The 57,671-nt window shown below is 36.6% G+C and carries 57 protein-coding genes and 1 tRNA gene (2 of these 58 cut by a window edge); 31 read left to right on the top strand and 27 right to left on the bottom strand.

Annotated features, from left to right (window positions below):
- From I215_RS09130 to I215_RS09040, 20 genes are all read left to right on the top strand, one after another.
- On the top strand, nt 1–1,068 hold the 3' portion of the coding sequence (locus I215_RS09130; RefSeq protein ID WP_008991675.1) for an alpha-amylase. Its footprint begins 366 nt before the window's first position; 1,068 of the gene's 1,434 nt are visible here — the last part of the coding sequence; its start codon lies beyond the left edge, outside the window; its stop codon occupies nt 1,066–1,068.
- Between the two features lie 449 nt (nt 1,069–1,517).
- A complete protein-coding gene (locus tag I215_RS09125) occupies nt 1,518–1,934 on the top strand; it encodes a hypothetical protein (protein ID WP_008991674.1) in 417 nt (138 codons plus the stop codon).
- Nucleotide 1,935: 1 nt separating this feature from the next.
- Nucleotides 1,936–3,342, top strand: coding sequence for an AMP-binding protein (locus tag I215_RS09120; protein WP_008991673.1), 1,407 nt, complete (start codon nt 1,936–1,938; stop codon nt 3,340–3,342).
- Complete coding sequence (locus I215_RS15720) at nt 3,317–3,883, top strand: 4'-phosphopantetheinyl transferase family protein (RefSeq protein ID WP_008991672.1); 567 nt, start codon at nt 3,317–3,319, stop codon at nt 3,881–3,883. Before I215_RS09120 ends, I215_RS15720 begins: the two co-directional genes overlap by 26 nt.
- Nucleotides 3,858–4,295, top strand: coding sequence for a 3-hydroxyacyl-ACP dehydratase FabZ family protein (locus I215_RS09110; protein ID WP_008991671.1), 438 nt, complete (start codon nt 3,858–3,860; stop codon nt 4,293–4,295). The genes I215_RS15720 and I215_RS09110 overlap by 26 nt, the downstream gene beginning before the upstream one ends.
- A gap of 1 nt (nt 4,296) precedes the next feature.
- Complete coding sequence (locus I215_RS09105) at nt 4,297–5,520, top strand: beta-ketoacyl synthase N-terminal-like domain-containing protein (protein ID WP_008991670.1); 1,224 nt, start codon at nt 4,297–4,299, stop codon at nt 5,518–5,520.
- Entirely contained in the window at nt 5,504–6,256 is a 753-nt protein-coding gene (locus tag I215_RS09100) for an SDR family oxidoreductase (protein ID WP_008991669.1), read from the top strand. Before I215_RS09105 ends, I215_RS09100 begins: the two co-directional genes overlap by 17 nt.
- Nucleotides 6,257–6,267: 11 nt before the next feature.
- Nucleotides 6,268–7,494 carry a beta-ketoacyl-[acyl-carrier-protein] synthase family protein gene (locus tag I215_RS09095; protein WP_008991668.1) on the top strand — a complete coding sequence of 409 codons (1,227 nt, stop codon included), beginning with the start codon at nt 6,268–6,270 and terminating at the stop codon, nt 7,492–7,494.
- Between the two features lie 5 nt (nt 7,495–7,499).
- Complete coding sequence (locus I215_RS09090; protein WP_008991667.1) at nt 7,500–7,784, top strand: acyl carrier protein; 285 nt, start codon at nt 7,500–7,502, stop codon at nt 7,782–7,784.
- A gap of 168 nt (nt 7,785–7,952) precedes the next feature.
- Complete coding sequence (locus I215_RS09085; RefSeq protein ID WP_051009177.1) at nt 7,953–8,582, top strand: CPBP family intramembrane glutamic endopeptidase; 630 nt, start codon at nt 7,953–7,955, stop codon at nt 8,580–8,582.
- 342 nt (nt 8,583–8,924) lie between these two features.
- Entirely contained in the window at nt 8,925–9,062 is a 138-nt protein-coding gene (locus tag I215_RS16175) for a hypothetical protein (protein WP_156800246.1), read from the top strand.
- 75 nt (nt 9,063–9,137) lie between these two features.
- Complete coding sequence (locus tag I215_RS09080; protein ID WP_008991665.1) at nt 9,138–9,782, top strand: DUF2306 domain-containing protein; 645 nt, start codon at nt 9,138–9,140, stop codon at nt 9,780–9,782.
- Nucleotides 9,751–10,962: a M50 family metallopeptidase gene (locus tag I215_RS09075; protein ID WP_008991664.1), complete on the top strand. Its 1,212-nt coding sequence runs from the start codon at nt 9,751–9,753 to the stop codon at nt 10,960–10,962. Before I215_RS09080 ends, I215_RS09075 begins: the two co-directional genes overlap by 32 nt.
- Nucleotides 10,959–12,182, top strand: a complete 1,224-nt coding sequence (locus I215_RS09070) for an arginase family protein (protein ID WP_008991663.1) — start codon at nt 10,959–10,961, stop codon at nt 12,180–12,182. Before I215_RS09075 ends, I215_RS09070 begins: the two co-directional genes overlap by 4 nt.
- Nucleotides 12,179–12,931, top strand: coding sequence for an alpha/beta fold hydrolase (locus I215_RS09065; RefSeq protein ID WP_008991662.1), 753 nt, complete (start codon nt 12,179–12,181; stop codon nt 12,929–12,931). The genes I215_RS09070 and I215_RS09065 overlap by 4 nt, the downstream gene beginning before the upstream one ends.
- 3 nt (nt 12,932–12,934) lie before the next feature.
- Nucleotides 12,935–14,020, top strand: a complete 1,086-nt coding sequence (locus I215_RS09060) for an LpxL/LpxP family acyltransferase (protein WP_008991661.1) — start codon at nt 12,935–12,937, stop codon at nt 14,018–14,020.
- Nucleotides 14,013–16,220 carry a TonB-dependent receptor gene (locus I215_RS09055; protein ID WP_008991660.1) on the top strand — a complete coding sequence of 736 codons (2,208 nt, stop codon included), beginning with the start codon at nt 14,013–14,015 and terminating at the stop codon, nt 16,218–16,220. The genes I215_RS09060 and I215_RS09055 overlap by 8 nt, the downstream gene beginning before the upstream one ends.
- Nucleotides 16,221–16,336: 116 nt before the next feature.
- Complete coding sequence (locus I215_RS15715) at nt 16,337–16,801, top strand: DUF2141 domain-containing protein (RefSeq protein WP_008991659.1); 465 nt, start codon at nt 16,337–16,339, stop codon at nt 16,799–16,801.
- The gene (locus I215_RS09045) at nt 16,801–17,508 is read left to right on the top strand and encodes a hypothetical protein (RefSeq protein WP_008991658.1); all 708 of its coding nucleotides are present in this window, start codon (nt 16,801–16,803) and stop codon (nt 17,506–17,508) included. The genes I215_RS15715 and I215_RS09045 overlap by 1 nt, the downstream gene beginning before the upstream one ends.
- A 16-nt stretch (nt 17,509–17,524) precedes the next feature.
- Nucleotides 17,525–18,391 (top strand): carboxypeptidase-like regulatory domain-containing protein, encoded by an 867-nt coding sequence (locus tag I215_RS09040; RefSeq protein ID WP_008991657.1) that lies wholly within the window; start codon nt 17,525–17,527, stop codon nt 18,389–18,391.
- A gap of 101 nt (nt 18,392–18,492) precedes the next feature.
- Here I215_RS09040 and I215_RS09035 read toward each other — a convergent pair whose 3' ends face one another.
- Nucleotides 18,493–19,062: a YceI family protein gene (locus I215_RS09035; RefSeq protein WP_008991656.1), complete on the bottom strand. Its 570-nt coding sequence runs from the start codon at nt 19,060–19,062 to the stop codon at nt 18,493–18,495.
- Nucleotides 19,063–19,398: 336 nt separating this feature from the next.
- On the opposite strand from I215_RS09035, the gene I215_RS09030 reads away from it, so the two are divergent.
- The 4 genes from I215_RS09030 to I215_RS09015 all read left to right on the top strand — a co-directional run bounded on the left by I215_RS09030 (nt 19,399) and on the right by I215_RS09015 (nt 25,925).
- Nucleotides 19,399–21,864 carry a glycoside hydrolase family 95 protein gene (locus tag I215_RS09030; protein WP_008991655.1) on the top strand — a complete coding sequence of 822 codons (2,466 nt, stop codon included), beginning with the start codon at nt 19,399–19,401 and terminating at the stop codon, nt 21,862–21,864.
- Nucleotides 21,865–22,058: 194 nt separating this feature from the next.
- Nucleotides 22,059–23,174 carry an alpha/beta hydrolase-fold protein gene (locus tag I215_RS09025; protein WP_008991654.1) on the top strand — a complete coding sequence of 372 codons (1,116 nt, stop codon included), beginning with the start codon at nt 22,059–22,061 and terminating at the stop codon, nt 23,172–23,174.
- Nucleotides 23,175–23,194: 20 nt separating this feature from the next.
- Nucleotides 23,195–24,352 (top strand): alpha/beta hydrolase-fold protein, encoded by a 1,158-nt coding sequence (locus I215_RS09020; protein ID WP_008991653.1) that lies wholly within the window; start codon nt 23,195–23,197, stop codon nt 24,350–24,352.
- Between the two features lie 10 nt (nt 24,353–24,362).
- Nucleotides 24,363–25,925 (top strand): carboxylesterase/lipase family protein, encoded by a 1,563-nt coding sequence (locus I215_RS09015; protein WP_040460133.1) that lies wholly within the window; start codon nt 24,363–24,365, stop codon nt 25,923–25,925.
- A 186-nt stretch (nt 25,926–26,111) separates the two neighbouring features.
- Here I215_RS09015 and I215_RS09010 read toward each other — a convergent pair.
- The 5 genes from I215_RS09010 to I215_RS08990 form a co-directional block, all read right to left on the bottom strand.
- Nucleotides 26,112–26,183 (bottom strand) — tRNA-Arg (locus I215_RS09010).
- A 42-nt stretch (nt 26,184–26,225) separates the two neighbouring features.
- Nucleotides 26,226–27,602, bottom strand: a complete 1,377-nt coding sequence (locus I215_RS09005; RefSeq protein WP_008991651.1) for an exonuclease domain-containing protein — start codon at nt 27,600–27,602, stop codon at nt 26,226–26,228.
- A 28-nt stretch (nt 27,603–27,630) separates the two neighbouring features.
- On the bottom strand, nt 27,631–28,347 hold the full coding sequence (recO, locus tag I215_RS09000) for a DNA repair protein RecO (protein WP_008991650.1): 717 nt from the start codon (nt 28,345–28,347) through the stop codon (nt 27,631–27,633).
- Nucleotides 28,348–28,445: 98 nt separating this feature from the next.
- Nucleotides 28,446–29,789, bottom strand: a complete 1,344-nt coding sequence (gene gdhA / locus I215_RS08995) for an NADP-specific glutamate dehydrogenase (protein ID WP_008991649.1) — start codon at nt 29,787–29,789, stop codon at nt 28,446–28,448.
- A 110-nt stretch (nt 29,790–29,899) separates the two neighbouring features.
- Nucleotides 29,900–31,057, bottom strand: a complete 1,158-nt coding sequence (locus I215_RS08990) for a trans-sulfuration enzyme family protein (RefSeq protein ID WP_008991648.1) — start codon at nt 31,055–31,057, stop codon at nt 29,900–29,902.
- A 93-nt stretch (nt 31,058–31,150) separates the two neighbouring features.
- Here I215_RS08990 and I215_RS08985 point away from each other — a divergent pair, with 93 nt between their 5' ends.
- The 3 genes from I215_RS08985 to I215_RS08975 all read left to right on the top strand — a co-directional run bounded on the left by I215_RS08985 (nt 31,151) and on the right by I215_RS08975 (nt 33,256).
- Nucleotides 31,151–31,909: a DUF3298 and DUF4163 domain-containing protein gene (locus I215_RS08985; protein WP_008991647.1), complete on the top strand. Its 759-nt coding sequence runs from the start codon at nt 31,151–31,153 to the stop codon at nt 31,907–31,909.
- 106 nt (nt 31,910–32,015) lie between these two features.
- Nucleotides 32,016–32,366, top strand: a complete 351-nt coding sequence (locus tag I215_RS08980; protein WP_008991646.1) for an arsenate reductase family protein — start codon at nt 32,016–32,018, stop codon at nt 32,364–32,366.
- The gene (locus I215_RS08975) at nt 32,363–33,256 is read left to right on the top strand and encodes a DMT family transporter (protein ID WP_008991645.1); all 894 of its coding nucleotides are present in this window, start codon (nt 32,363–32,365) and stop codon (nt 33,254–33,256) included. Before I215_RS08980 ends, I215_RS08975 begins: the two co-directional genes overlap by 4 nt.
- A gap of 1 nt (nt 33,257) precedes the next feature.
- On the opposite strand, the gene I215_RS08970 is transcribed toward I215_RS08975, so the two are convergent.
- Nucleotides 33,258–33,734 (bottom strand): acyl-CoA thioesterase, encoded by a 477-nt coding sequence (locus I215_RS08970; protein WP_008991644.1) that lies wholly within the window; start codon nt 33,732–33,734, stop codon nt 33,258–33,260.
- A 108-nt stretch (nt 33,735–33,842) separates the two neighbouring features.
- Between I215_RS08970 and I215_RS08965 the strand changes: the two genes are divergently transcribed.
- Nucleotides 33,843–34,802 carry a YheT family hydrolase gene (locus I215_RS08965; protein ID WP_008991643.1) on the top strand — a complete coding sequence of 320 codons (960 nt, stop codon included), beginning with the start codon at nt 33,843–33,845 and terminating at the stop codon, nt 34,800–34,802.
- A 24-nt stretch (nt 34,803–34,826) separates the two neighbouring features.
- Here I215_RS08965 and I215_RS08960 read toward each other — a convergent pair whose 3' ends face one another.
- Entirely contained in the window at nt 34,827–35,279 is a 453-nt protein-coding gene (locus I215_RS08960; RefSeq protein WP_008991642.1) for a DoxX family protein, read from the bottom strand.
- Between the two features lie 52 nt (nt 35,280–35,331).
- Entirely contained in the window at nt 35,332–35,898 is a 567-nt protein-coding gene (locus I215_RS08955) for a Crp/Fnr family transcriptional regulator (protein ID WP_008991641.1), read from the bottom strand.
- A gap of 354 nt (nt 35,899–36,252) precedes the next feature.
- Here I215_RS08955 and azu point away from each other — a divergent pair, with 354 nt between their 5' ends.
- Together azu and I215_RS08945 are read left to right on the top strand one after the other, a co-directional pair.
- On the top strand, nt 36,253–36,771 hold the full coding sequence (gene azu / locus I215_RS08950) for an azurin (protein ID WP_051009179.1): 519 nt from the start codon (nt 36,253–36,255) through the stop codon (nt 36,769–36,771).
- Between the two features lie 165 nt (nt 36,772–36,936).
- Nucleotides 36,937–37,836, top strand: coding sequence for a 3-keto-disaccharide hydrolase (locus I215_RS08945; RefSeq protein WP_008991639.1), 900 nt, complete (start codon nt 36,937–36,939; stop codon nt 37,834–37,836).
- A gap of 6 nt (nt 37,837–37,842) precedes the next feature.
- Here the strand turns inward: I215_RS08945 and I215_RS08940 are convergent, their stop codons facing one another.
- The 8 genes from I215_RS08940 to I215_RS08905 all read right to left on the bottom strand — a co-directional run bounded on the left by I215_RS08940 (nt 37,843) and on the right by I215_RS08905 (nt 46,846).
- On the bottom strand, nt 37,843–38,292 hold the full coding sequence (locus I215_RS08940) for an SRPBCC family protein (protein ID WP_008991638.1): 450 nt from the start codon (nt 38,290–38,292) through the stop codon (nt 37,843–37,845).
- Between the two features lie 214 nt (nt 38,293–38,506).
- Complete coding sequence (locus I215_RS08935) at nt 38,507–39,907, bottom strand: efflux transporter outer membrane subunit (protein WP_156800245.1); 1,401 nt, start codon at nt 39,905–39,907, stop codon at nt 38,507–38,509.
- A gap of 11 nt (nt 39,908–39,918) precedes the next feature.
- Complete coding sequence (locus tag I215_RS08930; protein ID WP_008991636.1) at nt 39,919–43,059, bottom strand: efflux RND transporter permease subunit; 3,141 nt, start codon at nt 43,057–43,059, stop codon at nt 39,919–39,921.
- A 30-nt stretch (nt 43,060–43,089) separates the two neighbouring features.
- On the bottom strand, nt 43,090–44,211 hold the full coding sequence (locus I215_RS08925) for an efflux RND transporter periplasmic adaptor subunit (protein ID WP_008991635.1): 1,122 nt from the start codon (nt 44,209–44,211) through the stop codon (nt 43,090–43,092).
- On the bottom strand, nt 44,208–44,726 hold the full coding sequence (locus I215_RS08920; protein ID WP_008991634.1) for a GbsR/MarR family transcriptional regulator: 519 nt from the start codon (nt 44,724–44,726) through the stop codon (nt 44,208–44,210). Before I215_RS08920 ends, I215_RS08925 begins: the two co-directional genes overlap by 4 nt.
- Before the next feature lie 248 nt (nt 44,727–44,974).
- The gene (locus tag I215_RS08915; protein WP_008991633.1) at nt 44,975–45,370 is read right to left on the bottom strand and encodes a hypothetical protein; all 396 of its coding nucleotides are present in this window, start codon (nt 45,368–45,370) and stop codon (nt 44,975–44,977) included.
- Complete coding sequence (gene pheS / locus I215_RS08910) at nt 45,370–46,389, bottom strand: phenylalanine--tRNA ligase subunit alpha (RefSeq protein WP_008991632.1); 1,020 nt, start codon at nt 46,387–46,389, stop codon at nt 45,370–45,372. Before pheS ends, I215_RS08915 begins: the two co-directional genes overlap by 1 nt.
- A gap of 100 nt (nt 46,390–46,489) precedes the next feature.
- Nucleotides 46,490–46,846 (bottom strand): hypothetical protein, encoded by a 357-nt coding sequence (locus I215_RS08905; RefSeq protein ID WP_008991631.1) that lies wholly within the window; start codon nt 46,844–46,846, stop codon nt 46,490–46,492.
- 106 nt (nt 46,847–46,952) lie between these two features.
- Here I215_RS08905 and I215_RS08900 point away from each other — a divergent pair, with 106 nt between their 5' ends.
- A complete protein-coding gene (locus I215_RS08900; protein ID WP_008991630.1) occupies nt 46,953–47,522 on the top strand; it encodes a CvpA family protein in 570 nt (189 codons plus the stop codon).
- Between the two features lie 73 nt (nt 47,523–47,595).
- Here the strand turns inward: I215_RS08900 and I215_RS08895 are convergent, their stop codons facing one another.
- From I215_RS08895 to I215_RS08850, 10 genes are all read right to left on the bottom strand, one after another.
- Entirely contained in the window at nt 47,596–48,222 is a 627-nt protein-coding gene (locus tag I215_RS08895) for a carbonic anhydrase (RefSeq protein WP_008991629.1), read from the bottom strand.
- 40 nt (nt 48,223–48,262) lie between these two features.
- Nucleotides 48,263–49,810: a SulP family inorganic anion transporter gene (locus tag I215_RS08890; protein WP_008991628.1), complete on the bottom strand. Its 1,548-nt coding sequence runs from the start codon at nt 49,808–49,810 to the stop codon at nt 48,263–48,265.
- Between the two features lie 68 nt (nt 49,811–49,878).
- Nucleotides 49,879–50,133: a hypothetical protein gene (locus tag I215_RS08885; protein WP_156800244.1), complete on the bottom strand. Its 255-nt coding sequence runs from the start codon at nt 50,131–50,133 to the stop codon at nt 49,879–49,881.
- Between the two features lie 124 nt (nt 50,134–50,257).
- On the bottom strand, nt 50,258–51,046 hold the full coding sequence (locus tag I215_RS08880; protein WP_008991626.1) for a tetratricopeptide repeat protein: 789 nt from the start codon (nt 51,044–51,046) through the stop codon (nt 50,258–50,260).
- Nucleotides 51,043–52,815: a BatD family protein gene (locus I215_RS08875; protein ID WP_008991625.1), complete on the bottom strand. Its 1,773-nt coding sequence runs from the start codon at nt 52,813–52,815 to the stop codon at nt 51,043–51,045. The genes I215_RS08880 and I215_RS08875 overlap by 4 nt, the downstream gene beginning before the upstream one ends.
- A 6-nt stretch (nt 52,816–52,821) precedes the next feature.
- On the bottom strand, nt 52,822–53,757 hold the full coding sequence (locus I215_RS08870; RefSeq protein WP_008991624.1) for a tetratricopeptide repeat protein: 936 nt from the start codon (nt 53,755–53,757) through the stop codon (nt 52,822–52,824).
- Nucleotides 53,735–54,781: a vWA domain-containing protein gene (locus I215_RS08865; RefSeq protein ID WP_008991623.1), complete on the bottom strand. Its 1,047-nt coding sequence runs from the start codon at nt 54,779–54,781 to the stop codon at nt 53,735–53,737. The genes I215_RS08870 and I215_RS08865 overlap by 23 nt, the downstream gene beginning before the upstream one ends.
- Before the next feature lie 3 nt (nt 54,782–54,784).
- Complete coding sequence (locus tag I215_RS08860) at nt 54,785–55,786, bottom strand: vWA domain-containing protein (protein ID WP_008991622.1); 1,002 nt, start codon at nt 55,784–55,786, stop codon at nt 54,785–54,787.
- Nucleotides 55,786–57,402 carry a BatD family protein gene (locus tag I215_RS08855; protein WP_237738944.1) on the bottom strand — a complete coding sequence of 539 codons (1,617 nt, stop codon included), beginning with the start codon at nt 57,400–57,402 and terminating at the stop codon, nt 55,786–55,788. The genes I215_RS08860 and I215_RS08855 overlap by 1 nt, the downstream gene beginning before the upstream one ends.
- A gap of 108 nt (nt 57,403–57,510) precedes the next feature.
- Nucleotides 57,511–57,671, bottom strand: the end of a protein-coding gene (locus I215_RS08850) for a DUF58 domain-containing protein (RefSeq protein WP_008991620.1). 706 nt of this gene lie beyond the right edge of the window; the window shows 161 of its 867 coding nt (coding positions 707–867); its start codon lies off the right edge, out of view; its stop codon occupies nt 57,511–57,513.

The raw sequence follows: 57,671 nt of genomic DNA, 5'->3' as shown, positions 1-57,671 counted from the left end.
ACAAGATTTGGAAGTAGAAAAGAACTTGAGACCTTAATTTCTAAGGCGCATGATTTGGATCTAGAAGTAATCGCTGACATTGTGATAAATCATAATTCAGGTGGCGGCCTAGAGTACAACCCTTATCGCGAAAAAGACACCTATACCCTATTTGACCAAACCCACGGTAATGCCTCTGGGATGTTTAATAGAAATTACGAGAATTTCTACCCAAATAGTACTAGTAATTATGACGATGGAAGTCTATTTTATGAGGAAACCAATTTAGATCACAATCAAACCTATGTTCAGGATTGGTTGTGGAAATCCGAAAACTCCGTGGCAAAATATTACAAAAATGTCATGGGATTTGATGGTTGGAGATTTGACTATGTTCTGGGGTATGAACCATGGGTAGTGAAAGCATGGCTCACTGAGGTTGGTGGATTTTCCGTAAGTGAATTATGGGATGGAAATGCCAGCGTATTATCAAAATATGTGGATGAAACAGGCAGTGGTGTATTTGATTTTTCTACTTTTTATAAACTTGAAGAAGCATTAGATCGCTTTAATGATCTTACATATTTGGATAAGGACATGCTATGGCAGACTCATCCAGATAAAGCTGTAACTTTTACAGCAAATCACGATACCGAAAAGGATGCAAATGAGGATAATAACATAGACCCTGAAAATAAATTAAAGGCCTATGCGTATATTTTAACACATCCTGGTTATCCTACCATTTTTTATTCGGATTACGAAAACCTAGACTTTAAGCCCCCCCTTAAACAATTAATTAAAATACATAATAGCTTAGCAGTTGGACCCACCCAAATACTCTATGTAGACCGCGATGAATACATCATGAGAAGAGATGGAGAGGGAGACAACCCTGGACTAGTTTTGTATATCAACCATTCGAAAACTGTCAAAAGACGCTCGGTGACCACCAATTGGAAGCAAACCATATTAATTGACTACAGTAATAACACCCCCTTTGTAGCCACTGTTGATGACCAAGGTGTTAGCCAACTTGAAGTTCCAGCTAATGGCTTTGCGATTTATAGCATCGCAGAATTACAATAAATAAAGATGATAATACAAACATATTTTTATAATAGTTAGTTAGTTTAGTTTAATACGTTTAAGAGCTGTTATCTTGGTTTATCGAAAGAACCATTTTAACAGCTTTTTTTTTGCTTGATGTGTACTTCAAAAAAAGATGTAGAAATTCAATTTTATCGTAAGATTTGGATTATGATAACTATAAGACATCAGTAACAATTTGGTTAATTATTCATAAAATAGCAAGATTATTTTAGAATTTTAGTGCAATAAAATAGGAAATATTAAACTTTTATGCACCGATACACAATATTGTATTTGCACTCTCGTTAACTACTTTACGGAAAGCCATAAAAGATTAATATCATCGTATTAACCTTAAAGGCTCGTTTTATTAACAATTACTTTAACATGTAAAGAACTATATAATTTAGGTTATTAATTACATTTGATAACTATAGCCACAAATCATGAAGAATATAAGACAACTAGTTTCAAACTGTAGAGAAGGAAACAAAAAAGAAATAAAAAAATTTATAAAGGAACTCGAATCCAGAGAAAAGACCACCCCTCTTTTAGAAGCTTATTCTGCAGTTGCAACTGCATACAAGGCTAAGATTGCGCTAAATCCCTTAAAGAAAATAGAGCTTCTCAATACTTATAAAGAAGCAATGGACACAATAGTAGAACAGCAAAAATCTTATGAAATTGTATTTCTGAGGTTTATGATTGAAAAAAACATTCCATACGGACTTGGGTTGTCCAATAATTTAATGCAGGATTACACCTATTTAACGGAAAATACAAAAGAAATCGAAGAACAAGACTTCGAAGAATCATTTCAAAAATTCATGAATAAGTTTATGGAACTAAACAGGCTGTCTTAAGATGAGTTTAATTAGTGAAATAAAATATGCCCTTAACCACTTCAAATCGTCGTCGATTATAGATGTAAAGGAGAATAAAACTTTAAAATATCAAGAGGTTTGCTCTGCTATAGCTCAACTCAAACGAAGGTTTCACAACGTAAATTTCGAGCAAAAAATAGTTGTTTTCGATTTTTATGAGAATTCTTTGGATTTGGTGGTGTTGTTCCTATTTATTTTGGAACAAAAAGGGATACCTCTAATTCTTGAAGTGTCTAAGAACCAACCAAACTTGCTAAATGAAATCACTTATTTTGCAATTATAGGTCAAAAACAAAGTCTTTTAAGTGTTTCCGATGACTATTTCCGATCTTTTGACACACCTTTTGGAGAACTGAGAATCAACGAATCTCAGTTGGACACTCCAATGACTGAAGATTGTTCGCTCTTACTAACTAGTTCGGGCTCTACTGGAATCAAAAAAATAATTAAATGTCGAGCAGCTGGGGTTCTTCAAAATATAAAATCAAACATAGAAGCACTAGGGATCAATGAAAAGGATCGTACTCTAATCTGCTTACCAATATATTATTCTTATAGTTTAATTGGACAGTTTTTATCTCATTTGGTTGCAGGAGCTGATATTATTCTAGCGCCAAATCGCTTTATTCCACTTTACCTAAATGATGTCCTTAAAAAACACCGACCGACAAATTTCTTTATAACCCCAACTCTTGTTCGCGTTTTAAGCGCTTATCAAAGTCATTTGAAATTTGCCCCCCTTAAGTTTGTTGCTATAGGCGGAGGGTATCTGAGCAAAAACTGTTTTGTTAAGTTCACAAAGCAATTCCCATGTACTTATTATCATAAAACATATGGTATAACCGAAGCTGGTCCGAGGGTGTCCACCTATACATTAGCCTATGAGGAAGTCCATGCCTTTCGTCCAAATTACATAGGAACTCCAATAGGAAATGTACAATTATCTACTGGTAGTGCGATAGGACATTACCAGGGACAAGTCAGCAGTTATTTACATATTAAAACTCCTTCAGCTTTCTTGGGTTACCTTATAGGCACACATCAATACCATAAGGCATCCACTAGGTTGGAAACTAGTGATATTGTGTTCAAACAACAGAATGAATATTATATCCTAGGTAGGGCAACTGACCATTTTAAGGCTACAGGTGAACTTTGGCGTTTTCAAATCGAAGACATTCTATTTGAGGAAATACCTGGCCTGTTAAAAGTAAATATTCATCGTGATGAAACTGCGCAATTACAATTGGGGTTAATTAGAAACAAACGCAGTTATACAGATAGTAGCGTTCATTTCAGTGAACGTTTGAAGGAACGATTTAGCCCTACGGTAATGCAAGCTTTAATTATAAAAGACAACCATGAGAAATTTACCTTTTCTAAATAAGGATACGGTAATGGTCTTCTATGGCCATAGGCAATCAGAGCTTCAGGTGTCCTATTCTGGGAAACTCTCAAGGATTCTGTTTAATTATTTCTTTAAAGACCAACAGCAGTTACAATTCAAATATGATCAGCATGGTAAACCAATAAGTTGGGGAGATACATTCCATATCAGCATCTCACATTCCAAGGAAATAGTAATCTGTGCTATTTCAGATCATCCTATTGGTATCGATATTGAATTTAAGCGCTTCCTTCCTAGAAAGTGCTTTGAATTTGCCAATGAAGTATATGGGAAGCTATTCCACATTAACCAATTAGACGATTGGTGTCGATTAGAAGCAATTGTGAAATTAACGGGGCAGCGTCTAGGGAAGTTTCAACCAGAAAATCTTCAGTTAAACAAAATCAAAACCGAAAACATTCATATTCATAAAGATTATCATTGTGTGCTTTGTTATCAAGGCCAACCAAAAACCATTTTGATTAAAGAAATTTCGATAAAAAAAGCAATTGATTATGCAAACTACAAAAACGTATCCTAAACCAGAAGATATCCTTCCACATGATAAGCCTATGTCATTAGTGGATAAAATCACTGACTTTGAACCTGGAAAATGGATTAAAGCCACTACCTCTTTTGATGAAAAGGCTTTTTTTTACCAAGGTCATTTTCAGGGGAATCCAATTACTCCAGGAGTCATTCTTTTGGAAAGTATGTTTCAGACCTGTGGGTTGTACTTACGCATATCTGCAGAAACCACCCCTGGATTTCCGATGATTATGGGAAGAGCTGTTAAAGTTAAAAATGCCTCGTTTTCAAAAGAGGTAAAACCGGATCAGCTTATAGAAATTTCCGCAAAATTCAAACATAAGATGATGGCTTTCTTTGTGTTCGACTGTGAAATACATATGGATGGTAAATTGGTTTGTCACAGTGAATTAGTGCTCTCTTAACATGAATAAAAGAATAGTTATAACAGGTTGGGGTATTGTGAGTCCTTTTGGATTGTCTAATCAGGATTTTGAATCTAGTTTTGACAACAAACTAGCATACTCCAAGAAAGAAGATTGGGAATCAGAGCATTTGGGTCCGCAATATTTTGGTGCGATTCCAGAATTTGATATTTTACAACAAATTGATTCTTTAAGACCACCTTTTCCTAATAGATATTCAAGCATAGGACTTTTAGCTTGCATCAACGCTTTAAAAGATGCAGGTCTTCTAGAAAATAAAGAACTTACAGAAAAGGCAGGACTTGTAATCACAACGACACTCGGTGCCAGCACAGCCATACAGTCCTATCTTTCTAAATTGTATAAAAAAGGACCTGACAGGGTCAGTCCATTTAATTTCTCTAAAGCAACTTCCAACAGCATTCTTGGTGATATTTCAAGAATATTAGGGCTTAAAGGGCCAGGTTCTCTTGTATATGGGGAGGAAAGCGTTACCTATGGTGTTGATTTAATCAACAATGACCATACGGACATTATCGTATGTGGAGGAGTAGATGAAATCACAGAATTAAATATATACCTAGCAGATAAGAAAGCACGATTAGTTTCTCCAAATGGAACATCGGTATACGAACACTTGATCAATGACAATCAAAAGGATCAATCGATATTCAGTGAGGCTGCATCATTTGTTGTTATCGAATCTTTAGAATCTGCCCAGAAAAGAGGAGCCAAAATATATGCTGAAATTGTGGACTACAAACAGTTTAGAGATCAACGTTCAAGCAAAGTAATCTTTGAAAGATCCACTGATTCTCTTCAGGGTAATTTGATCGAACTTTTAAATAAAAACCAAATTAGAGACAAAGATCCATTACTCTTTTACGGATCTGCTTGTCTGCCATGGCATATACAATCCTACGAATGGGAAGCACTATCAGATCTGCCTTTTGAGTTCAGTTATGGTAACTCCAAGGCTTCTATTGGGGAAGGTTTATCAGGATCGAATAATTGCACCCTAGTGTCCACCCTATTGGCTCACACTAAAGGACGTTTGGCTAATGTATTAAAAGACGCCGTCGTACTTAGGGATCCTCCAAAAAACATCAGTTTAGACTCCCTAAAGGGAAATGAAGAATTTACAAGTATTACGCACACCTTTTCTGTAGGTGGCAGCAACACATTATTAATGCTAAAAACAATGAGAAATGACCAACGACCATAAGACCGTATTTGTTTCTGGAGGCTCAAGAGGAATCGGAAAAGCAATTTGCCTAAAATTTGCTGAGCACGGTTTTAAAGTGTATTTCAGTTATAAGTCAAATAAGGATGCAGCCCATGAATTAGTGAGCACCATCAAAGATAAATTTAGTTGTCCTGAAGCTGTAGCATTCCAATGTGATATGTCTAATGTACAGGAGGTAAAAAGTCTCTTTAAAGAAAACAAAGATGAATTCACTGCAATTGATGTCTTAGTAAACAACACAGGTGGACATGGAAAAACTGCTCCGTTTTTGTTTTGCAGTAATGAATACTTCTGGGAAATCATGGAATTAAACCTAAAATCTGTGGTGAATTCTGTACGTGAAATCCTTCCTATATTTATTAAAAAGAAAGAAGGAAGAATTGTCAACATCACTTCTATTTCAGGATTAAAAGGAAATCCAGGACATGCTCCTTACGCAGCTGCCAAAGCTGCAGTGAATGCCTTTTCCAAATCAGTACTCAAAGAAATTGGTTCCATGGGAATCATTATAAACTCTGTAGCTCCAGGCTTTATAGAAACTGAAAGTGTACAGAATATCCCTGAGAAATACTACAAACTCCGAATTGAAAATAGCATTTACAAACGGATGGGATATGCCGATGAAGTTGCCAATGTTGTGTTTTACCTCGGATCAACTGCACCGGAATATATGACCGGACAGGAGCTTATTATAGATGGAGGAATATCTGGATAAATTAATGCGAAATGGATAAAAAGAGAGTAGTAATTACTGGAATTGGAGTGCTGAGCGCTTTGGGAACAGACACCCAGAGTCACACTAAGGGTATAAAAGAAGGGCGATCTGGGATTAAACCGATTACATTATTTAATACGGAACATCCAATTTACAGAAATACCAATGCATGTGTCTTAGATAAAGAGGTATTGGAAAAAATTGCAAAGGATGATAAAACACTTCAGATCAGTTGTGGAATTCACAGTATAGCTGAAGCAATCCAAGACGCTAAACTCAGTGATGAAGAAATCTCCAATGCAGCACTAGTAATAGGGACATCTATCGGCGCGAGCCATACATTTTCTGAGTTCTTTAAACAGTACGTTCTGAACCATGAGATTCCTGATGATTTGTTAGAGCTATCTAGTAACTCTGCTCAAACAATTACAGGAGATATCGCGGATCATTTTGGAATTAACGGACCCATGTGTACAATATCTACCGCTTGTTCTGCAAGTACAAATGCCGTTGGAAGAGGGCTTGACATGTTACGATCAGGAAAGGCAACTAAGATTATTGCTGGTGGAGTAGATATCTTTACGGAATTGGCCTTCACAGGCTTTAATTGTTTGCAAGCTTTATCGACCACCAACTGCAAACCATTTTCACAAAACAGAGAAGGATTAATGTTAGGGGATTCATCAACCTTTTTCGTATTAGAAGATTTAGAATCTGCTAAGAAAGCTGGGAAGACCATCTACGCTGAAGTAGTATCATATCATTTTTTTAATGAAGGATATCACCCAACCTCACTGAAATCAGATGGTAGTTCAGTTTACCAATGCATGAAAAATGTTTTAGACAAAGCTGATATCCACGCGGATCAAATCGATTACGTCAATGCACATGGTACGGCTACTAAAGTCAATGATTCCAGTGAATTAAAAGGTATCGCTTTATTAGCTCAAGAGCGCAATTCCAAAGAACCGCTTTATGTCAGCTCAACCAAGAGTATGTTGGGACATTGTCTCGGAGCCGCTGGTGCTGTAGAACTAGCTACGACTATCATGGGGATGAACCAAGGTTTTATCCCACCCAATATAAATGTCGAGCGAAATGATTTTTTAGAATATCCGGATACTATTGCAATCCCAGATCAAGCAATAGAAAGACCTTTTGAATATGCCATCTCCAACTCTTTCGCTTTTGGAGGTAATATGTCTAGTATACTAATAAAAAACGGAATTAATATTTAAAGATTATGGAAAACAATTTAGCTTCAATCAAAACAGAAATTAAAAAAGTATTAATCGATGTGCTTCGTCTTGACATGAGTCCACAGGACATTAAAGATGACCAAAGTTTCTTTGGTACCGAAGAGAATCCTGAAAGCGGAATTATCGAAGATTCCTTGGTCATTCTAGAGGTCGCAACCATACTATCGGAGAAGTATGATATCCCGCCCACAGATTTTAATGAAGAAACTTTTATCAACGTTAATTCATTGGCCAATTTAGCGGCAGTTGCCTTAAATGACAACAAGTAATCACAGAAGATTAAGATGTTGAAATCCATTAAATATCATTATATCATTTTATTGTTTTGTAGTTTTTGCTTTTATTTTATTCTAGATAAAGTATTCTTTTCAAGCATCTACAAATACATACATGCCATTTTCAACCTGGAAATGGTCAGTATTTTTCTAACCTATATAATGATAGGGATTCCCGTATTTCTTTTTGTTTTTATCACCAACAACAAAACCGTTTTTACACCGCTTGGATTACGTGGGAATTTTATAAAAGGCCTTTGGGTCTCCTTGATTTTTTCTTTGCCAATGATTATTGGTTTTGGTCTTGTCAACGATTTCCAAATCCGTTTAACACTAAAGGATTTTATAATCAGTTGCCTCTTTGCTGCTTTCTTTGAAGAGCTATATTATCGAGGATTTTTCTTTGGGCAATTATTCAAAAATAGTAGACTTGGATTTTTCCCTTCCTTAATAATAGGAGCCATGCTGTTCGCTAGTTTACACTCATACCAAAGCGAACATCTTTTTGATTTAGTAGGGATATTTGTTACAACCTTTTTAGGTGCTGGTTTGTTTGCATGGCTCTACGTGGAGTGGAGTTTCAATCTTTGGGTTCCTGTAGGCTTACATTTTTTCATGAATCTATCATGGAATATGTACGGTGTCTCAGATAATGCCTTTGGAGGATGGACCGCAAATTTAATAAGAGCATTGACTATCATTCTAGCCATAACAAGTACGATTATCTACAAAAGGAAAATGAATATCCCTTTTGGTGTAAAGAGCAAAACATTATGGATAAACTATAAATAATAATGATCCCTTTACTTCTTTACGAAAGTAGAGTACAATGCTTCATTATCTAATGAACGCATAGCCTTAAGAGTCTCCTTGGAGATATACGTTTATTTTTTAACCAAAATTCATTAATAGATGAAAAATCAAGAATTATTGTCTTCTATCTCCATCGTAGAGTTAGAAGAAAGATTCGAAACATCTGTGTTGTCATTAGATCTTGATAGATGTAATAACAACCGTGCGGATGTTACGCTTTCACTGTAAGGTGTACAACACCCATTACCAGCCTCTAGGCTATTTAATCTGGTAGTTTCGTTAATGAAATTACCTAATGTTTAACCTTTAATTGTTTTTAAAATGAAAACACCAAATTTAATTTCTTCTATTTCTATAGTTGAATTGGAAGACAGATTTGAGACTTCAGTTTTTGCACTTGACGCTAAAAGATGTTCAGGTAATGAGGCTGATGTAAATCTTGAGCTTAAAGCACTTTAAGACCGAGGAATTACTAGGGGTCTTAATTCAACCACAATTAAGACTCCTATTTTAACCATAAGTAAACAGCATCTGATGACAAATATCCTAATTAGTATTCATATTGTTTTTGGAAGCCTAGCACTGCTCACTGGTGCTATGGTTTTATTCCTGAAAAAAGGCAATGCACTACATAAGCGCATCGGTAAATTATATTTTATAGCAGGTTTTTTAGGAACCATCATCTCGTTGATTATTGCTAGTTCACCCAACCATTATAATCTTTTTTTATTCACCATCGGTATTTTAACTTTGTATTTTCTCCTAAGCGGATTCTTTGCTTTTAAGATAAATGCAAAGCAACTTAAAGTTTTAGCATTAACTATGATTGTTACCGCTGTGGTAATGATCCTTTACGCATTTTACCAATTTTCTCAAGGCAGTATTACAAGTGGTATCATTCTGATATTTTTTGGGCTTTTAGGTGCCGCAAATTCCTATCTGGTAGATTATAGAATATTTATAAAACAAGGCAGAAAACTCACAACAAAGAATAGAATATCACTGCATATCGGTAAGATGATTGGGAGCTATATCGCGATGTCAACTGCCTTTGTGGTGGTGAACAATATATTTTATTTCAGGATCTTAAATTGGATATTACCTGCAATTATCGGAAGTTTTTTAATAAGACATTATATAAGAGCAAATGGAAAGCGGAAAAAACAAGGCGCAGTTTAGTATCCAACAAATGGGAGACAGGTATACCCTGTCTATCAATGGTATCTTTTACGATATCAATGCGATTACGTATTGTATTCTCTCATGTATTAAAAATGGTGATTCTTATGAGAAAATTGCACAAACAATAGGTGAAGAATTTGACATTACGACCACTGCAGAGGAAGTCCATCAAATCATTGATAAAAACATCTCTCCTTTATTTCTTAAAGAACATTCTTTAAATAGAAACAAGACCTCTGCATTTTGGTTCAAAAAGGAAATACTGACCTATTCTCAATATAAAAATCTTATTAAACCCATTAAGTTCTTATTTACCCCCACACTTTTCTGGGTTTTAATTCTCCCACTATTAATTTTTAATATAACCGTATTATTTAAGCTAAATAATCCTGCAGTCGAATTTCAGCATTGTGAAACCTCTTTACTTAGTAGTGGGCTGACTTATTTGTCTTTGTTTTTTATAATGATATTTCACGAACTTGGACATGCGGCATCTTCCTTGAAGTTTGGCGTAAAGTCTAAATCCATAGGTTTTGGATTCTATAGCATTTTCCCTGTATTTTTTGCCGATGTGACCGCAATCTGGTCGCTGAGCAAAGAAAAAAGGATGATTGTAAACTTGGCAGGTATATTTATTCAAGGGATTCTTGGAGTCATTTTATTTATAGCCTATTACAACAGCTTAGAGCTGTATCCTAACTCCATGGCTACACAAACCCTCTATACTATATTTGTAGCCAACTCACTTACCATGCTAGTGAACTTATTTCCGTTTTTTAAATTTGATGGTTATTGGTGCTACAGTGATTTCTTCAATTTATCCAACCTGGGAAGGCAGTCACGTAATCTATTAAAGTACGTTGCGAAAACTTATTTAAGACTGCCCATATACTTAGCAGAAAAAGAGCGTAAACAACTCAAAACAAGAAGCATTCCTCTAATCATCTATACGTTAGCCAAAAGTATAACCAACTTACTTTTACTCTATTTAATTTATATTTTAATTACGCGGATTATCCGTAGTGCCTCCAGCTTCAGCATTCAAAACATAGACTTTTCATTATGCGGAATTAGTGAAAACATCTATAACATTTTAATCGCCTATATATTCATCAGGGTCATCGTAAAATTTACCTTGAGAATAGTAAAAACGGTAAAAACATATATTTCCATATGAGCTCAGTATTTCAGATAAATCCATACGTGCTAATTGACAAAGAAGATCAACGTAAATTAGTTAATACGGTTACGGGTGAAAAACTATTGGTTGGTGATAAAATCATCGAAATAGTTCAATTTCTACAGAATGCAAAAAGTGAGAAGGAGATGTTGCAGAAGTTTCCTGATATAGGTGAGGATCTAACAGGGATTTTGGACACCCTGACCCATAAAAAATATTTAATAAAGAACAACGCATTTGACAAAGCGATTACCGCTATAAAGCCTTATACCCCTCATTTGTTTAATTTGCCCTATTTGACAGAATCGAAAGCAGCTAAGATCACTTCAAAGCCAGTTGTATTCGTTGGAGTCCCACTGGGAGTAGGAAATCGATCTAATTATTCCTCGAGTGAGTTTCCCAATTCATTACGAGCATTTTCAAGCAAATACAACATTAATTTAGGCCCTGGTGCTGTGTTGGAAACAGAAGCTTTAGGAGGAAAAGAAAGATATATCGCTTTGTTTGAACTCATTAAAAATAAACGGCTATACGATCTGGGGAATGTATTCTTTGATTCCAAAGAATCTCCAAACTTTATGTATGAGAAAACATACAATCTCTCTAAACAATTGTTTGACCAGGACAAAGTCACTCCATTTTTCATAGGTGGAGATCATTCCGTGTCCGCTCCTGTGATTAAGGCCGCCATTGAAAAATATGGAGACGATTTATGCGTGTTACATTTTGATGCGCACACTGACACCTATAGTTCTACTTATGACAAGATCAAACATCACAATGAAGTCCATCATCATGGAAACTTCATGAGTAAATGTTTTGAATTTGGACTTAAACATGCCTATCAATTTGGCATTAGAGGATTGGTGAATTTTAATCAAAAAAGCAATGAAAACCAATCCATTTATTGGGCTCATAAACTGATCGAACAGATCGAAAACGAGCATACCTTCGAGGAATTGCCAAAGGACAAAAAATACTATGTCACGTTTGATTTTGACATTATTGACCCAATTTATTTTAAGGGCACAACCACTCCAGTAATCAATGGGTTAAGTACCAGTCAATGCAAACAACTAATCTTATCCACTCTAAAGAATAAGGAAATTATAGGGGTTGATATTGTTGAGCTATACGTCGATGCACCGGAGGCAGAAATCAACAAGCAAATTGCCTGTGAAATCATCTTTGAACTCTTAAATGTTATCGAAAAATGAGTATGATTACTGACATTCATAATCCTTCAGGGGAAATTAGGCTCATATTTTTCAATCCTTTAGGAATGACTTCCGAGTATTGGTTGAAAGATCTCAAAATTCAAGAACACTTCAACCACTTAGAACTGGTTTTTACGGATTACCCAGGATATGTTAAAACTGCTCATATTTCACTCGACAGTTTTGAGGAATTAGCCTCTTATTTTTACCAGGAGTACACTCTTCTTCCGCCTAAGGAGAGTATCTGCGTTGGAGCTAGTTATGGTGGAAATCTCGCAGCAAAATTCACCCAACTATACGACACTTCAAAAAAATTAATCCTCATTGGAAGTATTCCCTATGGAGATTCCTCAGATAAAGAATTCTATAACACACTCAAAGAGACATTACACCAAAACAAATTATTTGATTTCTCTAAATACCTTATTGATTTTAGCTATACAGAAGATGAAAAAAATGAGAATCCATTTTTGACCCTTATGTTCTTTACTTATTTAAAAAACAATGGTCTAAACAGAACCTTACTTCAACAGATCCAACATCTCGAGGGCAACAATAAATATAAGGTTCAAAGGGCGGATCCGTTAATTTTAATTGGAACCAAGGATCCATTGATTCGCTCCGATTATAGAGATAAGTGTTCTGATGTATTTGAAAATTATACGCTTTACGTACATGAGAATCACGGACATTTTACGTTGAACAACAATTATAAGGCTATTCAGCAAATTGTAAAATACATTAATTAAACTATGGAAATCACCTATAACAATAACATCCTTTCTAAAAACCAATCTGAGATTCGCAAATCAATCTCTTCAAAGGTTTTGGAGAAAGAGATTCTAAAAAAAGAGTCTCATCAGATGAAAGATTTTAATTTTATGTCTGCGAGTCTAAGTCGTTTTTTGCCACAAGTTCCAAGAGAAGATCATTGGGATATTTATATAAAAATAATAACCACGATGAGGCTGCGGGAATTTGACCTCACGGATCTGCATAAAATATCCAACAAGCTTTCCACCATAAAAGACAATGAACTCTTTAAGGAGGTAGACAAACCCAAAATATACATCACCTGTCACCTTGGTTTCTGCAAAGCTTCTATAAGCCTGTTAATTTTAAATGGGGTAAAGAACATCGCATTGGTGGTAGATGAAAGCACCTATAAAAATCAAGCATCTACCATACTTGCAATTAACGATAAATTCAAAAATGCATTTGGATTAGACAATGAGTTGAAGATCATAAATGTCGAAAAACCCAACACGGCTCTAGAGATGATGCAACTGATAAAGAGTGGCTTTTCTCTTTTTGCTTATATCGATGGGAACTCTGGATATAAGGGTGTATATAACAAAGAGAAAACCATTGAGATTCCATTTTTAAGTAGTGCGATTAGCTCTAGGACTGGGCTATCTACAATTGCCTATTTCATGGATATTCCCATTATTCCCTTTGTGGCTTATTATTCTGAAGATGGAATGGTTCCTCATATTAAATTTTTTGACCAACTTAAAAGGGATAACACCAAAGACATTGTGACCTTTACAGAGGTCACTACTAAGAGACTTTATGGGCTATTTGAGCACTATATTGAAAAATTCTACGATCAGTGGGAGTCTTGGTTTTACATTCACAAATATTTACCAAAAGAAATTCTTGCAGCCGAAAATATTTCTTTGAACATAAACTCCTTGACCAAAGAAGATTTTAACCAAGGTAATTATAGCGTATTTAAAATCGATGAAGATCACTACTTATTTAACCGAATAAGCTTTAGTGTATTTCCAATTTCTCAAGATAATTTCAACATGTTTATAAGCTTTCAAAATGCATAAAAACACTTGTTTACTCTTACTCGTCCTTATCTGTATTTTTCCTACACTACTCTATCCACAGAATGAAATAAAAGGAATTGTTGTGGATCAATACAACAAACCAATGGAAGGCGTTAATATTTTTATAGAAAATTCCCTAGACGGCACTAGCACTGATAAAACAGGCAGGTTTGAATTAAAATCAGATAAGCAGCAGGACCTTGGAATTAACATTTGGTTTACCTATATGGGATATAAGGATTTTGTCTTAAGGGTGGAGCACGATGCCTCCCCCAAAAAAAATTATAAAATCGTCATGCAATACGACGATACTGGTTTAGAAGAGGTTGTTGTTCAGGTGAAACGAAATAGGTCAACAGAATATATTTCTACTCTGAATTCTATTGATTTGATTACTACACCCAATGCGTTAGGTGATGTCATGGCTGCAGTGATTAGATCCTATCCTGGTATGCAGAATAACCCACAAGACGGAAGATTTTTCGTGAGAGGAGGAGATCATTATGAATCCAAAGTTTTCATCAATGATTTACAAGTACACCGACCTTTCTCAGGGTCAGGCCCAAGCATCCCCAGCAGAGGTAGATTTTCGCCCATGTTGTTTGAAGGAGTTTCTTTTTCAACAGGAGGATTTGGTGCAGAATATGGGGGTGCAATGTCGAGCATATTACTTTTAGATACCAAGAGTAATGTCCTAAATGATGAATATGAAGTCTCAGTGAAAAGTGTAGGTGTAGATGCCTCCATGTCCAGAAACTTTAGTGAAACCATTGCTTTAACAACCAAACTGGAGTACCTTAATCTCGCCCCGTATAGGAGTTTATTTCCCTCCAGATATGAATGGAATGAGGATTTTAACGTAATTTCTGCTGAGTTAAGTCCTATGATAAATCTTAAAAATGGAAGGATTAAGTCCTATAATCGTTTTGATATTACTCGTTTTGACTATCTAAGAGAAGATATTGCTATTAATAAGAACGAAAAGGTTAACTCTACCTTGAAGGATTTAAATTTCTATAGTAATAACACCTTTGATTATAGTTTTAGTGATAAGCTCAATTTCTTTGCGGGAATGGTGTATAGTATTAATGAAAGAGATGCCTCCGGGATATACTCAAACAATGATGAGTCATTTGTAATTGACAATTTCCTTCAGTTCAAAACAAAAATAAATTACAAAATTTTTGAGAAGCTGCAGTTGACCACAGGGTTACAATTCAATAGCAATTACTACTTTATTGATTACGTAGATCCTAGTTTCACAGATAATGTAATGAATAGAGGAATAACCAATTCCGTCTATACCAGTTTTGCTGACCTAAAATATAAAATCACACCAAATCTTATATTAAAATCTGGATTGAGAACAGATTTTTCTGCATTGTTAGAAGAAAATGTGATTTCCCCTAGGTTTCGATTGGAATTCAAAAAAATACAAAATTTAACTATCGCTCCATACTATGGAGATTTCTACCAAAACCCGAGGAATGGTGATCTTATTTTTGATTTTGAAAACAAGTTAACCAATGAGAAGGCCAACCAATTCGGGATCAACCTTTATTGGGAGAATGACAACAGAATTATATTTATAGATGCCTTTAATAAAAAATACACCAACTTGGTTAAGTATTCCTATGTTGGGGATGATAGAAATCCAAGTGAGTTTAATAACCAAGGATATGGGACTGCTCGGGGTATTGATTTCTTCATATCAGATAACGAAACCTTTAACAACTTAGAATATCGGATTTCTTATACTTATTTGGATTCGGAAAGAGATTATCAAAATTACCCTTTTGAAGTAAATCCTACGTTTTATTCCAAACACAATCTCTCAGTTAACACCCAGTTATGGGTTAATCCACTTAACAGCCTCTTAGGTCTTTCCTATTACTATACTAGTGGACGACCCTATACCAATCCGAACAACGAAAATGGATTTTTAGGTTCTTATATCAAACCCTACCAGAGCTTAGATTTTAGTTTTACATATTTGATTTCGCAGAATTTGTTCATTCATGGTTCTGCATCAAATATCCTAGGTTTTAGTAATGTAGCCAACTATAATTATGGGGCTGTCAATCAAGAAGGTGTTTATCCTGAACAAAAAATACTACCTTCTGCAGACAATTTTTATTTTCTGGGAGTGTTCTATACTTTCGGAGGAAAAACGGCTCGGGAAAAAGCTAGAGATTTTTAGAAGCATTCGGTTTCAATTAAGAACCAGCTTCTACAATTGGCACTATTTATGAGAATTTTAAATTTTAACAACGAGAATTACAATTTAAACCAACAATAACTTTAAACAATAACAATATGAGAAACAATAGTATTTTTTATGTGTATTTCACCCTTTTATTAGTGGTATTCAATAGTCATTCTTTGACCGCCCAAGATTCCCACCGATGTGAGACTGAGAATCAAACAACCCTAACAATTAATTTTACCTCGGACAAAGCTAAAGGAGTTATAAATATGTCAGTATACGACAGCAAAGAAAATTTCCTAACAAACTACTTTAAACAAAAAAGAGCTGACATGTTGAGTGGGGAAGATATTCAGGTGGTTATCGAAGGATTGTGTCTAGGTCACCAATACTCTATCGCTTCTTTCCTAGATGAGAATGACAATCAAAAGCTCGATAAAAATTTTGTAGGAATGCCTCAGGAGCCTTATGGATTCAGCAAGAATGTCAAAGGGACATTTGGCCCACCATCGTTTGAAGAAACTAAAATAACATTAGACCAAAAAAATAAACAAATCAACATAACTTTAGACTAATGCAAAATATTCTAATAATTCTTATGCTAGGTATCGGATTTCATTTTGGTTTTGCACAGTCCACAGAATTAAATGATGTCCAAAAACGGGAATTGGATAGTGTTATCACTGATTGTGTCAAGAAAATAGAACTTGACAACTCGATTGAAACCGCCACTGCCTCAACGCAATTGTTAGAACGCCTTGTTCGAAAATACGATGATTGGAGTAGTCATTATTACCTATTATACTTCAAAATATTAGTCATTAGAAACGCCAAAGCCAGTGAGGTTGCGCAAAACGCCTATAATTCATTTATGGTCAGTTTCGACAAGGTCTTAAAACAAAGTGTCACAGATCGTCAAAAAAGTGAGATATATACCTTAAAAGGGTTTGTTTATCTGACAGCACTTTCTTCCGATCCTATTAAACATGGTAGAGAATTGGCACCAAAAGTGACGGAATTATTTGACAAGGCGACAGCCTTATACCCAGAGAATCCAAGGCCAATCTATTTAAACGCTTTATTTCAACAAGGAATGTCAAAGTTTTTTAACAAGAATTACAACGTTTGTAGTGACTTACTATTAGCAAATAAATATTTTGCAATGCAAGCCAATTTGAGAACTGATTATTTATACCCCGCGTGGGGCGCTGAACATACAGCAAATGAAATTTTTGACAACTGTAACTGTCAGGTTAAGGAATCCAGTACAACAAAAAATTAATAACCCGTGGAATCCAATGAAAGTTAGGACATTGTTATTTTTATTACTGCCTTTATTTGTACATCCCCAATCTAGTGTCAAGGGAAAGATTGTAGATAAAGATCAACAACCAATTGCCTACGTAAATATAGGTATAGTAAATGGGGAGAAAGGAACCGTTACGGATGAAAATGGTTTCTTTGAACTTACTCTGAGCCCAGAAGAGTTAAAGAATCCTAACAATATTTTAAAAATATCCTGTATTGGCTTTATTTCAAAAACGTATTCACTAGTGGATAAGGAATTATATAAGGGTGAAATTAGGGTCGAACTAGAGCAACATATCACTGTTTTAGATCAAGTAACTGTAAGTTCGAATGCCATAAATGAATATACCATTGGCCATGACAAGGTAAATTCAGCTAAGCAGGTTAACTTTTCGATACATCGTAAAAGAAATGAGAATTTAGGTGCTGAAATTGGGAGAAGATTCCATTTAAAAAAAGGGAAAAACACGTTGAAATCCTTGCGATTCTTTATCAGTGAAAATCAATTCGATCGCATCAAGCTGAGAATTAACATATATGGCATCGAAGATAACATGCCTAAAAAGCGTTTAAATCCTGAAAATTATATTTTGGATATCCAAAATTTTAAAAGCGGGTGGATAATCTATGATTTTCCGAAGGGAAAACCGTGGTTAACAGAAAACAATATCATTATTTCCTTGGAGTGGGTAGACTTTACAAAAGAAGATACTGAAAAAAATGCCCGTTTAGCAATCCCGATTACTGTTCCTAAGTTCTTTAACACTCATTATTACCGTTATGGAAGTCAGAGTCAGTGGAAACGATTTGACAACATGTCCACCGCCTTGATACTGGACTACCTACATCACAATTAAGGACCATCACTTATTACGATGGCCCTGATGGAATAAGGTTAACATATCAGTATGTGTTTGCACCTAATTCTTAATTTTCGGTCTTTATAAAGACGCTGTTGTTATTGCTTGGCTAATTGTAAGTGAACCACGATATTTACATCCTTTCCAATCCCAGCAGCAGTAGGATCGTAATCTATATTAAAGTCAAATCTGTCGATGGTTGTTTTTGCTTTTAGTCCCATTTTAACTCCATTTTCACCCGTGACTGCACCTCCGTAGGTGAGATCAAAAATAACAGGTTTAGTAACATCTTTTATGGTAAGATCGCCATATAACAAATACTGATCGGATTTACCAGTTGCCAATATCTTATTACTTTTAAATGTAATGGTAGGATAAGTTTCTACATCAAAGAAATCTGCGCTTCTAAGGTGATTATCTCTGTTTTCCACACTGGTATCGATACTTTCCGCCTGGATGGTAAAATTAAAACTTGCATCATTTAATGTATCATCCTTTGTGGTCATAGTACCCTGGTAATCCAAAAATTTACCGTTGACAAAGCTAATTCCAGAGTGAGAAATGTTGAAATTTAATGAAGAGTGATTGGGATCAACCTTCCACTGTGTTTGAGCATATGTACCTACAGAGAGTAAAATTGCTACTAGTACTAAAAGTGTTTTTTTCATGATTAAATTGGTTTAGTTTTCGTGAATATTAAAAGTTGTGGGGAGTTATTTTAAAAATACACCCCTGTCAAAGATTCAACTCTAGAATAACTAAGATACTAATTAAGTAATCAAAAACCATATCAAATGGTCAAAAATAACACAATAACAGGTTGAAGGTCAACAACAAACAAAGTGCAATTGATAAAGATAAAACCATTTTATTTATTTAAGTAAATTCTTATAATACCTTTGAATTTTACTTATAAATAAGCACAGCATTTTATTTATAAAAAATTGTATACTTTTATATGTGTTTATTGCACACTTAAGAAATATCCAACCAATACCATTTTTATGAAAAATTTAATTCTCGCAAGTGTATTAATAACAGGCATACTAGCTTTTGGACAGCAAACTGATCCTTTAAAACTGTGGTATGATGAGCCCTCGGGTGATGTATGGGAAAATGCATTACCTCTGGGGAATGGGAATATCGGTGCTATGGTCTATGGAAACGTATCAAAAGAAATCTTTCAACTAAATGAAAGTACTGTATGGAGTGGTAGTCCGAATCGAAATGATAATCCTGCTGCATTAGAGGCATTGCCTAAGATCAGACAGCTCATATTCGACAAGCAGTACAAAGCAGCTGAGGACCTAGCTAACGAAAAAATAATTACTAAGAAATCTCATGGTCAGATGTTTCAGCCAGTTGGGAATTTAGAGTTGACATTCGAAGGGCATCAAGATTTCCACAACTATTCTAGAGAACTCAATATTGGTAATGCAGTAAGTAAAACAACATATACAGTAGATGGCGTCACCTATACCCGTGAGGCTTTTACTTCATTAACCGACAAGGTACTGGTGATAAAAATTTCTGCAGATCAACCTGGGAAAATCAGTTTTAAGGCGGATTTTACAACTCCACATAAAAAACAGAAGATTGCTATTATGGACAACAATCTTTCTCTTTGGGGTGTAACGAGTGACCATGAAGGGGTTCTGGGCAAGGTAGAATTTCAAGCTCTACTTCGAATAAAAACTTTAAATGGAGATATTACTCAAGGCAGAAACACCATCGAAGTTACAAATGCTGATTCAGCTACACTGTATATATCGATTGCTTCGAACTTTAAAAATTACGATGATTTAAGTGCAGATGAAACACTAAGAGCGAAGAACGATTTAGATAAGGCATTTATTGAAAATTATGAGAATTTAAAAGATGCTCATATAAAGGCTTACCAAAATTATTTCAACCGTGTTTCCTTGCAATTAGGAACTATAGAAGCTTCCAACCAACCCACTGATGAACGCTTAGAAAATTTCAGAAAAAATCAGGATCCTTCGTTTGTTTCATTATACTTTCAATATGGAAGGTACTTACTTATTTCAAGTTCCAAACCTGGTGGACAAGCTGCCAACCTACAAGGGATTTGGAACAAAAGTTTAACCCCGCCATGGGATAGTAAGTATACCATCAATATTAATGCTCAAATGAATTATTGGCCTGCTGAAAAGACCAATCTTTCCGAACTCCATGAACCGTTTTTAAATATGGTTCAGGAATTATCACAGACTGGTAAAAAGACAGCAAATGATATGTATGGCGCCAGAGGATGGATGGCTCATCACAACACTGATATTTGGAGAGTAACAGGGGCCATTGATGGTGCCTTTTGGGGAATATGGAATGGTGGCGGTGCTTGGCTCAGTCAGCATATTTGGGAACACTACCTCTACACGGGCGATACTGAATTCCTAAGAGAAAATTATGATTTATTAAAAGGAGCTGCCTTGTTCTACGTTGATTTCTTAGCGCAACATCCCGATCATCCGTATTTGGTCGTCGCACCTGGTAATTCCCCAGAAAACGCAGCTCAAGGTCGTCAAGGAACATCAATAACCGCTGGTTCAACAATGGACAATCAATTGGTGGAAGACATCTTTAACGCTGTTATCAGCGCATCTGAAGCCCTGAATACAGATACTGCCTTTACTGATTCCTTAAAAGTGATTAAAAATAAACTTCCACCTATGCAAATAGGAAAGCACAATCAGTTACAAGAGTGGTTAGAGGATCTAGACAGTCCAACTGACAACCATAGGCATATTTCACATCTATATGGGCTATACCCATCGAATCTAATTTCACCATACAGAACTCCTTTATTGTTTGCCGCAGCACGCAATACACTTATTCAACGAGGAGATGTTTCTACAGGATGGAGCATGGGCTGGAAAGTGAACTGGTGGGCTAAAATGCAAGACGGTAATCACGCATTTGAACTGATAAAAAATCAATTGACTCCCGTTGCAGGTGAGCAAAGTCAAGGAGGCTCGTATGCCAATCTATTTGATGCCCATCCCCCTTTTCAAATTGATGGGAATTTTGGATGTACCTCTGGTATAACTGAAATGCTTATGCAAAGTTCAGATGGTGCCTTACATCTATTACCTGCTATTGCAGATGCGCTTAAAGATGGAGAGGTAACAGGTCTTAAATCAAGAGGTGGTTTTGAAATTATCAATATGAAGTGGAAAGATAAAAAACTAGAAAGTGTTACTATAAAGTCAGAGCTCGGAGGTAACTTGAGATTAAGAACTCCTAATCAGCTTACCATCCAAAGAGCAGGAAACCTAAGAGCAGCAAAGGGTGAAAACACAAACCCGTTTTTTAAAGTTCCACAAGTAGATTCCCCTATAATTTCTAAGGCCTCAGACATTGAAGCATTAGATCTACCCACCACTTTGCTTTATGATTTAAAAACAGAGGCTGGAAAAAAATACACCTTTAAATCAAAAAACAGCAAATGATTCTTCACGTGATTACAACTCAATTTTTATACTACTGGGCTCATCGATTTACTTAGCGTCTGGAAGCCTGCGCAAGACAACTAACACTAGCACCACCTAGTATAATGTAAGCGCAAACCTTTAGCGAAGACATTTTAAAGTGTTTTTGCCGATTTAAAACATTAACACAGCAACATTAACTAAACAAAACAAAAATGAAACAACTACAATTACTATTGGTAATTGGAGCTATTATTGGTAGCTTTTCAATTGCCAGCGGTCAAGAAACTATTAAAGAAGATTTTAAACCGTCTACTTTAAATCAGCCTGGTCAAAAGTATCCACAGGTCAATTCACAAGGCTATGCCCGTTTTCGTATTATCGCTCCAGCGGCTGATAGTGTAAAAGTTAGTCTGGGATTGGGTGGTCGCGGAGGTACTGTTCTCCATAAAAAAGAAGATGGATCCTGGATGGGTACCACCGAAGGGCCTATGGACGAAGGTTTTCACTATTATCATCTAACGGTAGATGGTGGAACTTTTAACGACCCTGGTACCCTAAATTTCTACGGATCCACCCGATGGGAAAGTGGAATAGAAATCCCTGCACATGACCAGGATTTTTACGCCCTTAAGGATGTCCCACATGGACAGGTTCACAAAATACTATTTCCTTCGAAAGTTAGCGGTCCATCTGCTGTGGCGTATGTTTATACTCCACCAGGATATTCGAAAGATCAATCGAAAAGATATCCAGTTTTATACCTACAACATGGCTGGGGTGAGGATGAGACTGCCTGGAGCAACCAGGGTCACGCTAATTTAATTATGGACAATTTAATTGCAGAAGGTAAAACCGAACCATTTCTAATTGTGATGACCTATGGAATGACAAATGAAATTAAGTTCGGTGGGTTAAGGGATTTTGATATCACGCCTTTCCAAACAAAACTAGTGGATGAATTAATCCCTTATGTAGATGAGAACTTCCGTACCATCGCCGATAGAGAGCACAGAGCGATGGCCGGTCTATCAATGGGAGGTATGGAGACCAAAATGGTGACCCTCAACAAGCCTGAAACTTTTTCTCATTATGCCCTTTTAAGTGGTGGCATATATACTCCAGAGGATATCAAAGACCAATCAGATATCAAACTAATATTTTTGAGTTGTGGTAGTAAAGAACGGCCAGAAAGCATTAAAAACGCCACAGCTGACCTTAAAGAATCAGGAGCTAATGTCGTATCCTATATCTCTGAGGGCACTGCACATGAATTCCAGACATGGCGTAGAAGTTTAAAAGAACTTGCTCCCTTACTCTTTAAAAATTAGTTTTCGAAATCATTAAGAATATGAATTACAAATTAACCGTTGTACTCCTGTTTTTAATGATGGTCCCTTTTTTGGGATCATCTCAAAAGGACAGTGACAACCAGGGCTATTTCTCTCCAAATACCAATCAACCAGGGAAACAATACCCAATGGTAAACTCACAAGGCAAAGTGCGTGCCCGCGTAAATGCACCTGATGCCAATTACGTAAAACTGGACATTGGAGGTGTAAAATACGACATGGTCAAAACTGCCGATGGCATGTGGAGTGGAGAATCAGAACCTCAAGATGAAGGCTTTCATTATTATCAAATAGTGATAGATGGTGCCTTTGTTAATGATCCTGGAAGTAAATCCTATTACGGCGCTGGTCGTTGGGGAAGCGGCATTGAAATCCCTGCACATGATCAAGAAATTTATGCAATGAAAAAAGTGCCACATGGAGAGATCACCCAAAAGTTTTATTTTTCGAAGGTTACTAAAACTTGGCGAGATTGCTTTATCTATACACCGCCTAATTATCATAAGGATTTAGATACTCAATATCCAGTATTATACCTTCAACATGGAAGTTTTGAAGATCAAACAGGTTGGTCCTCTCAAGGTAAAGCCAATTTGATTCTGGATAACCTAATCGCTGCAGGCAAAGCTGTCCCTTTTATTATTGTTATGGAGAATGGATACGCCTCTAAACCACATGGGCAGTCAGAAGGTAAGGGTCCACCATCTGCATTTGAAGAGGTGATTCTAAAGGAAGTAATTCCAATGATAGATGCAGAGTACCGCACTCTTACTGATCGCAAAAATAGAGCCATTGCAGGCCTTTCGATGGGTGCTAACCAGACCATGAGAATCTTTATGAATAATTTGGATAAATTCGCCTCTTATGGCGGATTTAGCGGAACTTCTAATTATCCTAGTAGTGATTCAATTGATCCTGTTACTTTTTTAAATGGAGCTTTTAAGGATGGCGCTGCAGTGGATCAAAAGTCAGATGTTTTCTTTTTATCCATTGGGACCACAGAGCCAGTACCTTTCCCAGGATCTGTGAGTGCTTTTAAGGATATGTTAGAAAAACAAGGGATTTCTTATACATTCTATGAGTCTCCTAAAACTGCTCATGAGTGGCAGACTTGGCGTAGGTCACTTCATGAATTTGCACAATTATTATTTAAATAGATTTATGCATATGATACAGAAAAAGCTTTTATACCTTTTGATTTTGGTAACTTTAATTTGTTGCCAAGAAAAACCAAAAGATCCCACTGAGATAGAAACAAACTTTGGTATTGTCAAAGGGGCTATTAAGGACGGTCTACTTGTTTTTAAGGGTATCCCATTTGCAAAGCCACCAGTTGGAGAACTGCGATGGAGTGCACCACAGCCACCTGATTCTTGGGAGGGTGTTAAACTCACAACCAAGTATGGACCTGCTCCTATCCAAGGTAATGATACAACAAGTAAAAGTGAGGATTGTCTTTATCTGAATATTTGGACCCCTGCCAAGACAATGGATGAGAAAATACCAGTATTGGTTTGGATATATGGCGGTGGTTTTAGCTTTGGTTCAACATCAGAACCCGTTTATAATGGAGCAGCATTGGCAAAAAAAGGTGTAATACTTGTCAGTATTGCTTATCGCGTAGGCCAACTTGGCTTTCTTGCCCACCCAGAATTAAGTGCCGAAAATCCTAATAAGGTTTCTGGAAATTATGGCATATTAGATCAGATCGCTGGTCTGAAATGGGTTCAAGAAAATATAGCTGCCTTTGGCGGTGATCCAGATAAGGTGACCATCTTTGGGGAATCTGCAGGGGGTATTTCAGTGAGTATGCTCTGTGCATCTCCACTGGCTGAAGGCCTATTTCAAGGAGCAATCTCGCAAAGTGGTGGCTCTTTTGGTCCTACTAGAGAGACTACCTATCCAGGGGAAAACATGAAAACTCTAGAAAAGGCAGAAAAAGATGGTGAACAATACCTACAAAAAGCTGGAGTAAGTACTATTAGTGAGCTAAGAAGTTTAGCTGTAGATAATATCCCTATGGGAATGGGAATGGGTAGTGCTTGGCCAATTACTGATGGTTATGTAATCCCAGATGACCAACACAAATTATATCAGGCGGGCAACTACAATGATGTTCCAGTCCTTATTGGTTACAACTCAGATGAAGGTGCTAGTTTTATACGTGAGGAAAACCCAGAAGAGTTTATAAAGAATGTTGAGAAAAGATATGGAGAGTTTGCCGATGACTTGTTAAAGGCTTATCCAGTAGCAGAGGAATCCATTCCTAAAACTGCTCGAGATCTAATGCGTGACGCAGCATTTGGATGGCATACGTGGAGCTGGGCAAACCTTCAATCGAAAACTGGAAAATCTAAGGTGTATTATTATTATTTTGATCAGCATCCTGAATACCCTGAAGATTCACCAAAATATGGTTATGGATCTCCTCATGGTCAAGAAGTAGCCTATGTGTTTAATAATCTTGACCCTAGCAATGCTGAAACTACCGATTCTGATCTCGCAATTTCAGAAGCCATGGCCACATATTGGACAAACTTCGCAAAGTCCGGAAATCCAAATGGTGAAGGTTTACCAAATTGGCCTAATTATAATCAAGAGCAGCAAAGTGTAATGTACTTTGGACCAACACCTCATCTAGGCGTTGTTCCTAGTGCTAAATCTCTTAAGGTACTTGACGACTATTTTCAGTGGCGAAGAACCCCTGAAGGTAAAGCTTGGGCGGATTAAAATTAGTTTAGACTTGTTCGTTAAATAACCTAATGACTTATCCATCTGTCACTTTAAGATGGGTGGATAAGTTTACCTTAGTGTCATATTGACCGCGAAAATAATAAGTGCCATATAGTTCTGTTACAATTGTGGCATCCATAGTTCAATCCCAAACTTACTAAAGGTAATTATAACTCTATTTAGTAGCCCCGCCAGGACTCGAACCTGGATCTAAAGTTTAGGAAACTTCTATTCTATCCCTTGAACTACGGGGCTATTTAAAGACAAAAATAAAAGTATTTTAAAAAATATATTAATCTATGGTCTAATTATTTTATAATCTTTTTCCTTAGCTAGAAATTGTCGTACTATACTAGAACTGGTGTTGTCGTTTTTTTGAAGTTGTATATGATCCATGAACTGATCATAAGAAGAAATCTGCAAAGTAGTTTCTACAAAACCATATCCGCGATATATCCCATTTTCAACCCAGATTATACCCTTTTCTTCTGCACTTCGTCCAGGCCCAATTAAAACAAAATTATCAGCCAATACTTTTGAAGTCTCCAGAGCTTCTTTAACCCTTTTATTATAGTCCTTAATTGTTTCTTCGCCCATGCATATTCCGCGGCAATTATTGAGCTTAAAATGGTCACAACCAGAGGTGCTATTTGAAGATGGCAGCAGTTGAGTGTATTTTGGGCACAGATCGAATTGCTCACATAGTCCCTCTAAAAAGGCAATGCAATCGCTAACTTTATAAATGATTGCCAATGGCTTTGGAACGAGTTTTGTTTTGTTAAATCCCAGCTGAATGATCCCAAGTCTATTGGTATAAGAAAGTATCGCATAACCTCTATTAGAGATTCTTTGAGCACGATTAAATTTTGGAAAGTGTTTTTTAATTGCAACAGATTCCATCAGCAGGGCCAATAGTTCATTTCCAGATTCCTCAAAATCGATTGTTGCCGTCTCGCGACATAAGGCAATTTCATTTTCTTTTTTATCATAGAAGTGACTCAAAACTCTTTTTTTTATATGGATCGCTTTTCCAACATAAATGATCACTCCATTGCTGTCTTTAAAATAATAAACTCCCGGCTTGCCAGGTAATTTATCAACTGTTTCCTTGGATAATAATGAAGGTAAAGCAGCTTCACTTTTACGACTATTGAGTTGTCCTAAAATAAGCCCCTCTGTATCATTTTGAAGTAATTTTTCGAAAAGAATCACAGTGGCATCTGTATCACCTTTAGCGCGGTGACGATTATTCAATTCAATACTAAGATAACTACACAGCTTACCAAGACTATAGGATTTTAACCCAGGAAATAATTTACGAGACAATCGAACTGTACAGAGTCTTTTACGGTCAAAGGATATTCCCAGAGATTTGAATTCATTTTGAATGACCCTATAATCAAAGCTTACATTATGAGCCACAAATACACATTCATCCATAAGTTGAAGAAGTTGATCTGCAATTTCTTCAAATACTGGAGCATCCATTACCATACTATCATCAATACCGGTTAAACCAACCACATAAGGAGCGATCGGAACCTGTGGATTAACTAAGGTGTGAAATTCTGAGATCACTTTTGATCCATCATGTATAGCCACCGCGATTTCAGTTACTTTATTGTAAGTACCAGAAAGACCTGTAGTTTCAACATCTATAATTGCATAATTCATAGTTCAATGTACTATCTAACATTAATCTTTAAGTAAAAATTTCTGGTAGAATCTCCAAGGATTTTGGTTTTTTAAAAGCCACCAAATGATACTGATAATATCGAATTATTTGATCCAGAAGTAATCCTCTGGACTGCCTATTTAGCTTAATTTCACTGGCACTTTGAAAATCGGTATCCAAGAACTTTTTAAAATCCTCCAATATAGCACCATCAACCACTTCACTTCGAAGTGTTGGAGTAAAATCCCCTTCTTTTAAATCAAAATAGGGATAATTGATTCCAGAGGTATCTGGGTAAAATCCTAAATACTTGGTAAGTTCTAGAAGAAAAACGATATGAAAATTAGCAATTTTTTCATTGGTATCCAACCAAATAAACCCTTTGGAAATAAAATCGAATAAGGGCTGGTTTTTCTCCTCTTCCTGCAGAGATACAACTAACATTTCCGAGAGGAACATTCCAAGAGAACTTTTTATAACATCGGTTTGTAAGCTCCTATAAGCCGAATACAGTTTAACATCTCTAAGGCCCTCTAAAGTGCCTTTGTTACGATGGTTTGCTACAACTTCCAAAATAGTAAGTGGTTGAAAATACCCTTTCTTAAATTTACCCTTTCTTGAAGAGAGCACACCTCTTACCATATAGGATTTCATCCCGTCACTTTCAGTAAATAAACGTACGATCAAACTAGAATCTCCGTATTTAATCGCTGATAAAACAATAGCCTTAGTGGTGATAATCATACTGCAAAAGTAATGAACTCACTGATTGGATTTTCCCAAAAAAGAAAAACCCTGAAATCTCATAGAAATTCCAGGGCATCCATGGTGTTTTACAATACTTAAACTACGCCTTGGGCTAATACTGCATCAGCAACTTTAACAAAACCAGCAATATTGGCACCTCTTACATAGTTGATATATCCATCAGGGTCAGTTCCATGTTCAATACAAGAATCGTGGATCTGATTCATAATTCCTTGTAACTTTTCATCAACATCTTCTCTACTCCAGCTATAACGCATAGAGTTCTGTGCCATTTCTAAGCCCGAAACAGCAACACCACCCGCATTCGATGCTTTCCCTGGTGCATAAAGAATTTTAGCATTTACAAAAGCATTCATAGCTTTAGGTGTACTAGGCATGTTGGCGCCTTCACTCACACAAATACATCCGTTTTCAATTAATGTGGCGGCATCCTTTCCATGTAATTCATTTTGTGTAGCACAGGGAAGGGCAACATCACATGGGATATGCCAAGGTGTTTTTCCACTAAAGAATTCAGCTGTAGGGTATTTTTCTAGATATTCAGATATCCTACCACGTTTTACGTTCTTAAGGTGCATTACATATGCAAGTTTCTCGCTATTAATACCATCCTTATCATAAAGCGTTCCTGAAGAATCTGAAAGTGTCACCACTTTAGCTCCAAGTTCATTCGCTTTTTCTGTGGCATATTGCGCTACGTTACCCGATCCTGAGATGGTTACAACTTTGCCTTTAAAGCTATCTCCTTTTAATTTAAACATATTCTGTGCGAAGTACACCGTTCCGTACCCTGTAGACTCAGGACGGATTAATGATCCTCCCCATGAAAGTCCTTTACCTGTGAGAACACCAGTGAACTCATTGCTGATCTTACGGTACATACCGAATAAGAAACCAACCTCACGTGCTCCAACACCTATATCACCAGCAGGAACGTCCGTATTAGGTCCGATGTGGCGATATAGTTCGGTCATAAAGCTATGGCAAAAACGCATTACTTCACGATCAGATTTACCTTTAGGGTCAAAATCAGACCCGCCTTTTCCACCACCCATTGGAAGAGTAGTCAAACTATTTTTAAAAACTTGTTCAAAGGCAAGGAATTTTAAAATACTCATATTCACTGTAGGGTGAAATCGTAGACCTCCTTTGTAAGGACCAATTACAGAACTCATCTGAATCCTATATCCTCTATTTACACGTATTTCTCCAGTGTCATCTACCCATGGAACCCTAAAGGTAATTGCTCTTTCAGGTTCAGCTAGTCGCAATAATATATTCCTCCCGTTGTAAAGCTTGTGTTCAGCGATATACGGGATTACTGCCTCAGCTACTTCATGTACTGCTTGAAGAAATTCTTTTTCATGTGGGTTTCGGGCTCTCACTTCTTCCATGAAAACCTTAATTTTCTGGTCCATTGAAATCATATAATCATACGTATTATTTATTTAACTTTCTGTAACAAAAATAGAGGTTTACAGGAGATTTATAGGGCTAATTGACGAAATTACACAAAATCCTAAGATTTTTAACTTTTTAATGCATTCTCAATATCAGCAATTAAGTCCTCTTTATCTTCAATGCCAATACTAAGACGAATCAACCCATCTGTGACACCCATTTCTTCTCGTGCCTGTTTTGTCATTGCACCATGAGACATGCTTGCTGGATGTGCAGCAAGTGATTCAACACCCCCTAAAGATTCTGCTAAAGAAAACAGTTCGAATTTAGAAACTACACGCTCTACTGCTTCTCGGCTATCATCTTGGACAACAAAAGATACAACACCACCATAATCCTTCATCTGAGAGGTGGCTATTCCATGTCCAGGGTGAGATTTTAATCCTGGCCAATACACTTTTTCAACACTTGGATGACTTTCCAAAAACAAGGCAACCGATCTGGCATTTTCGCAATGTCTTTCCATTCGAAGTGCCAAGGTTTTAATACCTCTTAGTGCCAAAAAGCAATCCATAGCACCTGGAACAGCTCCAGTAGCTTTTTGTATAAAATACAATTTATTTGCTAAACTTTCATCTGAGACCACCAAAGCACCCATTACTAAGTCACTGTGACCTCCGATATACTTGGTTGCAGAGTGCATAACAATATCAGCTCCCAACGCTAAGGGACGCTGTAAGTACGGCGATGCAAAGGTATTATCGACCACTAACAAAACTTGGTGCTTTTTCGACTTATTTGCAATCTTTTTTATATCCACTATATGTAAAAGTGGATTGGTTGGTGATTCAATCCAGATAAGTTTTGTCTTATCATTAATCAAAGGACTAATGTTATTTGGGTCACCTACATCCACAAAATGGAATTTCACGCCCTTATCTTGGTAGATTTGCGTAAACAATCGATGACTTCCACCATATAAATTATTAGCAGAAATCACTTCATCTCCAGGGTTTAATAGTTTCATTATCGCATCTATAGCGGCCAATCCACTTGCAAATGCAAACCCAAAATTTCCGCTTTCAATACTGGTTAAACTACGCTCTAAAGCTGCACGAGATGGGTTACCACTTCTAGAATACTCATAACCCTTGTTTACTCCGAGTGAGTCTTGTTTAAAAGTTGAAGTTTGATAAATCGGTGGTACTATTGCGCCGAACGCTTTATCAGGAATTTGTCCTCCGTGAATTAGCTTTGAATTGAAACGAAGATTGTCTTTACTCATAGCTCCATTATTCTTATCACAAAAATATTATTTCCTTTTGGGTATTGCAAAGAAGGTCTTACCTTTAATCGATATTTAACAAACTAAGTTATTATGGGTAGATTTTTTGTATTCGGAATAATATTAACGCTGTTTATCGCAGGCTGTAGCACAGAGGAAAAGATAAGCTTTACAAATATCGATCCTATTGAAAACAATTGCGAAGATTGTCCAAAAATCGCAATTGATCTTCCAATAGCTCAACCAGAGACTACACCCGAGGCGCAGAAAATCAACGAGACTCTAACTGAATTTGCTATTTCTATTCTTTATTATACCGATGAGGATCGTCCTGATTCTATCGCCGATGCTATTGCTGATTTTAATCTTCAGTACAAAAAATTAAAGGAGGCGTATCCTGAAAACATTGTTCCATGGGAAGCTAAAGTTAAAGGTGAAGTGTCCTACGAAAACGAAAGATTTGTAAGTATTTTATTCGACAGTTATGTTTTTACAGGTGGGGCCCATGGATATGGAAGTACATCATTTTTAAATTTTGATTTACAAACTGGTGAGGAGCTATCAGAGGGTGACTTTTTCAATAATCCAAAAGAGTTTACTGCCTTTGTAGAAACGATCTTTAGAGAGCAAAACGATCTTAAGCCTGAAGATAATATCAATAGTGCTGGTTTTATGTTCGAAGACGACAAATTCCATTTACCTGCTAGCATCGGTTTTGACAACCAAGGAGTCATTCTGATTTACAATCCATACGAGATAGCTGCTTATGCCGATGGGCAAACAACGATTCAAATTCCTATGGATCAAGCGAAAGCTTATATTAATTCTAGTTGGCTTGACACTACAGAATAAGCGTTAAAAATATAACACTTTCCTTACAAAGCAATCACTAAGCAACAGCCTATATTTCAGATAATAGCTTAATTATCCTAACTTTGTCCTAAAAGTCAAGATAACCATGAAGAAGATCTATTATTTAAGCACCTGTGATACTTGTAGACGTATTATTGATCAACTAGATTTTCCTTCAGATATCATCTTTCAGGATATTAAATCTGAACCCATAAGTGTGTCTGAATTGGAACAAATGAAGGAACTCGCCGGTTCTTATGAAGCTCTGTTTAGTAAACGCGCAAGGCTATATAAAGAACGTGATTTAAAATCCAAAGTCCTCTCAGAGCAAGATTACAAAAATCTCCTTTTAGAACATTATACATTTTTAAAAAGGCCCGTAATTATCAATCAAAATAAAATCTTTGTCGGTAACAGTGCTAAGGTTGTAGAAGCAGCTAAAGGCAGCTTTTCATGAGTAAAAGAGTTTTAGCCCTTCTCGCAGCATTTGGAGCAAGTGTCATCTACGGTATTAATCATACTGTGGCAAAAGATGTTATGCCAACCCACATTCAACCTTTTGGCTTTATCATGCTTAGAGTTAGTGGTGCGGCTATTTTGTTTTGGCTTATTAGTTTTTTTGGACCAAGAGAAAAGATCCAATCCAAGGACTGGCCCAGACTTCTGTTATGTGCCGTTTTTGGCATGGTCATCAATATGCTAATGTTCTTTAAAGGACTGAGTTTATCTACGCCAATTAACAGTTCGGTTATTGCAACGATCACTCCCATTTTTGTCTTTATACTCTCGGCAATTATGATTAGAGAAAGGATTACTGCCATACGTACAATAGGTATTTTACTTGGATTTGCAGGGGCTCTTGGTTTGATCTTTTTTAGCGAAAAGATACAACACAATGCACCTAATGTTACCTTAGGGAACATTCTTTTTATCATCAATGCTATTTCTTATGGTATTTATTTAATCGTCGTAAAACCTTTAACCATAAAGTATCATGCCTTCACGCTCATGAAATGGTTATTCACTGTAGGTGTTGTGGTAAACATCCCTTTCACCATAGGTGAATTTACAGCTGTGAAATGGACAAGTCTACCATGGGACGCCATTTGGAGAATGACCTACGTGGTTGTAGGAACCACCTTCAGCACTTATTTACTAAACATTTTTGCCCTAAAACAGCTTAAAGCTTCCACTATTGGTGCTTTTGTTTATGTGCAACCCTTAGTAGGTATCCTATTTGCCACAATGGTGGGTGCTGATAAGCTTACTTTTTTAAAGATCCTTTCGGCTGCAACTGTTTTCACTGGTGTGTATCTTGTTACCCGAGTTAAAAGGCCTGCAAATTAAATTATTGTAGATCCTTTGGTGTTTTAGTGTGTTTGCGGGTGTCTTCTTTAGTAAGAATTCTAAAACCTTCTGCACGCTCCACCTTATCAAATAACGGAAGTACATCCTCAGGCAATCCAATCAGTTTCCTTGTTTTCAAATCAATCCAGGCTCCCATAATCTCACAATGAGCGATGTTCCTACCTTTATGATCGTAGTAATTGTGATGAAATTCAAAAAACATTCCGTCTTCACTCATTCCCTTAAACTCCAAACTCACTCGAACAGGTTGACCGCTGAAAACTTCCTTGAAATAATAAATGTGCTCGTAAAAGACCACAGGTCCAATATTTGCTTTTGCTAAAAGTCGTTGGTCAAATCCACTTTCAACTAAAAATGACATTCTTGTATGGGCTGCAAATTCAACATAAGCCTTGTTAGCTAAATGTCTGTTTGCGTCCAAATCGTTCCACCTAATTTCAAATTCCTTTGTATACATGTGAATTTCTATTCTTGTTTTAGAATCTTTTATTAATTTTAAGCACTCTTATGCAAAATTAAGAAACAAATACTATGCATGCATACTATTTAAGTTATAATTCACGCTATGCCTCTTCTTAGTAGTACTTATCGTCCTCCAATTCCTTTTAGAAATGGTCATTTTTCAACTGTTTTTGCTAGTGGGATGAGAAAAATAGAAAACATTCAACTGCACAGAACTCAACTACCTACGCCCGATGGGGATTCACTTGATTTGGATTGGAGCAAAACAGCCAACACAACCAGTAGTCTTGCAATCATTGTCCATGGTCTAGAAGGTGACAGTAGTCGTCCGTATATGAGAGGAAGTGTCCGAGCATTTAATCACCATAATATTGATGCCGTTTGCTTAAATTTAAGGGGCTGTGGAGGTGGACCCAACAAACTATATACTTCATATCATTCTGGAAAATCAGATGATCTAAAAATTGTAGTGGATTCAATAGTGTCGAAAAACCACTACCAACACATCTATCTAAATGGATTTAGTCTTGGGGCTAATATAATACTAAAGTACTTAGGCGAACAGGACTATCCAGATCAAATTAAAGCAGCGGTTGCGGTATCTGCCCCTTGTGATCTCTATGGCACGATGTTAGAGTTACACAAATCCAAAAATTGGATTTACGCCTATAGATTTAAAAAAACCCTCTTAGAGAAGCTAAGACAAAAACAGCTGCTATTCCCTGATCGTATTGATATAAATGCTATTAATAGCATAAGAACATTAAAAGATTTTGATGACATCTATACCTCTAAAGCTCATGGCTTTATAGATGCTGAGGATTACTACAGAAAAAGTAGTTCCCTGCAATATTTATCTCAGATTAAAATCCCGACTCTTATTCTAAATGCTCTAAATGATTCGTTTTTATCGCCAAGTTGCTTTCCAAAAGAAATCGCAAAGAATCATCCTTTTTTGTTTTTTGAATCGCCAGCTTATGGAGGACATGTCGGATTTTTCAAGTATGGAGAATTTTATTATAATGAACAGAGAACAATTGAATTTATACAAGATTTACGGTAAGCATTTAAAAAAGGCAAATATGCTTTATCTATGGAGTACTGCAAAATAAGTCCAGGCTATAAAGAATAGCTGTAAGGGTATTCGAAACCACAGATACGCCAAACCGTTTCCATCAAATGTCGCATTTTGATAATCTAGCTCCTTTACACAAGCGTAAATATTTGCGGGGAGAACCAACAGGAGAAAAACAATTAGTACCCAAGCGGATACAACACTATAATTCTCCAGCAAAAGATCAACTGCTATCACAAGTTCTAGAATCCCTGTGAAGTAGATAACTTCCTCTCTATAAGGTATACCATCTGGCATCATTAGGGACATTCCTTTTGTAAATATGAAATGTCCTATTGCAGTAAAGACTAACATGGCAGATAGGGCTATCCTGCCAGATAAAGCAATTTCGTAATTACCTCTAATTAATTTGGTGATCAGTAAGCAGGCAATAAATACTCCGAGTAACACAAATAATGGCCTCATAATTTTTTTTACAAAGTTCAATTCTTATTTGGGACAAATCAATGAACCTAGGTTAAGAAATTCGTTTACGTATCCTGCTTAGTGCCTGTGGTGTAACCCCAATATAAGAAGCAATGTATTTTAAAAGGATCTCTTTTAATAATTGGGGTTGCTCAGCAAATAGGTTTATATATCGTTCTTGGGCTGTTTCGTTGAGCAGAGAAAGTTCTCTTTGTGATTTTTTTAGAAATAAATCTTCGCTAGCATGTCGTCCGATGGCATTCCCAATATTTGTATGTCTATAAATCTCTTGTAGGTCCTCATAGGTCAGTTGCCACAGTACTGTATTGGTCAGCGTTTCTATATAATAACTTGAAGGGGATCGTGTCAAAAAGGAATTATAACCACTAACAAAGCTATTGTGAAAGGCAAATGAGAAGGTGAGATCACTGGTCTGGTTGGCAATATAAAAACGTACGATTCCTTGTTGTATAAATGAAAGATGGTTTTCAATCTGCCCCTGCCTTAATAAAAGATGCTTTTTTTCAAACTCCCGTTGAATAAGTTTTGAAGAAAAAATTTGCCAATCTTGCTCTGTGAGTTCAAAGTTTTTTTCAAAATATTCTCGGATTTGTTCCATTTCGTTGTCTTATTTCACCATCGAATCCTTCAAAAGTATAAAAATAACTTGACTTAAAATTGAGATCTAAAGGGAAAACCAAGCTGCTACAAGGTTTAAAAAGCGAATTAAACTTATCTCCAAACTCAGCTTTTTTTTCCAATTAAATACTCATATTAAAAGCCAGCAAAAACCATTATTTTAACTCACTGACATAACATCGTTTTTTAAATCAACCTAGGTAATATACTTATGGTTATGCCCCGAATACTTCAACAAATTGTTATCCATAAATATTTGAGCAAACTTGTTTTAAAATTAGCCATCAAAATAAGAATTCAGTATCTTCGCATAGTAATAAAAATTTTAGTAAAAATGAATATCTATAGTAAGTTAATCGCATTCGTATTTGCCTTAGCCATTATAAGTTGTGGTGATGGTAAAAAAGAAAAAAAAGAAGAGAAATTTCAATATGAGCAAGAAGCTGCAGCGCCAGCTAAAGCGGCTAGTGAACAGAAATCGCAAAACGATGTTCTTATCACTGCGAATGACATGATGAAATTCAGCACCAAAGAAATTCGAGTTAAATCAGGAGAAAAGGTTACTATCACCCTAAAACATACTGGTAAACTTGATGTAAAAGTTATGGGACACAACCTTGTTATCCTTAAAAAAGGTGCTGATTTAATCGCATTCGCTACTGCTGCTGTTGAAGCAGCTGACAATGAATATATTCCTGAAGGAACTGATGATGTTCTTGCACACACAGAATTAATTGGTGGAGGTGAAACTACTACTATAGAGTTTGAAGCTCCAGAGCCTGGAACTTATGATTTCTTATGTAGCTTCCCTGGACACTTTGCAGCTATGCAAGGTAAGTTCATCGTTGAATAAAGAAAATTCATAGTTGACAAATAAAATAATTTAGCCTACCTTCGGGTGGGCTAAACTATTTTTAGATACTGCCTTAACTATTTCGAAAACTAAGAAAACTAGTATAACCACGGGAATATATATTTCCTTCCCGCTGAAATTCAGTGGATCTTACACATTTTATTTATGAGAATATATGGGATTTTAATTTTAGGATTGATTTTTTTGAGTGCTTGTAAAGAGCAAAAAACGTCCAGTAAAGCAGAAACTACTCAGGTTAAGGCCGAAACAGAAGTTCAAGTAAATTGGCAACAACTCTTTAACGGCAAGGATCTTAACGGATGGATTCCCAAGATAGCAAAGCACGAAGTTGGAGAGAACTATGCTAATACGTTCTCGGTAAAAGACGGTAAAATATTAGTAAACTACGACGGCTACAATGATGTATATGACTATCAGTATGGCCACTTATTCTATGACAAATCATTTTCTGCCTATTTTCTAGCGGTAGAATATCGATTTATTGATGAGCAAATTGCCAGTGGTGAAGGATGGGCTTGGAGAAATAGTGGTGCCATGCTACATGGACAAGATCCAAGAACTATGCTAAAAGACCAGAATTTCCCCATAAGTATAGAAGCACAATTTCTAGGAGGAAATGGAAAAGATGAGCGCACAACATCTAATCTATGTACCCCAGGAACGAATGTAGTAATGGATGGTGAGCTATTCACCCCACATTGTACCAATTCTGATTCAAAAACCTACCATGGTGATCAGTGGGTCCGAGCTACTTTCCTTGTTTTAAAAGATTCCATAGTAAAGCATATCTTAGAAGGTGAGACTGTTCTACAATACACCAAACCACAGATTGGTGGAGGAAGTGTAGAACCTTTCGACCCAGCTGTTAAACAAGACGGAAAAGCTTTAACAGAAGGTTTTATATCACTTCAAAGTGAAAGTCATCCGATTGAATTCAGAAAAGTAGAAATCGTCGATTTAGACCCTATTTATCAAGATAAAGAAAAACTGAATACTACTGTTGATGCCCTAATCGCTGCAGAAAAGGAAAAAGCTAAACAATAAAACTTTTTACATATCTGTTATTTCTGGCTCAACAAGTCGCTTTAACTTATCGAGGCATTCCTGCCAACCCAAATAACACAATTCGGCAGGAATCGCTTCAGGTATATTCGTTTGATGTATTGTTAGCTCCATTCCGCACATCACTTCCTTAAACTCCACAGTTGTTAGAATTTCACCTGGTAAGTTAGGATCGTCAAATCGATCCGTATAGGTGATGCTTTTGTTTTTGGTGATTTCTAAGAATTCACCTCCAAAACTATGGCCGTTACCAGTGGTAAAATTCTTAAAGGCCATCTTATAACTCCCTTTCTCTTTAAATTCTCTAGAATCAATTGTACATATATGACCATAAGGCGAAATCCAAGAGGAATATGCATCGTTGTCCGAGAAAGCTCTAAAGACCTTCTCAACAGATGTTGTTAAAATTCGGTGTAATCTAACACTATTGTCTGACATAAGATTTTGATTTAAAGATTTGAATACTAAATGAGTTGATACTCCAAAGATATTTAAAGCAAAGGGCAGAAAAGATGGTGCATTACGACAATTTAAAAGGGGTAATGCGCAAAAAGGAAGTTGACTTTGAAAAAAAATTATGGTTTACAATAAACCCCCGCAATTTGCGAGGGTTATATTGATCATAGAAGGAATATTTCTTTATCTGTGCATATTATTGCCATCCGCCTCCTAAGGCCTGGTAGAGATTTACAATAGCGTTTAATTGCAAGTATTTATTGTTAACTAATGCTAATTGAGAATTAAGTACATTCTCCTGGGCATTCAATACCTCAAGATAGTTAGCTAAACCTTGATTAAGTAATTCTTCCGAATATTCAGAGGCCAATCTATAGGCTTGGTACTCTTTCTCCTTTAACTCGATTTTATCCGTAGTTGCTTCATAATTATATAGAGCATCGGACACTTCTCCTCCAGCGGTAAGCAAAGCCTTTTTATAAGACAATACCGCTTGTTCTTGCTGCGCTTTAGAAACTTCATACTGGGTTCTAATTTTTCGTCCGTTCAAAACTGGCTGAACTAAACCTCCAACTAAAGTATTAAAGAATGAACTTGCATCTAACCACTTGTCAAATTCCATACTTTGGAAACCAGCAGTAGCCCCTAAGGTGATCGATGGATAGAAACTACTTCTAGCGACATTAGTTAGCTCAAAAGCATTGATCAAACCAAATTCAGCAGCTAATACATCAGGTCTATTTTGAAGTAACAAATAAGGTACTCCTGTAACCAAATCTGTAGTGATTTCTTGACCCTCAAGGATACCACGTTCAATTCCATGAGCGGGTTCTCCTAAGAGAATAGAAAACGCATTCTCTAAAATTTTAGTTTGATTCTCGATATCTATTTGAATAGACTGAGCATTGTACAAAAGTGCAGCTGTTTGTTGAACTGCCACTTCAGTTAACATCCCAGCTTCTTTCAACGCTTTGGTTGTTTCTAAACTACCTTCGCGTGTTTCAATGGTCTGCTGAGTAATCTCAAGTTGCTTATCTAAAGAAAGCAATTGATAATACATAGAAGCAATGGCAGCAACCAATTCTGTTTTTACAGCCTTGTGAGCTTCTATGCTCTGTAAGTAAGTTGCTTGAAAAGCACGTTTATTACTTCTAATTTTACCCCATATATCAGCCTCCCAAGACAGTTGAGCTGATAAATCATACTGAGTCATCGCACCACTAAAAACACTTCCGAATTGACTGTTCTCCGAATTTTCAGTACGAGTCGCAGTAGCATTTATACCTAAAGTAGGGTAATTGCCAGCCTTACCTTGTTTAAGGTATGCCTCAGTTGCAGCAATCTGCTGTAAAGCAACTCGTATATCCAAGTTGTTAGCCAGTGCAGTATCAATATGTCCTTTTAATATCGGATCATCAAACAAATCTCTCCACGATACCATTCCAAGGGAAGTACTATCGAGGGAAATCTGATCTGTTCTATATAAATTCTCGGTTTCAACCTCTGGTCGTTCGTAATTCTTAGCTACAAAACAAGATTGTAGCAAAAATGGAACCGCAAGACCAAGTAAAACTTTATATGTTTTGATTTTCATCATTGTTTAATTTATTAAGCTTCAATTTCAGTGAATGGTTCTTTTTTTGAACTTACCTTCTCTTGTAACCATTGGAACACAACAAAAAGTACAGGAATTACAAATACCCCTAAAACGGTTCCAATAAACAATCCACCAACAGCACCAGTACCGATAGATCGGTTTCCAGCAGCACCTACACCACCAGCAAGTACCAAAGGCATCAATCCTAAAATAAAGGCAAATGAGGTCATTAAGATAGGACGTAAACGAACCTTAGCCCCGTGTATGGCCGCATCGGTAAGACTTTCTCCTCTTTTGCGTCTTTGTATGGCAAACTCGACGATCAAAATCGCGTTTTTCGCCAGAAGACCAATTAACATTATCAGTGCAATTTGGAAATAAATATTGTTCTCCAAACCAGCGATCATTGTGGTGAAATAAGCACCAAACACCCCTAATGGCAGTGATAGAATCACAGCAAATGGAAGCATATAACTTTCATACTGAGCGGCGAGTAGGAAGTACACAAACACAATACTTAAAATAAAAATTAAAACCGTTTGACTTCCAGCATTAACCTCCTCACGTGTTAAACCTGAATAAGCAATATCATAGTCCGTTGAAAGGTTTGTAATTTCTTGTTCAATAATATTAATCGCATCTCCCGTACTATATCCTGGATTGGTTGCTCCAGAAACATTGGTAGAATTATACAAGTTAAAACGTGTTACCGACTGTGGTCCATAAACTCTTTTGAGAGTAATGAATTGAGTGATAGGAGCCATTTGCCCATCGCCAGTTCTTACATATAATCCATCAAGTGATTCTAAATTTGCTCTGTCCTCAGGAAGTGTTTGTAAAAACACTCGGTACTGCTTACCAAATCTAGAAAAGTCAGCTGCATAGATCCCTCCAATATACCCCTGTAAGGTGGAGAAAATCGAACTAATAGGTACTCCTAAGCTCTTAGCAACTGGAACATCAATTTCCATTTCATATTGAGGATAGTTGGTATTAAATGAGGATTGAGCGTACTGAATTTCGGGATGTTGCATAAGCGACATGATAAAATCCTGATTTACCTGATCAAGATCTGTAAATGCTCCTCCTGATCTATCCAATAAATTAAATTCAAATCCAGCAGACATACCAAATCCAGGTACACTTGGAGGCGCAAAGAAAATAATATTTGCTCCAGGTATTGTAGCCGCTACACCAAAGAGATTTTTGGTAATAGCATCAACGGAAAGTGTTTCATCTTCACGAAGGCTCCAATCATCTAATTTAATGAATCCTAAACCGTAGTTACTTCCTTGACCACCGATCAAGCTAAATCCAGTAATCAATGTTACACCATCAAGACCAGGCATGTCCTTAATCTTATTGTATAATTGATCATTTACTTGTGCCGTTCTGTCCATAGAGGACCCAGGAGGTAGCTCCACGTTAACAAACATCATTGCTCTATCTTCATTTGGAACAAACCCAGTAGGAGTGACCATTGTTGCCCAGTATATACCAGCTGCTGATGCCAATAACATCACTACCGATATCCATTTGTTTTTCACTAAGAAACCTAATGCTCTACCGTATCTTTCTGTTGTGGCATTAAAACCTCTATTAAAAGCATCATAGAAACGTTGTAAAAAGCTCTTTTTCTTTTTCTCCTCCTCTGAGTGTGTTTTTAAAAACAACGCACATAATGCAGGACTCAAAGTCAAGGCATTCACCGCTGAAATTAAAATAGCCACAATCAACGTAACCCCGAACTGTTCATAAAACACCCCAGTAGGTCCTTGAATAAAGGTCACTGGTATAAACACCGCACACATCACCAAGGTAATGGATATAATAGCTCCAGTAATCTCTCCCATGGCGCTATGAGTAGCTTCCATGGCGGTTTTTGATCCACCCTCTTCTATTTTAGCATGGACCGCTTCGACCACCACAATGGCATCATCCACCACAATACCAATAGCTAGAACTAAAGCGAACAAGGTTAATAAGTTTATCGAATAACCGAATACATTCAAAAAGAAGAATGTACCCACAATTGCCACTGGCACTGCTATGGCTGGAATTAAAGTAGACCTAAAATCTTGTAAGAAAATAAATACTACTATAAACACCAGTATAAAGGCTTCAATGAGCGTATTTATCACCTTGTCAATTGAGGCTGTTAAGAATACGTTAGTGTCATAAGGAATAAAGACATCTATTCCCTCAGGGAAAGTAGCTGACATCTCATCTAGTTTGTCCTTAATGTTTTCAATAATTTCCTGAGCATTGGATCCCTTTGTCTGGAATATACCCATACTCACACTTGGATATCCATTAGTCTTGGCACTTGAGGCATAAGAAAAAGCATCTAATTCAATCTCCGCCACATCTTTTAATTTGAGGTACTCCCCATTGCCTAAGGCCTTAATTATAATATCCTCATATTGTTTTTCAGTCTTAAATCGACCGCTATATTTAATTACATAAGAGAAAGCTTCTCCATTGTTCTCACCAAGAGAACCAGCAGCTGCTTCCAAACTCTGCTCATTAAGAGCTGCCATTACATCGGTAGGAATAAGGTTATAAGCCGCTAATTTCTCAGGCTTCAACCAAATTCTCATCGAGTAATCCTGTGAAGAAAACACCTGCACATTACCAACCCCATTAACCCTCTGAATTTCAGGAGTAACATTAATTTTTAGGTAGTTAGCCAAGAATGTCGCATCATAATTTTCATTGGTTGAATAGAACGACATAAACATAAGTGCACTCGTTTGTTGCTTTTGAGTGGTCACCCCTGTCTGAATCACCTCTTGAGGTAATAAAGGATTCGCACGAGCTACCCTGTTTTGCACGTTAACCGATGCGATATCGGCATCTGTATCTTGATCAAAATATACAGTGATTTCAGCCGTACCAGCATTGGTAGCGGTAGAAGTAATGTAGGTCATTCCTTCCACCCCATTCACTTGTTCTTCGATCGGGATAATAACACTCTCCAAAATGGTTTCAGCGTTTGCCCCTGGGTAAGTAGCAGAAACCGTAATAGTTGGTGGCGCAATATCTGGGTATTGTTCAATAGGTAGGGTAGTCACCCCTAAAACACCTAATATTACTATAATGATCGAGATCACTGTGGATAAAACAGGTCTCTCTATAAACGTTTTTATCATGTCTTACAATTTAATCGTGAGATCCTTATATTACTTAAACAAGATTTCTAGTGGCTTAACTACGCTATCGTAAGAAACTTCCTGAGGAACGATAGCCATGTTTGGTCGTAGTTTACCAACACCTTCAGATACTATAACATCACCCTCTTCGACTCCTGATTTGACAACATACAAATTATCGATTCTATCTGTAATTTCAATTACATCAGCAGAAACTGTATTATCTTCCTTCACGTGATACACTAAGATCTGACCTTGTCTTTCGAAGGTTGCCGCTTGAGGAATTACTGGGGAATCAGTATAGGTTGAAGGAATTAAAATTTTACCACTATTACCGTTGGTAACGATTAGATTGGGGTTCTCAAAAATAGCTCGAAAACTTACCGTACCAGTGCTCTGATTAACTTGACCAGTGACTGTTTGGATTTTCCCTTTCTCTTTGTATATGCTACCATTTGCTAGCTCTAGACTTACCTCAGGGAAATTGTCCAATTTATCCTGAAGTGTTTCTCCCTCGGCGTTTTGGATAAAGTCAAGGTAATCTTTTTCATTCATAGAAAAATAAGCATATACCTCACTAATATCAGAAACCGTAGTGAGCGGAGTTGGATCTGCAGGACTTACTAATGACCCTACTCGGTAAGGAATAGCTCCAACATATCCATTGATTTGACTCTTTACAGTTGCATAACCAATGTTTGCTGCAATACTGTTGTGCGTACTTTTTGCCTGAGCTAATTTAGCCTTAGCAGTTTCAAGTTGTACATTACTAACAATTCCTTTCTCAACAAGAGGTCCTAATCTATCAACTTCAACCTGAGCCGCATTAACGGTTGCTTTAGCAGCCTCGGCTTCTTGAGATAAGGATGCTGTTTCAAGTCTAAAAAGTGTTTGGCCAGCTCGGACTTTCTCGCCCTCATCGACCAACACCTCTTTTATATAACCAGATACTTTAGCACGAATATCACTATTGACAATACCTTCTATGCTCGCCGGATAACTACTGTGTCCAGCAACCTGTTTAGATCCTACTTTCACTACTGGAAAAGGTAAGGCCTGTTGTGCTGCACCTTGTTGTTCTTTTCCGCCGCAAGCACCAAGAGTTAATGCTATTGCTATGGAGAATAATTTTAAATTCAATTTTGCCCTCATTTTTGTTCCTGATTGATGGTTATTAATATATTATTTTTAAGTTTTTTCAAGCTTTCAATCATACTTTCTAAAAACTCAATATAATGGGTAGAAAATCCCATTTCTCGTTGTTGTTCTTCCTTTGTTAATGAACAATTTTCAAATTGTAACTTCTTATACTCTAGAACCTTCATGTGAAGTACCTTCTCACGCTCCCATGAGGCTACTTTATCATCCAATCGGTTCACCATGTTGTGTTCGGCAATCTTAAAATAACGCCTTCGATCTCCTGATTTAGTATAGTATCCAACCCTTCCCATAGTTTGTAATAATTGAAGATTAGTGGATACAGAACTCTTGCTCACCTCTAATTCTTCGACAATTTCATCGAAGGTGGCTCCAGAATTCCCTGTCAGGGCAAGAAATGCAAATATTCTTGAAGATAATGGTGAGAGTACATCTTGACTTTCAAAATACACGCCCATCTCCTCAATTAACTGCTTTTTAATTTTTAATAATTCCAATGGATTTGCCATAACTAAATTTAACGAGCACAAAAGTACACTTAGTTCGGTTTTAACCGAACTAATCAAAGTTAATAATTTGTTAATTAAAAGTTAATCGCCTTATCACATTGCTAATCAAATAGTTAATTAACTAAATTTATAAATTATTATCGCTGAATATCGACATGTTTAACAATCTTTACCCCAGTAAATTTGGGTACTATGCAAATATAAATTCAGGTTAAAAGTGTGAAATACTTTCTAAATCAAGGAGTTTCTTATTTGGCTAGTATGCCTTTTTCGTCCACAAGAGGAATATCAGCAATATTTTCTTCAGAAAGTTGATAAGGTTCAAAAACAAACTTTTTCTCAAAAAGTTTCCCATCCTTAAAGAAAGTTAAAAAGAACTCATTGGATAATTTAAATACTTCTTCTTGGAGTAACTCAACCTTGGTTGCAGATTTTGGTTCTAGAGTTCCAAAACCATGTCTGATTGTAGATGTTTTTAATCCGTCTCCATAACCTTTAGATACTAAAATAGTAGCTTCTAAAGCCTGTTTTTGGTTGTTAATCAAATACACCCACCAATCCTTATTTAACTTTTCTTCATCCCACTGATGAATCGCAACCACAAAAACATCCTCTGCAATAGGAATTTGTATATCCTTTTTCACTATAACACTGATTTAAATTGCTTTAAGAAGCGAAGGTCATTTTCACTCAACAGACGAATATCTGAAATCTGATGCAATAACAGTGCTATACGGTCAATACCCATTCCAAAAGCAAAACCAGTGTACTCTTTAGAATCGATTCCACAATTTTCCAATACATTAGGATCCACCATACCACAGCCCATAATTTCAAGCCAACCAGTACCTTTAGTCATCCTGTAGTCAGTTTCAGTTTCAAGACCCCAATATACATCTACCTCAGCACTAGGCTCGGTAAATGGAAAGTATGATGGACGTAGACGAATCTTAGATTTCCCAAACATTTCTTGAGTGAAAAACTGAAGAGTTTGCTTTAAGTCAGCAAATGAAACACCTTTATCTATATACAAGCCTTCCACTTGGTGAAAGAAACAGTGAGAACGTGATGAAATCGCTTCGTTTCTATACACGCGCCCTGGTGAGATCGTTCTAATAGGAGGTTTGTTATTTTCCATATAACGTACCTGTACCGAAGATGTATGTGTTCTTAGAAGAATATCTGGATCAGTTTGTACAAAGAAGGTGTCCTGCATATCTCTGGCAGGGTGATATTCTGGTAAGTTTAAGGCAGTAAAATTATGCCAGTCATCTTCAATCTCAGGCCCTTGGGAGACATTAAAACCAATACGTGAAAAAATATCAATGATCTGATTTTTAACTAGAGATATCGGGTGTCTTGATCCCACTTCATATGGCATCCCAGGTCGAGTTAAATCACCATATTGAGCAGTGGAACTAGCACTATTTTCCAAGGACTCCTTAAGAGAAGTTACCTTGTCCTGAGCAGCATTTTTTAGTTCATTGATCACTTGACCAAATTCTTTCTTCTGCTCGTTAGGTACATTTTTAAACTCTGCAAAAAAAGCATTAAGAACTCCTTTCTTCCCTAAGTATTGAATTCTGAAACTCTCTACTTCCTCTAATTGATCGCTTGAAAATGCATTTACCTTTTCAATATGTTCCTTAATGGTCGATATCATACGTCTTGTCTTTGAATGCGCAAATTTAATTATTCTTAATAAAATACCTTCTTTACTTGAAGTAATTATTCTAACGATCTCCCTAAATTAGATTTCGGGATCAGTCTAAGTAGCCGTTCTGTGTAAAATACTGTACTAAAGCTTCTTTCATTAATACAGATTGTTCACCTGCCTTAAGATTAGGTAATTGATCTTTAACAGTATAATGGGGCCATCCATCCTCATCGTAGAAATCAAACTCGTAATAGCCGTAGGGCTCTAATAATTTACAGATAGCAATGTGCATTAGGTTTAATTTCTCATCCTTTTTAAACCCTCTATTTAACTGCCCTAACTCCTGAACTCCAACAAGGTATATAATGGATTCTAAATCTAAGTCTTCACCCTCCGAGAAACGATTAGAGAGCTTCTCCACTAGTGTGTTCCATTTCAACTTCAAGTCCTCATCTCTTGCCATTTCATAAATTTTACTGCAAAAGTAATCAACTAAATTCACATTTGTTGCCTTAGAACTTCTATCGGCTAAAAATATTATATTTGTTAAATTACTTGAGTGGATATAGATGAATTACATTGATATTATTATCGGAGGATTATTACTTTATGGAGTTGTCCGTGGCTTTTTAAAAGGATTTTTTATAGAGGTCGCCTCTATACTCGCTTTTATTATTGGAATCTATGGTGCAATTCATTTTTCATACTTCATAGGTGACTTTATGAAGCAGGAAGTACAGTGGGACCCTAGCTATATAAGTCTTATTGCTTTCGCGCTAACCTTTATCATTATCATCATCGCTGTTTCACTTATCGGGAGATTACTAACCAAGATTGCTAATTTTGCGGCCTTAGGATTTATAAACAAGCTCTTCGGAGCTGTTCTTGGCGGGGTGAAGATTGCCATCATTTTGGGCGCAATACTAGTTTTTATTGATCGTGGAAATCAAAGTTTTGGGCTGATAAATCAAAATACATTGGAGAGTTCTATTACCTATGGGAAGGTAAAAAGTGTAGGAAATTACATTTTTGCTTGGGTATTACGTGAGGAGCCTACCTTAGAAAAACTCAATTTTGATTTTGACAACAATCAAGTTCCCTTGAAACAAAATCCACATAGTCAACAAGACTCTATTTAAGCTTTTGCTAAATGCTTTAAACTAAAGAAGCACCTCTATGAGATGCTTCTTTATAAAAAAATATCAACTGAATTTAATCCAGCTTATATATTTGCATGATGTATTTTAGTATTCCATCTAAATCAATCTTAAGATCAATTAACTTTCCAGTTTTGATGTCGAATACCCAACCATGAACCTTTAAATCGTGATCACGAACCGCCTTTTGAATAACCGCAGTTTTAATCAGATTCACACATTGCTCTTGTACGTTAAGCTCAACGAGTCGATTGTATTGTTTTTCAGGATCTTCTATGGCGTCTAATTCTTTTTGATGTAAACGATATACATCACGAATATTTCTCAGCCAAGGATTTAAAACTCCTAGGTCAGCCGATTGCATAGCAGCTTTAACTCCACCGCAACCGTAATGTCCACAAATTACTACGTGTTCCACATTTAAATGTTTCACAGAGTATTCTACCACAGACATGGCATTTAAATCCGTCCCTACAACTAAGTTGGCAATATTACGATGTACAAAAACTTCCCCAGGTCCCAGTCCCATAAGATCTTCTGCGGTAACTCGGCTATCGGAACACCCTATATATAAAAGCTTAGGATCTTGGCCTTGACCAAGCTTACTAAAATATTCAGGGTCTAATTCCAATTTATGGGCGATCCACTTTTTGTTGTTCTCAAATACTGCTTCAGTGTTCATTATGTTTATTTTTGACAAAAGTATTAATTTTTAATGTTGATTATGCGACTTCTTTCTTTGTTTTTGATGACAAAAGAGTAGAAAAATTGTTAGGATTTTCTACAATTCCCTGTGCTGTGATCAGTCTGACCCCTATGTTTTTCTGCTTTGATGTATACGCGAAATCATCTAGTATTTCCAGAATATCATAGTTAAGTCTGACGGTTTTCCTCACATCCAATTCCAATACAGCTTGTTCTGGCAATCTATTTAACTCATTTAAAATGGCTCCTTTGTTTAAAAAGGAAATCTCCTCTGCAAGAGTCATTTTTACTACCTGTCCACCGTTGTCCTTTTGTTCAACTTGGAGAAAATGAGAATTCTGATAACTATTGATTAGGATCGTAATAATACCTACTGCTAAACCAAGACCAATTCCAATTAAAAGGTCAGCAAACACCACACCAAGCACAGTGATTATAAAGGGAACAAATTGTGAAGCTCCAAGTGATATCATGCGCTTAAACAATTCTGGTTTTGCCAATTTATAGCCGACAATTAGTAAAACGGATGCCAATACAGCAATTGGAATCATATTTAAAAAAGTCGGAATTAAAATCACCGAAATCAATATTAAAAAGCCATGAAGAATAGGTGATAATTTCGTTTTACCACCTGCGTGTAGATTTGTTGAACTCCTTACAATTACTTGAGTGATTGGAAGTCCTCCAATAAAACCTGACAACATATTACCTGCTCCTTGAGCCAAAAGCTCTCTATTGGTAGGTGTAATCCTTTTCTCTGGATCCAATTTATCGGTTGCCTCTACACATAATAAAGTCTCAAGACTAGCTACAACAGCAATGGTAAAGCCTGTGATCCAAACCTCTGGATTGCTAAGAGCAGCAAAATTCGGAAAACTAAACTGACCTATAAACGAATTAAAATCCTCTGGAACAGGTACATTAACTAACTGATTTCCTGAAATTTGTAAACCAGAAACGGATTGAGAAAATAAAAAATAAACAACCCCAACTACAACGGCCACAAGTGGACCAGGAATTACCTTAAAAATGTCATGCTTTTTAACTAATACTTTATCCCAAAGTAATAGAATTCCTAGTGATAATACTGAAATAATCACCACACTTGGGTTAATCAAACTAAATAGTTCACCTAAACCTTCTGCTGATACTGCAGATGAATCGATTCCAAAGACTAATGGTATCTGCTTTACGAATATAATGATACCAATACCGGCTAACATTCCTTTAATAACAGAAGAGGGAAAATAATATCCAATAACACCTGCTCTGAGTATCCCAAGGAGAATTTGTAGCGCACCACCAATGACAACAGCTACAAGAAAATTTTCAAATCCTAGATTTGCAATTGCTGCGAATACTATCACGGCTAGGCCCGCAGCTGGACCACTAACACCAATAGAAGAACCGCTAAGTCCTCCAACAACTATTCCTCCGATAATTCCAGCAATAACACCTGAGAATAAGGGTGCACCACTTGCTAGTGCAATTCCCAAACACAGAGGTAAGGCCACGAAGAAGACTACCAGCGATGCTGGTAAATCATTTTTTAAATTTTTGAACATACCTATACATTTAGCCCAGTTACTAACCGAGCATTTTTTTTATTATACTTAAATTTTTAACCTAAAAATTAAGCGATATGTTCAGGAGGCGGTGATAAGACATCAATCACCATGTCATAATTATGTAAGATGTAGAAATGATATTCAGATCTTTTCTGCTCCAAACTTGCCATAGCCAAATCTGAAGATTTATGGTAAGGCAATTCTTTGACTTCCTTCAACTGATTCGTAGAACTATCAGTCTTCTCCTCTTCTGCAACATTAAAAAACACTGCCACATCCACATTACTCTCGATGACTTTAACTACCGCAGGGGCAATCAAAAAGGCTCCGAAAATTATCAGAAAAAAACAAGAAAGTATCTTCTTTTTTGGATTCAAAGTAGGAGTTTAAAATTTTATAATGCCAAATATAAGGCATCGAAAAATAAATTTTGTTAACTAAAAATTAAAAATCTTTTATAATTCTAAGATCACCTTGAGGTAACCATCCCACCTTCCCATCAGATAGGCGGATTTTCTTCCATTGCCCCAAGGAATCAAGCACATTGACTTTGGTCCCTTCATGCAACTGAAAAATTTCTTCACTTCCCAAATTTGGCTCTGAAGTCACGGATGTTTCCTTGGCAAATATAATGGCAAGAGTTTTACTGTTTTGAATTGTATACTGCTTGTAAGCTCCTAAGGCAGCTCCTATAGCGATAAGTAGCATCAAAAAGCTCAGCACAAAATAAAGACGTTTCCACCTGTGATAACTCGAGAAATAGTACAAAAGAAACATCACTACAAAAAGCACCATAAACAGGATAGAACCAATAGCCCATGTCCTATGAGAGAACACATCAACTGTAGAAGACACCAATCGATCGAATCCAGTTTTAGGCATCTCATCAATGGAATCAATGGTCATGTTTTGGGCATACTTCAAATTGTTTAATATATCCTCATCCCCAGGGTTGAGTATTAAGGCTTTTTCATAATAATAGATACTCGGAGCGATTTGGTTGAGCTTGTAATAGGCGTTGGCTAAATTGTAATACAATTCAGCGGAGTGTTGTCCACTTTCTGAAATTTTCAAATAACCTTCAATGGCCAATTGGTACTCTCCCTTGTTATAGAGACTATTAGCCTTATCAAACAAATCCATGTTCCCTTGCTGGGCAAATGTTGGCAAGGCATAAAACATCAAGCCTAAAAACAACGTAAATCTGAAGCTTTTTAATATGGCTTTTTTCATTTTTTGAGTTGTTTATCAATTTTAGAAATCACATCAGCAGATCTTTGGTAATCTTCTTCCATAGCTGCCTTACTAGAGGGAGAATAACGCGCCAATTCACAACTTTTTAGAATGGAAATAAAGTCATCAACCACTTGATTCTCTACGCCACTCTCCAGTAGTAATTCACTTATTTTCTCCTTGCTAAACTCAGAGGTAACTATTTTTAATTTCGCTTTGAGATAATTGTGTAAAGCTCGCTCTAAAGACTCGTAGAAAGCTTCTTTGTCTCCTATATTTCTTTTGGCCACCGAAAGGTACTTCTTAGCAAGTTTATTAGCCTTTCTAACACGATTTCCAATGACATCACCTGCCATTTCAGCTCGTTTTTTACCAACTAGGATAGCTATTGGTATTATTAACAATGGCAGGAGTAACAATAGGTAGTACAAAGTGGACCCAAAGAATACTGATGTTAATTTTGGAGATAAGGTCGTGGAGAGTTTAATAAATCTAAACTGATTTTCGTCTGCTCCAACACTTTGTTTCACTACTCCAGTATCAGCCGTATCCACGTTATTGGTAGGTCCTTCAAATACATTGACTAACAATTGTTGTGAAGTCAGTGTATTGTACTCTCCTTTAACGGGATCAAAATAAGAAAATGCCACACTTGGAATTGGATACTTCCCTTTGTACTGTGGCACAATGGTATAATTATTAGATTTCGTACCCCTACTTCCTGAGAGTGTCGTAGTGACATCTTCCACTAATTCAGGCTCGTACACCTCCAATGAACTTGGAAGAATTAATTTTGGTAATTCAAAAAGTTTTAAATTCCCAGTTCCTGTAACTTGTATTTTCGCAGTAAGTGATTCGTTAGCTTTTAGATCTGATTTTGAAGTTTCCACATCAAAGTTAAATTGACCTACAGCACCTGTAAATCCAGCTGGTTTTCCTTGTTCAGGCAGTGGTTTTACTGTAAGGGTGCGTTTACCTGCGGTAACGGTTTTATTGATTTGGTTGTACAAACGACCACCAAATATATCTCTTCGGTTGGTCGGTACATCAACTGTAACTTCTAGTGCTAGAGGTTCAATCTCAAGTTTCCCAGATTTTTGAGGATACAACACCGTTTTTTTCAGTATCACATACCTGTATTGCTCCCCCTTATAAAGACCTGTTTCTACTTGATAACGGCTCACCCTAATATCTTGAGACCAAAAATTGTTATAAGTTGGATTGGCCTTAGGAACAAAGTTAGATACATTGATCCGTGGACTCACGTATAATTTATAAACAACACTAACAGCCTCATTTAAATAAGGACTCGAATTAGAAACCTCGGCAACCAAATGCAGATTATCCCCCGCTATTTCATTTGCAGAAGGGGGAGCATTAGGATCATTTACTGCCTCAGATACGGTTATCGTAATTGGAGTTGTTTTATAGATATCCCCCTGGATTTCCACCTCAGCTTGCCGTATAGTAAAGGTCCCTTTGGATTGTGGATTTAATATATAAGAATAGGTTTTTGAAAATGATCTTTTCCCATTTACCCAAGAGTGACTTACGGATTGGTTTGGTCCCATAAGTACTTGAAAACCAGCGAAAGAAGGTGGCACGAAATTATCTCCGTCCTTATTCATGGTAAATTCGATACGCAGTCGCTCATTGACGCCTAATTCAGATTTACTGACTTTTGCCTCAAATTTAACCGCTGTATCCTGAGCTGTTAATACTCCAGTAACACATGCAAACAATAGTAATATATAAACTTTATATTTCATGGTTGTTTACCAGTCTTTTTCATTTTTAATCGGTTTACCTTTCACTTCTTCTGCATTGATTCGCTCACGAACTTTTTTCTCCTCATTATTCATGGCCTCAAGGATATTCTTTATTTGCTGTGGTGATAGTTGATTTGGTCGAGGTGGTTGTTGATTTTCTTGGGGTTGTTCATTGGGTTGTTTATCACCTTGATCAGGTTTATTATCCTGAGGCTGCTCTTGACCTTGATCCTCTGGCTGATTTTTATCCTTCTGATCCCCTTGCTCATCCTTTTTATCCTCCCCCTTATTGTCGTCTTTCTTATCCTGGTTATTTTGTTGATTATCTTGATTTTGATCTTTGTTGTCTTGATTTTGATCCTTTTGATCATTTTCATCTTCCTTATCCTGGTTGTCCTGGTTCTGGTCTTGTTGCTTTTCACGCTCCTGCTTAGCTAAGGCCAAATTATAACGCGTCTCATCATCGGTAGGATCATTTCGTAGGGCTTCCTTGTAGGCTTCAACGGCCTTAGAAAACTCTTTATTCTTCATAAACACATTTCCTAGATTGTGATAAGCCTTGTGCTTTTCTGCTTTGTCTTGGGAATTTAAACCAGCCTCTTTGTAACGCATAAAAGCCTCTCCCATACTGTTGTTATTGTAATATAGATTTCCTAAATTATACTTAGCTACACTATTGCTATCATTCTCTGAAATAGCTCTTCTATAGGCCATCTCAGCCTGAATGTCATCTTGATTTTGTGTTAGATCTGAATTGCCCTGGAAGGTTAAATCCAAAGAATTTTCCGCTGCTTTTTCTTGTTGTTTTAGAAGTTTACTATCCTGAGCGGTAGCATTCACGCAACACAACAAAAGCACAGCCAACATTAGTAGCTCTGATGCACAGGTCTTGGACCTTGAATTTCGTAATGTTGTTTTCCTACTGATCATATCTCTTTTCATTAAACAAATTTAATTTTTGGATCCAAACTGTCTTGCGCTCCAAGAGAAAAATATCCAAAAATAGCAATAGAATCGCTGCTGCAATAAACCATTGGAACTGATCTTTAAAATCGGCAAATTGCTTAGATTCAAACTCAGTCTTGTCCATTTGGCTTAGCAGGTCAGTTACCTGTTCAATCACTGCAGTAGTATTAGTTCCATCTATATACTCACCATCTCCTTCACGTGCGATGGCACGAAGAACGGGTTCATTTAACTTAGTAATAACCACATCTCCATTATTGTCCTTTTTATATGAATCCACCACGCCATTTACGCGAATCGGCATAGGGCCACCTTTGGCAGTTCCTATTCCAATGGTGAATATTTTGATCCCTTCAGCACTAGCTTCTTCCACGGCATCCTTGGTGGCATTGGAGTGATCCTCTCCATCAGATACTAAAAACAGTACTCTATTGGTTTGGTCTTGGTCATCAAAATAAGTTGTAGCCAACTCTATAGCTTCATTAATAGCTGTTCCCTGAGATGACATCATATCAGTATTCATACTTTGCAAAAACATCTTTGCAGCTGAATAATCCGTGGTTATAGGCAATTGAGGATGGGCTTGACCAGCATAGGCGATAATTCCGATTCGATCTGAGGCCAAGTTGTTAATGATTTCAGAGACCAATCGTTTGGCCTTTTCAATCCTATTTGGGGCAATATCCTCCGCAATCATACTTTTGGAAACGTCAATAGCAAAAACGATATCCACCCCTTCGCGTTTAACAGTTTCCATTTTAGTTCCAATCTTTGGATTGACAAGTGCAATAGCCAAACAGCTAATGGCTAACAATATCAAAACAAGCTTTAAAGATGACTTAAAAGTCGATTTGTTGGGACTTAATTTATTTAGAGTTTCCGCATCAGCAAAGCGCTTCTGGGTTTGCCTTTGCCATATCCTGTAACCGATAAACAAAACCACCAAAAACGGGATAATCCCCAATACGTAGAAATAAATTTTTTCGTCTAATTGATACATAATTTAAACCAAACTTCTAAAAACCGTGTAACGCAATATGCTTTCTAATACCAATAATCCACAAGCAAAAAGAGCAAAGAATCGAAACTCTTCTTCGTAATTATAGTATTTGATTTCTTCTATATCTGTCTTTTCTAATTTATTAATCTCTTCGTAAATCTCAGAGAGCTTTTCATTATTGGTAGCCCTGAAATACACCCCTCCAGTCTGATCAGCTATATCCTTTAGGAGCTGCTCATCGATCTCTACCTTACTCATTCCATATCTAAAAGACCCATCAGGGTTATAGCCAACAGGAGTAAGGGCCATTCCATTGGTTCCAATTCCAATGGTGTATGTTTTTATACCGTACTCCACAGCTAATCCTGCTGCTGTTTCTGGTTCAATAAATCCTGAATTATTCACCCCGTCGGTTAAAAGTATTAGCACCTTACTTTTGGCTTTACTATCCTTGATTCTATTAACAGCGTTAGCCAGGCCCATTCCAATTGCTGTCCCATCCTGTAATTGACCATAGGTAATATCATTTAAGGCCTTAAGCACAATACTTTTATCACTGGTAATAGGGGTTTTTGTATAACTTTCTCCAGAATAGACAACAAGGCCAATACGATCATTCACTCGTTCTTTGATAAAATCAGCTGCTACTTCCTTTAAAGCTACCAACCTATTAGGCTTCAAATCGCGTGCCAACATACTTGATGAAACGTCAATCGCCATTACAATATCAATTCCTCGAGTAGTCTTAGTTCTTGTAGAAATATCTTCGCGTTGGGGTCTGGCCATGGCAGTGATAAGAGCAGCCAAAGCTACTAGACGCATTACAAACAACATCGGTTTGAGTTTTGTCAATATCGATGCGGTCCCTTTAAACCCTTGAATACTTGAGATTTTAAGGGAGGCAATTTGCTTTTTTCGTTTGAAAAAATACCACACCGTCGCAATTGGAAGCAACAATAACAACCAAAAGAACTGTGGGTTTACAAAATCTATATTCTCAAACATCATTCACTTTGGGTTTTAAAATCTATTGAACTAGTAATCTGATCCACTATCCTATCGGCGTATTTATCATTTTTTGGATATACCATGGTAAGCTGCTGAAAGCCTCCGTTTTGAACAAAACTCAAAATCACATATGAAACATTTCTAATGGTTCCCTTATCTGGATCTTCTAAGTTCAGAGTTCCGAATACTTTGTTCCCTTCCTTTCCAGTGGGGCTAATAAAATCCTCTTGTTTTACAATCATGTTTCGTGCCCCAGCATTTTCTACTCTAGCTATAGCTGACTCTATGGCCATTTGAGCGTCAAAATCCTCTTTTTTCTCATAAGTAGCCACATTGAGCTGTATAAAAAAGTTTCCGTGGATTTCTCCATAGGTATATCGCTGATTACTACTAGTACCCACTGCGCCATCCTGCTTTAAATTCTCTACGCGTTTTAAAACAATTGGTGTTTCTACATACATCGATGGATATCCATAAGAACTTCCTACCCACTGATTCTCTAATAAAGTCTTGTTAGGATGTCCAAAAACATTGTCCTTTATCGCATCAAAACCAAAAATATAGGTCAGCACCCCAATAGCAATCACCACCACTACCCCGCCTGCAAGAACAGCCTTTTTAATTTGCTTATTTTTCTTCTTCCTAACTATATCCTCAACATAGGCCTCTTGCTCCATAAGTTCTTCCTCTGTAGGTTCAGGTAAGGCTTGTTTGGTTTTCACCACTATACTTTCAACAGTTTTACGGTCACCCGCAACCACTGAATCATCTGGCCTTGACTTGGCAAACTTTACTAAATCAGCTGTTTTTAATACGTTTTTAAATTGGTTGATGGTATCGTTATCCAATTTTAAATTTCCAGAATCTCGAAGAAGTTCAATTTTTGAAATAAGTTCATCGGTGGTACTTTCCATTGCTGAGATTCGCGCATCCTCTTCCAAGTAATAACGTACGATATTGGTCAGTTCCGTATAGTATTCTTTATATTCAGATTGTATTAAGTATCTGGATTCATCTAATTTCTTTAATTCAGCCAATGCTCTATCATAGGGAGGTAATAATGCAATTTTTTCTTCTTCAGTGAGCGGTTTCTTTCTGATGATAAACCAATAAATCACAAACCCAATGGCCGCTACAACAAAAAAACCAATCAACAACCATATCCACCAATTTCCCGCTGGCTTATCCACCATCACCAAAGATTTAATATCGTACATCTTCTGTTTAGTGGTATCGACTACTACATTATTTACCTGAATGGTCAATGAATCGGTAAAGAATGCTTTTCCGTTAATCATTAACTGTTGTGTAGGTATGGTATAATGACCGGAATCAAATTGCGTTAAAGCATACTCTTTAATTAGTTTTAGTTTATCTTGAAGTATCACACTATCAGTGGGTCGTTGCTCAACCATCTCCAAGGGTATAAAGGTCTGGCCTTCTGGAAAAATAACCTCAGTGGTAGTATCAACCTCCACAGCAATGCGAAAGTGAATCTGTTCTCCAATCTTCATTTGGGTGGTATCCACAGTGGACGTGACCTCTGGGGTAGATTGGGATAACACCAACCCATGGCAAAGAAATACCAAAAGGATAGAAAACCTTAATTTCAATATGTATAACATTTTATTTAACACAAATTCAAACATTTCAATGTTATAAATTCCAATTATATATTTACTATAACCAATCAATTAGGAGTCGATTTTTTATAGTACTAATTATCCTCTTCTTTTAAAGTAACCTAGCAACTTTTTGACATAACTCTCATCGACACTACTGCTAATAATACCTGCGCCGCTTTTGCTAAAAGCATTTTGAAAGTAATCCACCCGCGCCAAATAAAGTGCTGCATATTGATTTCTGACATGCTTGGATTTGG

This window comes from Galbibacter marinus (assembly GCF_000300875.1).
Lineage (GTDB): Bacteria > Bacteroidota > Bacteroidia > Flavobacteriales > Flavobacteriaceae > Galbibacter > Galbibacter marinus.
Note: the sequence above shows the minus strand (reverse complement) of the source record. Positions and strands in the feature narration are given on the sequence as shown.

Bases quoted from the DNA above. Each gene is read 5' to 3' on its own strand.
- I215_RS09015 (WP_040460133.1), top strand. From the start codon at position 24,363: ATGATACAGAAAAAGCTTTTATACCTTTTGATTTTGGTAACTTTAATT.
- I215_RS09075 (WP_008991664.1), top strand. From the start codon at position 9,751: ATGGAAAGCGGAAAAAACAAGGCGCAGTTTAGTATCCAACAAATGGGA.
- I215_RS08955 (WP_008991641.1), bottom strand. From the start codon at position 35,898: ATGGAACAAATCCGAGAATATTTTGAAAAAAACTTTGAACTCACAGAG.
- I215_RS08935 (WP_156800245.1), bottom strand. From the start codon at position 39,907: ATGATGAAAATCAAAACATATAAAGTTTTACTTGGTCTTGCGGTTCCA.
- I215_RS15720 (WP_008991672.1), top strand. From the start codon at position 3,317: ATGAGAAATTTACCTTTTCTAAATAAGGATACGGTAATGGTCTTCTAT.
- I215_RS08980 (WP_008991646.1), top strand. From the start codon at position 32,016: ATGAAGAAGATCTATTATTTAAGCACCTGTGATACTTGTAGACGTATT.
- I215_RS09055 (WP_008991660.1), top strand. From the start codon at position 14,013: ATGCATAAAAACACTTGTTTACTCTTACTCGTCCTTATCTGTATTTTT.
- I215_RS09105 (WP_008991670.1), top strand. From the start codon at position 4,297: ATGAATAAAAGAATAGTTATAACAGGTTGGGGTATTGTGAGTCCTTTT.
- I215_RS08960 (WP_008991642.1), bottom strand. From the start codon at position 35,279: ATGAGGCCATTATTTGTGTTACTCGGAGTATTTATTGCCTGCTTACTG.
- I215_RS08860 (WP_008991622.1), bottom strand. From the start codon at position 55,786: ATGTTTGAGAATATAGATTTTGTAAACCCACAGTTCTTTTGGTTGTTA.
- I215_RS08940 (WP_008991638.1), bottom strand. From the start codon at position 38,292: ATGTCAGACAATAGTGTTAGATTACACCGAATTTTAACAACATCTGTT.
- I215_RS08865 (WP_008991623.1), bottom strand. From the start codon at position 54,781: ATGTATCAATTAGACGAAAAAATTTATTTCTACGTATTGGGGATTATC.
- I215_RS09095 (WP_008991668.1), top strand. From the start codon at position 6,268: ATGGATAAAAAGAGAGTAGTAATTACTGGAATTGGAGTGCTGAGCGCT.
- I215_RS09040 (WP_008991657.1), top strand. From the start codon at position 17,525: ATGAAAGTTAGGACATTGTTATTTTTATTACTGCCTTTATTTGTACAT.
- I215_RS09125 (WP_008991674.1), top strand. From the start codon at position 1,518: ATGAAGAATATAAGACAACTAGTTTCAAACTGTAGAGAAGGAAACAAA.
- pheS (WP_008991632.1), bottom strand. From the start codon at position 46,389: ATGATATCGACCATTAAGGAACATATTGAAAAGGTAAATGCATTTTCA.
- I215_RS09045 (WP_008991658.1), top strand. From the start codon at position 16,801: ATGCAAAATATTCTAATAATTCTTATGCTAGGTATCGGATTTCATTTT.
- I215_RS08895 (WP_008991629.1), bottom strand. From the start codon at position 48,222: ATGAACACTGAAGCAGTATTTGAGAACAACAAAAAGTGGATCGCCCAT.
- I215_RS08920 (WP_008991634.1), bottom strand. From the start codon at position 44,726: ATGGCAAATCCATTGGAATTATTAAAAATTAAAAAGCAGTTAATTGAG.
- I215_RS09110 (WP_008991671.1), top strand. From the start codon at position 3,858: ATGCAAACTACAAAAACGTATCCTAAACCAGAAGATATCCTTCCACAT.
- I215_RS09035 (WP_008991656.1), bottom strand. From the start codon at position 19,062: ATGAAAAAAACACTTTTAGTACTAGTAGCAATTTTACTCTCTGTAGGT.
- I215_RS09080 (WP_008991665.1), top strand. From the start codon at position 9,138: ATGACAAATATCCTAATTAGTATTCATATTGTTTTTGGAAGCCTAGCA.
- I215_RS09120 (WP_008991673.1), top strand. From the start codon at position 1,936: ATGAGTTTAATTAGTGAAATAAAATATGCCCTTAACCACTTCAAATCG.
- I215_RS08880 (WP_008991626.1), bottom strand. From the start codon at position 51,046: ATGAAAAAAGCCATATTAAAAAGCTTCAGATTTACGTTGTTTTTAGGC.
- I215_RS09065 (WP_008991662.1), top strand. From the start codon at position 12,179: ATGAGTATGATTACTGACATTCATAATCCTTCAGGGGAAATTAGGCTC.
- I215_RS08970 (WP_008991644.1), bottom strand. From the start codon at position 33,734: ATGTATACAAAGGAATTTGAAATTAGGTGGAACGATTTGGACGCAAAC.
- I215_RS08945 (WP_008991639.1), top strand. From the start codon at position 36,937: ATGAGAATATATGGGATTTTAATTTTAGGATTGATTTTTTTGAGTGCT.
- I215_RS16175 (WP_156800246.1), top strand. From the start codon at position 8,925: ATGAAAACACCAAATTTAATTTCTTCTATTTCTATAGTTGAATTGGAA.
- I215_RS09090 (WP_008991667.1), top strand. From the start codon at position 7,500: ATGGAAAACAATTTAGCTTCAATCAAAACAGAAATTAAAAAAGTATTA.
- azu (WP_051009179.1), top strand. From the start codon at position 36,253: ATGAATATCTATAGTAAGTTAATCGCATTCGTATTTGCCTTAGCCATT.
- gdhA (WP_008991649.1), bottom strand. From the start codon at position 29,789: ATGGACCAGAAAATTAAGGTTTTCATGGAAGAAGTGAGAGCCCGAAAC.
- recO (WP_008991650.1), bottom strand. From the start codon at position 28,347: ATGATTATCACCACTAAGGCTATTGTTTTATCAGCGATTAAATACGGA.
- I215_RS08925 (WP_008991635.1), bottom strand. From the start codon at position 44,211: ATGAGGGCAAAATTGAATTTAAAATTATTCTCCATAGCAATAGCATTA.
- I215_RS09005 (WP_008991651.1), bottom strand. From the start codon at position 27,602: ATGAATTATGCAATTATAGATGTTGAAACTACAGGTCTTTCTGGTACT.
- I215_RS08930 (WP_008991636.1), bottom strand. From the start codon at position 43,059: ATGATAAAAACGTTTATAGAGAGACCTGTTTTATCCACAGTGATCTCG.
- I215_RS08870 (WP_008991624.1), bottom strand. From the start codon at position 53,757: ATGAAAAGAGATATGATCAGTAGGAAAACAACATTACGAAATTCAAGG.
- I215_RS08975 (WP_008991645.1), top strand. From the start codon at position 32,363: ATGAGTAAAAGAGTTTTAGCCCTTCTCGCAGCATTTGGAGCAAGTGTC.
- I215_RS08965 (WP_008991643.1), top strand. From the start codon at position 33,843: ATGCCTCTTCTTAGTAGTACTTATCGTCCTCCAATTCCTTTTAGAAAT.
- I215_RS09020 (WP_008991653.1), top strand. From the start codon at position 23,195: ATGAATTACAAATTAACCGTTGTACTCCTGTTTTTAATGATGGTCCCT.
- I215_RS09030 (WP_008991655.1), top strand. From the start codon at position 19,399: ATGAAAAATTTAATTCTCGCAAGTGTATTAATAACAGGCATACTAGCT.
- I215_RS09085 (WP_051009177.1), top strand. From the start codon at position 7,953: ATGATAGGGATTCCCGTATTTCTTTTTGTTTTTATCACCAACAACAAA.
- I215_RS08985 (WP_008991647.1), top strand. From the start codon at position 31,151: ATGGGTAGATTTTTTGTATTCGGAATAATATTAACGCTGTTTATCGCA.
- I215_RS08905 (WP_008991631.1), bottom strand. From the start codon at position 46,846: ATGGCAAGAGATGAGGACTTGAAGTTGAAATGGAACACACTAGTGGAG.
- I215_RS15715 (WP_008991659.1), top strand. From the start codon at position 16,337: ATGAGAAACAATAGTATTTTTTATGTGTATTTCACCCTTTTATTAGTG.
- I215_RS08990 (WP_008991648.1), bottom strand. From the start codon at position 31,057: ATGAGTAAAGACAATCTTCGTTTCAATTCAAAGCTAATTCACGGAGGA.
- I215_RS09060 (WP_008991661.1), top strand. From the start codon at position 12,935: ATGGAAATCACCTATAACAATAACATCCTTTCTAAAAACCAATCTGAG.
- I215_RS09070 (WP_008991663.1), top strand. From the start codon at position 10,959: ATGAGCTCAGTATTTCAGATAAATCCATACGTGCTAATTGACAAAGAA.
- I215_RS08900 (WP_008991630.1), top strand. From the start codon at position 46,953: ATGAATTACATTGATATTATTATCGGAGGATTATTACTTTATGGAGTT.
- I215_RS09100 (WP_008991669.1), top strand. From the start codon at position 5,504: ATGACCAACGACCATAAGACCGTATTTGTTTCTGGAGGCTCAAGAGGA.
- I215_RS09025 (WP_008991654.1), top strand. From the start codon at position 22,059: ATGAAACAACTACAATTACTATTGGTAATTGGAGCTATTATTGGTAGC.
- I215_RS08890 (WP_008991628.1), bottom strand. From the start codon at position 49,810: ATGTTCAAAAATTTAAAAAATGATTTACCAGCATCGCTGGTAGTCTTC.
- I215_RS08875 (WP_008991625.1), bottom strand. From the start codon at position 52,815: ATGAAATATAAAGTTTATATATTACTATTGTTTGCATGTGTTACTGGA.